This window comes from Psychrobacter sp. TWR1-1-1 (assembly GCF_049895865.1).
Taxonomy (GTDB): Bacteria; Pseudomonadota; Gammaproteobacteria; order Pseudomonadales; family Moraxellaceae; genus Psychrobacter; species Psychrobacter immobilis_A.
The window spans coordinates 288,356-346,026 of sequence record NZ_JAFCTE010000002.1 but is presented as its reverse complement, the minus strand read 5'-3'; the positions used below and the strand labels follow the sequence as shown (position 1 = coordinate 346,026).

Below are 57,671 nucleotides of genomic sequence, written 5' to 3'. Positions count from 1 at the left end.
ATTTTCGAGTGGGTAAGCTGTATGACTTAGTACAACAAAACTTTTTGACTGAAAAAGAGTTCGATGAGCTGAACTTTGCAGAAGGTTATTTATGGCAAATACGTCATTATCTGCATGTATTGACTGGTCGCAACGAAAACAAGCTGCTGTTTGATTATCAGCGTGAAATTGCCCAGTTGATGGGTTATGAGACGCAGCCAGACGATCAGCCAAATGCCGCCGTCGAGCGTTTTATGCGCGACTATTATCGCTGTGCCATGCAGATATCAACGCTGTCTGAGATGCTGACCAATCACTATTACGAGACGATTATAGAGCCGCAGTTGCCTGATGATGAGCGTCCAAAAAAGCAGCCAATCAATGCGCGCTTCAACCAAGTTGGTGACCAAATCGCCATGGCGCATCATCGGGTTTTTGCTCAGCACCCTGATGCTATCCTAGAGATGTTTTTACTGATGGGTCAGTACGGTATCAAAAACGTGCGTACTCATACGTTGCGTGCGCTAAAAATCGCCGCGCGTGGCATCGATCAAGTCTACCGTGATAACCCCGCTCACCAAGCGCTCTTTTTAGCCAATTTAAAAGAGCAGAATTATCTGTTTCATCGCCTGCGTGCCATGAATCGCTACGGCGTCTTAGGCAGCTACATTCCTGCGTTCGCCCAAGTGACGGGTCTGATGCAATATGATTTATTTCACCGTTATACGGTTGATGCGCATACCTTATTTTTGATTCGGATTTTGCATCGCTTCACCGACCCACGGTTTTATGAAGATTTCCCACTGGTCAGCTCTATCTTTCAACGTATCGAGCGCAAGGAAATCTTGGTACTGGCCGCCATGTTCCATGATATTGCCAAAGGTCGCGGTGGCAACCATAGTGAGCTTGGTCAAACCGAGTCGACTGAATTTTGTTTGGCGCATGGTATGAGTCTGGCAGATGCCAATTTGGTCGGTTGGCTAACTCGCTATCATTTATTGATGTCGATGACTGCTCAGAAAAAAGACATCTCAGATCCAGAAGTGGTCACTATTTTTGCCAACTTAGTCGGTAACGTCACCCACCTCAATCATTTATATGTGCTCACTGTTGCGGATATGAATGCGACCAATCCACAGTTGTGGAACAGCTGGCGTGCCACATTAATGAAACAGTTATACTCACAAACTCGGCGCATTTTGCGCGCTGATATCGATGCACCTACTAATCGCCAAGATATGATCAGGGCCACACGCACCCAAGCATTAGCGATGCTCGATAATGTCAACAATCAACACATGAATCGCGATGAAGTCTTGAGGCTATGGGATGATTTGGGTGATGAATATTTCTTGAGAGAAATTCCTGAAGACATCTTATGGCATACCGAAGCCATTTTGAACCATCCGCCGATTGGTCTTGCTTCTAATGCAGATAGCCCGCCATTGGTGGTATTACGTGAGCATCGTGAGTTGGCCCTTGATGCGGTACAGGTCTTTGTTTATACCCAAGATCAGACGAACCTGTTTGCAGTCACCATGGCTGTATTCGATCAAATGAACTTGGATGTTTTAGACGCCCGTATCATTACTGCTACCCGCGATTTTGCTTTGGACTCCTATGTACTGCTTGATCCCAGTGGCACACTATTGGTCGATGAGGACAGTCAACAAGAGCTCAAACAGCGCCTAATCAATGCCTTTAAAGACCCGACACTACTGAAACTTACCAATAAGCGCATACCGCGTCAGCTCAGACACTTTGAAGTGACCACGGTGATTAATTTTGATTTTAATGAGGCTTCTGATCAGCATATTATGAGCTTAGAAACCCTTGATCAGCCGGGACTATTGGCAAGAGTAGGACAGGTATTTTTGCAGGAGAAAATTGAGGTGCATGCGGCGCGTATCACCACTTTGGGCGAACGTGCAGAAGATATGTTTTATATCAGCGATCAAAATGATGAACCGCTATCTGCTGCTAGACTTGACGCACTACGATCCGCCTTGATGGCCAGTCTCAGTATGCAAAGAGAGCAGCCTGCTGCTTACAGCAAATGTGATTGAACAAATGGGCTTACAAGATAAGTCTAAGATAAATACTCAGCGTGTATCATCCATTCATTGATGGCATGCTTTGTATTTTTTAACCCGTTAATACCAAAAGCACCTTTTATAAGGTGCTTTTATATATCATTTCGCTAGCGTGCTCATTGAGCTCATCATCCGCAAGATCTGGTGGCAGAATCTCTGCTTCAATCTGCTTTTGCGTCAGTATTAAACGCCCAGCGTTGACCTCTTTTTGCAGCAAACAATGCAAACTTGCTAAATGAAAATCCCCCTCAAAACACTCATAGATTTGTCTTAGAGAAATAGGCGATTTGGCATGCACATCGGGATAAAGGCTGTCCTCTGCTAAGATAATCATCTCATTCAGTGCCTCTTCACGCATCAACTCATCTTTATCGATTTTACGCTGCAAGCTGTCTGCCATTCGACTTTTGGACGCGAGCATGGCCACAAAAACCACTGTCTGTAAGACAAATAAGGCAATATATTGCCATAAGGGCAGTAAAATACCGAGCTGATTGCTAAGCAACATCAGCACCATCGCAACGATCACGTAACTGACCAGTTGCCACAGTAACCACATCATCAAGCTGTTTTCACCATACCAAAACATTTTTCGTTCTTTATGGCTAATTAATTGCTGGCGAGCTTGCCACCAGCTTTGCTCCCGCTGTTTTAATAGTTCGTACAATTTGGTTCGCTGTTGCGCATCATCAAAATTTTCATCTTGAATGTCTGTCGCGTTAAGATCATTAGTTTTTGAGATACTAGGCATATCAAATTATCCTCACCATAATCTATCATTAGGGCTGACAGCAGTTTTTTGTATTGTTATAAGTTATCAATTGATAAGCTTTTTTTAGGATTTTTAAATCTGTGACGGCTTCATTAGTTATTATAATTTATGGTTAAATAGCTAAGCAGCTTAAGCAAGAGAAGTAAAAGACAAAAAATAAGAGAAGTGCTACACTGCTTAAATGTAATTTTTCTTTATAACTTTATTATTAATTGTCTATTATAGTTACCCTACTTATGAATCACAACTTAACGTACCTGCATCCTTACCCTTTTGCAAAGATGGCAACATTGCTTGCTAACAGTGTGCCAGCCCATGACTACAGTGAAATCAAGCTCGGTATTGGTGAACCAAAACATGAGCCGCCAGCGTTCGTGCTGGACGTACTACGTGAAAATTTGGACAAAATAAGTCGTTATCCAACGACTAATGGCATGTTTGAGCTGCGCCAAACCATCGCGCATTGGCTAGAAAAACGCTTCTTTTTGAACCATGTCGATGCCAATACGCAAGTATTGCCAGTAATGGGCACACGCGAAGCTATTTTTAGTCTGGTACAAGCAGTCGTGGATCATAAAGTAAGCGATACAGAGAGTAGTCCGCTGTCTGTCTCTGACCCATTATCTGCCGTTTCTTCTATGACTGCTCCTACGACTGCTCCTACAATAGTCATGCCCAACCCTTTTTACCAAATATATGAGGGTGCAGCGATACTGGCGCAAGCCGAGCCTTATTTTGTGCCTTGTACACTGGACGATGACTTTAAAGGCAACTATCGCGCCGTACCAAAAGACGTTTGGGCGCGCACGCAGTTGCTGTTTGTTTGTAGTCCGAACAATCCGACGGGCTCGGTCATGACAATGGAGGATTGGGAGTATCTCATTCGCCTGTCAGATCAGTACGATTTTATTATTGCTAGTGACGAGTGCTATAGCGAGCTGTATTTTGATACGGCGCCGATTGGACTATTGCAAGCCTGCGCTGCCCTCGGTCGTCATGATTTCAAAAACTGTATTGTCTTTCACTCTTTATCTAAGCGTTCAAATCTGCCTGGTTTACGCTCAGGGTTTGTGGCAGGTGATGCCACTATTTTGCAAGCTTATCTGCAATATCGTACTTATCAAGGCTGTGCGATGCCGATACCACATCAGCTCGCCTCGATCGCTGCATGGCAAGATGAAAAGCATGTGGCACACAATCGCGCTCTGTATCAAGAAAAGTTTGCCTTGTGGATGTCTGAGCTTGGTGAGCTACTAGAGTTACGAATGCCTGAGGCTGGATTCTACTTTTGGATAAAGGTCCCTGAGCCGTTCGATGGGGATGATGAGCGGTTCGTCAAAGCACTGTACGAGCAGGCCAATATTCACGCACTAGCAGGGCGCTATCTGTCACGTGATATTGATGGCAAAAACCCTGGGCAAGGCTATGTGCGCATTGCGCTCGTTGCGAGTGTTGATGAAAGCCGTGAAGCAATAAACCGTATTAGAAAATTACTAGGCGCATAAGCAGTCGCTTTATACGCAAAAGCTTTCAAAAAAACAGCAACCTCTAATAGCCACAATATTACTGTGGTTATTAGAGGTTTTTTGCTTTAATAATGCTATAGTAAAGTGTCTTTTATCATCGATTATCTTTTACCAAATATGCCATCAAGGATGATGCCATGCCCCATCTTGACTTTACCCAGCCGCCCTTTGACGTATTGAGTCTGGCTGAACGCCAAAGCATCAGGAAAAATACCCAAATCCGCTACCTCGCCAAAAATGAGAATCTAACTGCCGAAGAGTTGCAGTATCTGTATGTGGTCATTAAAGGGCAGATTGAGCAATTGCTTGATGGTGAGTTTGTTGCCTCTTACTTGGGTAGTAATCACTCCGACCATCTCAATAATAACGACTGGTTTGACAGCCGTCGTCTGCCTGAATCATTGACTGAGAATAGCCCTAATACTGAAGCGCTGCAGACCTATCAGTTTCGAGCCGCTGAGGATACCTTGTTGCTCCAAGTCGCTGGTAGCGCAGTCGATAAAATCAGCGCCCAAAATCATCTAGTGCGCCAAATGCTGTCAGACAAATTGCCCGAACGGCTAAAGGCATTACAGCAGCGCCGCAATAATAAATCCATAGTCTCTGCCAGCTACAATGACCAACAAGAAGTGCAGCAAATCATGTTGCAGCCCGTCATTGATGTCAATCTATTGCCAGTCCATATCGTCAACGCCAATAACAGCTTATACGAAGCCGCGTCTATCATGACGAAAGCGGGGCTAAAACACGTACTAGTGCAACCATTAGACAACCTAAAACACGAGGGAGAGGTGCGATTTGGTACTGGTCATCTATTGGGTATTTTGACCGATACCGACATTTGCCGCGCCGTGAGTGACCAGCAAGATCCAGCCACTACCCCCTGCCAGCACTATGCTAATTTTAACCTGCGTACCATCAAAGCCAGTGATGAGATTGGTGATGCATTATTGACCATGACCCGCTATCGCATCCATCGGCTACCAGTGATGGATCAAAATGGGGATGTCGTCGGTATATTGGGACAAAGCGATATGCTTGCGCATATTGGTCATCATTCACAGCTCATTAGTATCCAAATCGAGCAAGCAAAAGACTTATCGAGCTTAGATACCGCCGTCGAGCTTATCGGTCGTTACATTCGCGCACAACATCAAAACGGTGTCAAAATCGGTAATATCAGCCGTATGGTACAGACCTTGAATGCACAGGTATTTACCAAGCTCTGGCAGCTTATCGTGCCTGATGAGGTCATGACAAATACCTGCCTGATTGTGATGGGCTCCGAGGGGCGCGGTGAGCAAATCATGCGTACTGACCAAGACAATGCGCTCATCTTACGTGACGGCTATACTCACCCTGATCTGGCAGAATTTGCGGATACTTTTAATCAGCATTTAGCAGACCTCGGTTATCCACTGTGCGATGGTAATATCATGATGACCAACCCTATGTGGCGACAGCCGCTAAAACAGTTTAATGCCCAGATTGGTTTATGGTTTAGAAATACGGATCCCATGCATGGTATTTATTTGTCTGCCATACTCGATGGCGAATATGTCTGCGGAGATGAGTCATTATTGACTCAGGTGCGTCAACATTTAAAGGTTGCCCACAGGCAGTCAGACCCTATGTTTGTACGCCAGTTCGCGCGCGCCGCGCTACAGTTCGGTGATGTCAATCAGTGGTGGCAAAAATTCGTGCCTTTGCTCGGTGGTAAATCCGGGTCAGAAGACATTGATCTAAAGAAAGCCGGTATTTTTCCACTGGTTCATGGCATTCGTACCTTGGCGTTAGAAAACGATATCTTAGAGCTGCCCAGTAGTAAAAATCGTCTTAAAGCTTTGGTACAAGCGCGCGCCTTGACCCAAGAGCGCGCAGATACTCTACTAGAAGCCTTGGAGTTTTTTATGGCACAGCGCCTATCAGTCGCATTATCAACCGATGATAAACATGCACGGCAAGTCAACCCAATGACCTTGACCGCGCTTGAGCGCGACTTATTAAAAGAGTGTTTGGCCGTTGTTAAAAGCTTTAAAAATCAGCTACGTCAGCATTATCAACTAGAGCTCGCATAAGTAAAACAATCGCATAAATGGATGAGCGACAACTATGAGTTGGCTAACACAGTTATCCTGCGCTTGGCAAAAAACGCAGCTACAGCGCCCAGAATTGGCATCGATGTTTACCAAACCTGTGGCTAAGCAATGGGTAGCGATTGACTGCGAAATGACGGGACTCAATCCAAAAAATCACCATTTATTGTCTGTCGCCGCGATTCATATCAATGACAATACAATCGATACCGGTAATGGCATGCATATCGTATGCAGACCACCTGTGATGCCAGACCGTGACACCATTGTGATTCACGGTCTACGTACTGCCGATGTTGAGCATGGTATGAGCTACGATGAGATGCTGGCTCTGTTGTTGCCATTTATAGGCAATCGCCCAATTGTGGGGTTTTGTACGAGTTTAGACACAGCGTTTTTAAACCCTCTGGTCAAACGCTATATGGGCACAGCATTACCCAACGAAGTCATCGATTTGCGCCATTTATATAGTCGGCGCATGAGTGGTCAAACCCAAGGGCTATCTAGCCAAGCGCAGCATCTGACTAATATTTTAGCGCATTATAATATACCCGATCTAGGCGCTCATGATGCTTACAACGATGCCATCATGACCGCCATGGCATTTTTACATGTGCGCTAGCGTGCATTCGTATTTTAAAAATTCAGATAAAAACAGGTTTTCATCTACGCCTGCCATCTACGCGAAAACGGCAACTCATGTTACCATAGGCTGTTTTTGCCACCTGATGAAAGATGCTCATGCGACCCACCTCTAAACTCCGTCATTCCTCTGCTTTTACTGCCAAGTTATTCCCTTTCTGTCGTTATCAGCGACCGTCGCAGCCGCCTGCTAAATACGTACCTATCATGGCGTTATTAGCAACGGCGACACTATTGCCCATCCATGCACAAGCAGCACTACCAAAAGCCATCGAAGCAGCATTATCACGAGCCGATTTAACAGAAGCTGATATTAGTATTATCGTCACACCAGTCGGTGATAAAAATGCCAGTCACCTGCCCGCCCCCATTCAGGTTATTGATAGCAGCACACACCGCTCATCTAAACCCGCTCTTCAGACAAAACCGACTGCCAATATAAATGCTGATATAACAAGTAACTCTCAAAAAGCCACGCAAAATAATAATGACAAAACCAATAATAACCATGTGCGCCAACAGAGTACGCTGATTACTATTGAGCAGCGTACCATTGAAAAGCATGAGAAAAAACTGCATGCTTACACCGATGATCCTTATACTTATCAAAGCTTAGAAAGCATCCCAACGATATTGGGTGATAAAGCAAAAACAGCTATCATTAACACCAATGCTAATAATGATAAAACTGATGACATCAGTACTGATAACCCCTCCATAAAAATTTCATTTTCGCCGTTGCTGAACCATCAAGCCGATATCGCTCGCACGCCTGCCAGCACCATGAAACTCGTTCCCAGCTTTATTGCTTTAGACACCCTAGGCGCTGATTTTGTCTGGCATACCCGTGTCTATCATACAGGCCTTGTTATCGGTGACCGTCTGCATGGCGATTTGATTATTCAAGGCAGCGGCGATCCAAAAATGACCCACGAGCGTTTAAAACAGCTCCTTTACAAAATACAGTCGTCCGGTATCCATCATATTGACGGTGATATTATCATTGACAGTGGCGTCTTTAAAAATGTCAGTAAAGACCCTGCTGCCTTTGATAACTCGCCACTGCGTCCTTATAACGCCAGTCCCGATGGTTTTTTGGTGAATTTTAGTACCATCGGTATCAAAAGCTATCCGTTAAACGATGACCAAGCAAATCTGACTTATACACCAAAATTAGCAAATTATGATTTGCCCAGCATCATAAATACGCGTTCGGCGGCCTGTGGGCAAGCGCGTTATAGTCTCGCACCTGAGTGGCAAACAAAACAATTGGTGTTAAATACTCAGTTGCCAAATAGCTGCCAAGAGCATGCTTTTTATGTGGCTTATCCTGATGCCAAAGATTTTGCAGCACGCGTTATTGCCGCAAAATGGCAAGAGCTAGGCAATACGCTGAGTGGTAGTGTCATCACTCAAGAAGCACCTTATATTACAACGAAAAGCACCAAATCAACGCATGGTCTGGCAGCACTTCCTGTATCACCGCTGCCTATTGTCAGCTACCCATCATTGAATTTGACGCAGCAGATTTACGATATCAATCACTTTTCAAACAATGTGATGACTGAGCAAGTGGCGTTATCGATTGGTGTTTATGACAAAGTTGATAATAAAACACTCGATAAAGCTATTAATGGTTCACATAGCTTGTATCAATTTGGCACGCCGACTGCGACGAGCTATCCTGTCGCATTGCATACTATTAATCAATGGTGGCAGACCAATCTAAGCACACCGCCGCCCCATTTGACCAATGGTTCAGGACTCTGCCGCGACTGTACCATCACAGCTGCCAACCTAAGCGAGCTATTAACTTATGCTTATAGCCATCCAAGTTTTAACGCTTACGTCAACTCGTTAGGTATCGCTGGCGTCAGTGGCACCATTACCGCTCATAGTGAACGCCTACCAGAATCAGCAGCCATTGGTCGTGCGTGGATAAAAACAGGTACCTTAAACAACGTCACCTCGATGGCAGGCTATGTCAAAGGATTGTCGGGACAGGATTATGTCGTGGTTGGACTCATCAATAGTGAGCAAGCACATAACGCTTATACAGCCAGACCTGTGCTAGATGCAATGCTTGATTGGACGGCGCAGCATTAAGTGTTTTTCACATCCTATTTTCCACCTTTATAAAGGTTCACTTATGTCACGCAAGACAACCAACCTCAATAAATCCAAGACTCATTCAGGTGGCGAGCCGCTGCCGAAAAACCATGAGTCAGCGCAGCCTAAACTGGCACAATATGTAGGATATTTCGCGATTGGCTATACGCTTGCCAGCGCAATATTTATGATGATTCAAACCAAGCTTGCTGTGAATTCGCAACTGGTAACGGTATTGTCTATCATTATCGGGGCTTATATCGCGGTTCGTAAATTTGTCAAACATCAGCAGCGCGCATTGAATAGCGGTGAAATCAATCGCTTAATGTTTGGCGGCGTCGCGGTGGTCTGGCTACTGACTGTCATCTACTTCTTAGCCATATGGTTTTGGTTGTTTGATGCGGTAAATCGCGAAGTCCTACTAGAGATGGCCGTCCAGCAACCACTGCCATTGGTCTCATCGCTGGTGATGATATTGGTGCTGACACTGGTCAGTGCTCGCATCAGTCTTTGGGCGATCAATCGCCTGCTTGACCCTAAACGCAAAACTATGTGAGCGAGGAAGTCTCAGCCAAACCTCTACAAGGTGCTACAAATTTTTCTCCCTATTAATACATAAAATCCGTTAGGCTAACTTTAATGAGTAACCTTTTGGATGATTGTGGGTGATTAACGGTTTTATATTTTAATAGGAGCATTTATCATGGACATGGTTTTTTTTGACAATATAGACAAGCTTGGACGCATCGTTTTGACGACAGTCATGGTTTATGTGTTGATCGTACTGGTGACCAAAATTTCAGGTAAACGCTCCACCTCGCAGCTCAATAATTTTGATTGGATCGTCACCGTGATGATCGGTTCACTTGGTGCCAGTACTATTCTGCTCAAAGATATTCCTTTTGTCGAAGGGGTCTCATCGATTTTAGTACTTTATTTATTGCAGTTTTTAGTCACCAAATACGCCTCTATATCACCGCAATTTAGCAGTTTTATTTTGTCAGAGCCGCGTATTGTTTTTTATCAGGGGCAGTTTTTGCCAGATGCCATGCGCGCTGAGCGGCTGACTCGTCAAGAGATTGAATGTGCGATGCGCTCTGAAGGAGTGCATCGTTTCGATGATATTGAAGCCATCGTTTTTGAGTCTGATGCCAAGCTTACTATCATTCCAAAACCTAGCCCAACTGATGTGAGTGATAATGACCAAAATACAGAAGATAGTGTCTCGCAAACCATACAGCCTTTGATGTAATACCTATTGCTTATCGAAGATTAGTAAAGCATAAAAAAAGCTTCGTAAAATCTTGTTTGTTACGTTCACTTCAGCGTAAAATTCTTTTGTTACATTTGACTAATGACTAAAATTAAAGTGGTACTGGCTATGAAAGTAAGGATTTTAACCGTCGGTAATAAAATGCCTAAATGGGTACAGACGGGGTTCGATGAGTATTTTAAGCGTATCCAACCTATGCTCAGCACAGAAATCGTGGAAATTGCTGCCGCAAAGCGCGCAAAAAACCCTTCTGATGCCAATTTGGCACAATACCGTGAGCAAGAAGGACAGGCAATATTAGCCGCTCATAATGCTTCAGGGCGTGAGCAACTATGGGTACTGGATGTCAAAGGTAAGATGATTTCGACAGAAGGGCTGGCTGACAAATTAGCTGATGGCATGCAGCAAGGTGATGATATTGCACTGGTGATCGGTGGTGCGGACGGCGTATCACCAGAAGTATTAGCCAAAGCCGATGTAAAATTGTCACTATCAGAGCTGACATTACCGCATCCGTTGGTGCGTGTTGTACTAATGGAACAATTGTATCGTGCGATGAGTATCAACAACAATCATCCTTATCATCGTGGCAATTAAGCAATCATTAAACACTACCATATTCTGTGCTAATATTTTTTGCCGATATTCTGTGCTGATAGTTTATGGGCAACAATATCAATGATAGAAGCGATTGAAAAATCGCGGCGCGCCCTAATAAACGCTACATGAAATATCCAAAACATGCGACACCTACCGCCCCTCATTCAATTCATCAGCCTGATGACTCGTACTCTCATTCGCCAACGCCTATTACAGCGACTGGCGTTTGGACAGATGCACCTGCTTCAGGGTCAAATGTGGCTAAGCTACCAGCATTGTTTATCTCGCATGGCGCACCCACGCTTGCCATTGAACAATCTGCCACGACCAGTGCACTGGCACGTATTGGGCAAAACTTACCAAAGCCACGTGCCATCCTGATTATGTCAGCGCATTGGCAATCCGCCAAACTCGAAATAAGCAGTAATCCGCAACCCAAGACTTGGCACGACTTTTCAGGTTTTCCGCCTGAGCTATATGAGCTTCAATACCCTGCATCTGGTCAGCCAGCACTTGCTGAATCCCTTGCCCAGCAGCTCACTGCACGCGGTATTACTTGTAGTGTTAATCCAGTGCGGGCTTGCGATCATGGGGTGTGGGCGCCGCTCAGGCACTTATATCCAGAGGCTGAGATACCTATCGTACAGGTTTCTCTACCGCAGCATTATGACAGTATCGCCTGTTATCAATTGGGTGCGCAGCTGGCGCGCCTACGTGAAGAGCAAATACTGATCATCGGTTCAGGTAACATTACCCATAATCTGCAAGCATTACGCTGGCAAGCAGATAGTGTTGACCAAACGGCTAAAGCATTTAAGCAATGGCTGCTACAACAGCTCAAAACAGACATTCCTAGCGCTTTAGATTGGCAGCAATATCCTGACTATAAAGATATTCATCCGAGTGAGGAGCATCTGTTGCCATTGTTTTTTGCCTTAGGTACAGGTCAGCGTGTCTCAGTTGTCCATCAAAGCATGGCGCATCATAGCTTAGGCATGGATATTTATCGATTTGATTAAGTAATATCGATTTCAAAAAATCTGAGTAGCTTGACATATGAGAGTCCTACTAAAGTAACCTTTGCACGCGCTTTCTTTGCCATTCAAAATGTTGGCAATGGCGTAAGTAATCATTACTTAATCAATAGAATGCAAACTTACTTCTCAAAGGCTGCCTTGGTAAACAACCCTGCTCGCTCCATCTCCCCTGCCACACTGAATAATGTCGCTTCATCATTCATACGCCCAATCAGTTGCATCCCAATTGGCAAACCTTTTTTACTCATTCCTACCGGTAATGACATCGCTGGCAATCCTGTGATATTACCCAGTAATGTAAAGGCCATTTTGCCCAGCACAGGCTGACTAAGCTTTTCGATCATACCTGAGCTAAAGGCATACTTACCCATATCGATGCCCTTATTGAGCAATCCTGCGCTACGCATGAGCATTTCATCCATACGACTTGGTGGCAGTACACCATGCTTAACTGCAGGTGTCGGCACGGTCGGACATAAAATCATGTCATAGGTTTCAAGTAGCAAGCCAGTTTGATACTGACTGTGATGCCAACCATGCTTAGCATGCGCCAAATCAACGGCTGATAATGAGCGACCCAGCAATGCCATATTATAGGTTTGCGGCTCTAGATTTTTGATATGTTCTACTCCAAAGTCACGCTCGATATTATCAATGGTAAAAGCGGTATGGGTGCAGACCACCACCATAAAGTCACGCCAAAACTGCTCGATATTGATATTCGGCTCGGCGTGTATGACCCGATGACCCATGGCTTCTAGCTGCTTAGCCGTTTGCTCTAATACGGCTAACACTTCTTTATCCACCACAGTATTGGCAATCAATGGCTGTTGATGTAAGGCAATGGTTAATTGCCTTGGTGCTCGCATCGCTGCTTGCAAAAATGTGCCATCAGGTGGCGCGATGACATAAGGCGCACCAATCTCTGCGCCATTTGTAGCGTCGAGCATCGCGGCACTGTCACGTACGCTGCGGGTAATCACGTGATCTGCGACTGCACCTTCCCAGCCTTCCCCGAATTTAGGGCCTATCGGGTTACGACCACGGCTGGGTTTGAGTCCAAACGCGCCGCACCAAGCAGCAGGGAAGCGTATCGAGCCACCACCATCACCCGCGCCCGCCATCGGTACGATACCGCTCGCTACTGATGCTGCACTACCGCCCGATGAACCGCCAGAGCTGTAACCTTTTTTGAAAGGGTTATGAGTCGCACCATGGGCTTTTGGTTCAGTGGTAATGATTAAACCAAATTCTGGCGTATTGGTCTTGCCAAAGGTATTCACACCTGTGGCTTTCATGCGCTTGACGATTTCACTGTCGCTCTCAGAGATGATATTAACACTACGACTGCCCATCGTGATTGGCTCATCGGCAAAGCTAAATGACAAATCTTTGAGCAAATAAGGCACACCATTAAATATACCTGAGGGTAATCCCGCCTGTGCAGCATGATAGGCACGTTCATCGAAACGATGGATGATGGCGTTCAATTTTGGATTGAGTGTATTGGCTTGATAGACGGCAGCATCTAACAACTCTTTAGCGCTGACTTCACCTGAATTGACCAATGCCGCCAATGCTATGGCATCATATTGGGTATATTCTTTAAACATAACCTGCCTCCTTGCTGAGTAATGAACCTGACATTTCTAAAAATTAAGTGATATTTATGCTATCAACAAAGGTCAGTTTAGTATAAAAAACGAGTGCTGATAATTGATAAAAAAACTGATTGGTCACTCAGACATGAGCGCTATCATATTTTTTCAATAAAAAAGACGAACCACTTTCGTGACTCATCTTTTTTATTGTCTAATATAATCTAAACGCTACATTAATAGCTCACGCTTACCGCTTTTGCCCATTGAGCTGACCAATCCCGCGTCCTCCATAGAATCTACGATACGTGCGGCACGGTTATAGCCGATGCTAAATTTACGCTGGATACTAGAAGCAGAAACTTTTCGCGTCTCCATAATAAAGGCCACAGCATCGTTATAAAGGTCATCGTCCTCACCAGAGGCATTCGCCGTACTACCACCGCCACTAGGACTAGACAGTTCAAAGTTGCCTGCCATATTATCAATATAATCAGGCGCACCGCGTTCACGCCACGCATCACAAACACGGTTGACCTCTTCATCGCTGACATACGCACCATGCACACGGTCTGGCTCAATTTGACCAGGTCCTAAAAATAGCATGTCACCATTACCCAGCATGTCTTCGGCACCGCCACTGTCCAGAATCGTCCGCGAATCTACTTTTGAGTTCACTCTCAACGCTGCACGTACAGGAATATTGGCTTTAATCAAACCCGTGATGACATCGACCGATGGACGCTGGGTAGCAAGCATTAAATGAATACCTGCTGCGCGTGATTTTTGTGCAAGACGGGTGATAAGCTCTTCGGCTTGTTTACCAACCTGCATAATCATATCGGCAAACTCATCCGCGACAATGACAATCATCGGTAAAGTTTTTAGTTTCGGTGCTTGGCTGATACTCACGCTGTCATTAGGTCGCCACAAAGGATCAAGCATCGGATTGCCCGATTTTTCAGCAGCAATGACCTTTTTATTAAACTCATTAAGCTTACGCACTTTCAGCAAACTCATCAGCTGATAACGGCGCTCCATCTCTGCCACGCACCATGACAAAGCACTGGCCGCTTCGGTCATATCGGTAACGACTGGTGTTAATAGATGCGGAATATCATTATAGTTAGCAAGCTCAAGCTGCTTTGGATCAATCAAAATGAGACGCAGCTCATTTGGTGTATATTTGAGTAGCATCGATAATAGCATTGAGTTGACCAATACCGATTTACCCGACCCTGTAGTACCAGCAACCAACATATGCGGCGCGCGGGCAAGGTCAGTAATGATGGCATTACCACCGATATCTTTACCCATCGCCATGCTGATTTGGGCTTTAGGATCTTGGAATTTTTCGGTATTCAATAGCTCAATCAAACGTACCATTTCGCGCTGCTTATTGGGTACTTCGATACCGATATATGGCTTACCCGGAATGACTTCAACCACACGTAAAGACGCCATCGATAACGAGCGCGCCAAATCACGTGAAATACCGGTAACCTTACTGGCTTTTACGCCAGCAGCAAGCTCCACTTCAAAGCGGGTAACAACAGGACCAGGAATGGCGTTGACCACATTAGCCTTTACATTAAACTCTTGTAATTTAATCTCTAATAGCTCTGACAATTGCTCAAGCTCGGCGACGGTATAACTGGGCTTACGATCAGGGTCTGGCTTATCCAAAATAGAAATCTCTGGAATAGGCGTTAGGCTACTGCGATAGGCAGCCGTTTGCATCGAGCGTGATTTTTGACTGAAGGCGGCATCATCACTAATATCTGGCATAACGGGCGCATTGACATCCTCAGCGCTGTCATCCTCTGGCATCATGTCAGTGATATGATTGCTACTATCGCCCTCGGGTACCGCAAAACTTACCGTTGGTTTAGGCGCGACTATTGGTTCAATAGCTGACGCTGTGACGCGGGTTTCTACCGTAGGCGGCAGTTTAGGATTAGACGGTGGCGTATTGGTCGGCGTCATATCAGCAACTGGTTCAACCACGTCTACTGCTTTGGCGATACTCGCTTCATTAGATATAGAAGAAGTCTCGAAATCCTCTGACAGTTCAGGCTCTTCATCAAACCATTTATCAGTAAAGTCATTCATTTCGCTATTAGATGAGTCTGTCGCAGGCGCGGTGACTGCTGCTTGTCTGGGCAGCTCAGTCCTATTGGCTGCTTGTACTGTTTCTGAAGGTTGCCCTGTTTCTATAGACTGCATAGCTGTAGATGTTAAGACATCCGCATGCTCTGCCAACCATGCATCGGCCAGTATATCAACGGCCTCCACTTTATCCTCTAACTCAAACGATTCAAGCTCATTATCCGTTTTGTCAGCCGTCTCACCGTATACCAGCTCATTTATTGATGGCTGAGCTGTTGACGGCAAGTTCTCTGTTGATTGAGCTTCGGACATCTCTGCGGCTGATGTCGCTGTAGAGTCTAGCACCGCTGTCTCTAACGATTCAGTATTGCTATCAGCAGATACAGAAGTAGTAGCGGCTGAATCAGAAATGTTCATATTATTAGCGTGATAAGCCATTTGCTCGCTGGCTAACAAGTCATCGACAGTATTGGCGTCATTCCAAGCAAAGCTTGGCTCGACTTTACGGATAGCAGTCATGGCAGGACTTGACGGCGTCGATGTAATCGTATGACTTGCTAGATTTTGAACAGTACTGCTAGGTGTTTCTACTGAGACAGGAATAGGCTCACTATTCTCACGACTAGATTTAGCAGCTGAATTAGGCATCGCCGCTTGTGTTGCGGCAACTACAGAAGCTTTAACGCTCTCAGCCAACCCTGACGTTGCCAAGAACTCTGACAACACATTGCTGAACCGACCGCTGTTGTCTACGGCTTGAGCATTGCCAGCAACTTGCAATTCAAGTGGCAGCTGCTCGTGATCGGCTGCGTCTTTTTTCGCATTACTGTTGGCTATATTTTCATCATTTTGCTTGGCATTGATGTTTTCTGGCGTGGTTGACACGCTATCATGCATTCTACCCTGACGCTTCACCCCTGAGCCAAGCCACGATAGCGCCTTAACCTTCTCATAAATCGCTAGCCAATGAATATTAAAGGCAAAAGTCGCGGTAATAATGACGAATGCCGTCAAGAAAATCACACTCCCCCACTGCGATAAAAGCTGTGCCAAACGCGCCTGTAATTCAAATCCAATAATGCCACCAGCCACGCTTTCTAGTCCTAGCGTTCCTGGATTGGTCAATTGCTGTACTAACGCCACCAATTGTGCAAACAAAGCGCTGGCACTTAATAATAAAAATACATAAGCAACCACTCGCATCAGCCAAAACGTTGGCTTGTTGTCCCACCAAATAAGGATAGACTCATAAACCACAAACGCCAGCAGCCACCATGCACCAAAACCAAAGAAGCTATAAAGCAAGTCAGATAACCAAGCACCCGATTCGCCGCCTACATTATTAATCGTGGTCATATCGCTACTGATATGCGACCAACTGGGATCGTTACTGGTATATGTCATCAAAATGACAAATAGATAAACGGCCAGTATTAACCCAAGGAGGGTAAATATTCCCTTTTTTAAATACTCAATAAGCGGTGCTGATATCACGTAAGATCTGCCTTGTTATTAATACTAAATGGTTGCCAATGCATGACTAAGCCTAATCATGCTGACATAAAGCGCTGATAAAGGGTTGGATATAAAGTGCTGATACAAACGCACTTAGCGAAGTGTACAGAAAACATTGTCTATTATAAAAGCGATATACAACAGCCTTCTTTTTGCCTTTGGCACACTTGGCATAACTTCTTATAATAACAAATACATAGGGATAGTGGCGACCGTCTTACAAAGAAAGCGTGCAATAAAATCAGTCTGTATACGGTTTAGGCAAAAATCATACGGTTTAAGCAAAAACCTATGTCACTCGCAAAATATAACGAATAGAACAAGGACAGTCATATTAGATAAGACCTATAAAATACCAGCGGTTTCTAACCATAATATTTCAAGAGAAATATACTTTGATTGTAATCATACCTGTGTTTGTTTTAGCAAACTTGTACTTTTCGTCCAATGCCCTTATGTTATTATCACGCAGCGATTAGAAAATCCCATTAGCATCAATTTTGAAGGCTGTTTTTTATTATATTGCTCACTCGTATTTTTAACATTTATATTTAGCAAGGAACAACTCATGGCAACTGACAATACCGCTCCACGTCACGAAAAACTCATTATCCTAGGCTCAGGCCCTGCTGGTTATGCAGCGGCTGTGTATGCAGCACGTGCCAACCTGAAACCTGTCATGGTCACGGGCATGGAAGTAGGTGGACAGCTAACTACCACCACTGAAGTCGATAACTGGCCGGGCGATGCGCATGACTTAACAGGTCCTGCATTGATGGATCGCATGAAAGCCCATGCCGAGCGCTTTGGTACTGAACTGGTTTATGACCATATCAATGAAGTCAATTTAAACGTGCGCCCTTTTGAGCTGACGGGTAATAACGGTAGCTACACTTGTGATGCGCTTATTATCTCGACTGGCGCATCAGCACAGTATTTGGGGTTGGAGTCAGAAACCAAATTCCGCGGTCTTGGCGTATCAGCGTGTGCAACTTGTGATGGTTTCTTTTATAAAGATCAAAAAGTTGCTGTCATCGGTGGTGGTAATACTGCTGTTGAAGAAGCCCTATATTTATCTAACATTGCCGCTGAAGTGACCTTGGTGCATCGCCGTGATAGCTTACGCTCCGAAAAAATCCTCCAAGATAAACTGTTTGAAAAGGTCAAAAACGGTAATATTAAAATCGAGTGGAATCATAAAGTCAAAGAAGTCGTCGGCGATGACATGGGCGTCAATGGCGTAATCATCGAATCTATGATTGATGGCAGCACTAAACAATTAGACGTGTTCGGCATGTTTGTCGCGATTGGTCATAAGCCGAATACAGACTTATTTAAAGGTCAGCTGGATATGAAAGACGGCTATCTTATTGTCAAAAGCGGCTTAGACGGCAATGCCACACAAACCAGCATCGAAGGTGTATTTGCCGCAGGTGATGTCGCAGATCATGTCTATCGTCAAGCGATCACTTCTGCTGGTACGGGCTGTATGGCCGCATTAGATGCTGAAAAATACTTGGATGCGATTGGCGAAGCCACAGCCGCTGACCATACTTATGCGTCAACATTGACTGCTGATAAAGAAGCCTAAATGGGTAATTTCTCTCAATACAACAATGAGCACATCACGCCTGAGACCTTAAAAAGTCTTGGGCGTTATGACTTTCCTGATCCTTTAATGGTTGATCCTGACGGCATTGGCATCGTCGCTGTCGGAGGAGATTTGGCAGCCGAAACATTGATTTCTGCTTACGCGCAGGGTCTGTTTCCTTGGTTTAATGAAGATGAACCAATTGCATGGTGGTGCCCTGAACCGCGCTGTGTGATGGTGCCAACCAATTATAAGCCAAGCAAGTCGATGCGTAAGCAAGCCATCCGCGAGCGTTGGCAATTAACCCTGAATCAAGCTTTTGATGACGTTATTCATGCCTGTAGTTTACCGCGCAGTGATCGCCTCAATAATGAACAGCCCGAGGGCGAACATACTTGGATTCATGATGAAATGATTGAGGCTTATACCGAACTGCATGCACAAGGATTTGCACATAGCATTGAAGTTTGGAATGATAAAGGGCAACTCATTGGCGGGCTTTATGGTCTAAAAATAGGTAGCATTTACTTTGGCGAATCGATGTTTCATATCGCCTCTAACGCCTCAAAGTTCGCATTTTGGGGTTTAATGCGCTTATGTGAACAAAGCCATGTGGCGCTGGTCGACTGTCAGCTACCAAATGAGCATTTGATGAGCTTGGGTGCAACCACGCTACCGCGTGCTGAATTTCTCACTCAATTGGATCTCTTGACGGCTAATAATATTGTCAAATGGCAAAATAACTCTCATAAACCACTCGCCGTATCATTACTTGATACCATAGAACCTTGGCAGCTTAGATTAAAATAAATACGATGGCGAAGTGATTGATGGCTTATGCCTGTTTGTTAATCGCTACTTTATTAACTCGTACCTTATCAACTGCTACCTACCGACGAGGTTATCATGGCACCCGACACATCGTTCTTACTGATTGGAACACTGGCAACAAAAGCTCAAACAACCAAAGACACCGTTCGTCATTATGACCAACTGGGCTTGCTAAAATCTCGTAAGCGTCAGGCAGGCTCCCGTTTATATACCGAGTTTCATCCAGAATGTATCGAACGTATTGAGCTAATCAAAAGTGCGCAAGCGATTGGCTTTACACTCACTGAAATCAGAGACAGCTTGAATGATTATTACGATGGTCAATTGGATGTTGATTTACAACTGATGCTTACTCAGCAAAAATTGGCGCAAATACAAAAACAGCAAGCAAATATCAGCCTCATGGTAGAGCTATTAAGCGAACGTATCGATGTTCTTGAGCGTATGAAAGTAGATAATGACTATAAACTCAATATTGAAATCTGCAAAAAGAAAATACCCACTCAATAATAATAAAAGTGCCGACCCATCTACTATTCTGCGGGTTTATTTGGTTCCATTCGATACCCTTCATTATTCTCGGACGTACAGGCGCTGCATAATCAGGGCATCAATAGCTGGTTGATGTGGAGTTTGGTAATACCCTTTACGCTTATGAATTAGAGCAAATTCTTGCTGCTCATATAAGGCTATCGCAGGCGTATTATCTGCGCGCACCTCTAATAAAAGGCTCTCCACCTGATGCGTTCTCAATTCTGTATTCAATCTGGCAAAAATTTGTGAGGCAATACCTTGGCGTTGATAATCAGGATGGGTGCCAATACGTAAAATCTCCGCTTGTTCAAAAATCACTTGATATAGACAATAGCCTGTCACAGTATTGTTAATACTATTGTTTTTTTGCTCATAAACGATCAGCAGATGCATGCTATCTTGTTTGAGTAATTCCACCAATGTCTGAAAACCCCAAGCATCTTGCGGTTGAACGATGGCTTCAATATCCGCTACTGCTTGCAGCACTTGCTCAAAATCTGCACTTTGGGTTGATAAAATCTTTATCATCAACATTATGTATCCTCTTATTATTTATACAAACCCAAATACAATAGCACTTACTTTATCTCAAATATTTATCATTACTATATTGAATATGCAACTATCTATTTTGCGTCCAAAAAAAAGCCACCCTATTTAGGATGGCTTTTTATGACTAACTCATAAGCTCATTGCTGAGACTTAGAGATTAGTTCAATACGTTAGCAACAACACCAGCGCCTACAGTACGGCCGCCTTCACGAATTGCAAAGCGAAGACCTTTGTCCATAGCGATTGGGTGGATAAGCTCTACGCCCATCTCAACGTTATCACCAGGCATTACCATTTCAGTACCGTCTTGTAATTGGATTGCACCAGTTACGTCAGTAGTACGGAAGTAGAACTGTGGACGATAGCCGTTTAGGAATGGTGTGTGACGACCACCCTCTTCTTTTGACAATACATATACTTCTGCGTCAAATTTGGTGTGAGGAGTGATTGAACCTGGCTTAGCTAGTACTTGGCCACGTTGTACGTCTTCACGCTTAGTACCACGTAGTAGTACGCCACAGTTTTCGCCTGCACGACCTTCGTCAAGCAGTTTACGGAACATCTCTACACCAGTACAGGTGGTTTTTTGAGTGTCACGGATACCAACGATTTCGATTTCGTCACCAACTTTAACGATACCAGATTCAACACGGCCAGTTACAACAGTACCACGACCTGAGATTGAGAATACGTCTTCGATTGGCATTAGGAATGCTTTGTCGATGTCACGCTCTGGCTCTGGGATGTAGGTGTCAAGAACGTTTAGTAGTTCTACTACGGCTGGTTGGCCGTATTTTTCTTGTGAGCCTTTTAGGGCTTCAGTCGCTGAACCTTTGATGATTGGGGTGTCGTCGCCTGGGAAGTCATAGTCGTTCAATAATTCACGAACTTCCATTTCTACTAGCTCAAGCAATTCTTCGTCATCAACAGCATCACATTTGTTCATGAATACGACGATGTACGGTACGCCAACCTGACGTGAAAGCAGGATGTGCTCACGAGTTTGTGGCATTGGGCCGTCAGTTGCAGATACAACTAGGATGGCGCCGTCCATTTGGGCTGCACCGGTGATCATGTTTTTAACATAATCGGCGTGACCTGGGCAATCAACGTGGGCGTAGTGACGTGTTGGGGTGTCATATTCTACGTGTGAGGTGTTGATGGTGATGCCACGTGCTTTTTCTTCTGGGGCTGAGTCAATAGACGCGTAGTCTTTGGCTTCGCCACCTGAGGTGATTGCAGCTACGGTTGCGATTGCAGCGGTTAGGGTTGTTTTACCGTGGTCAACGTGTCCGATTGTACCGACGTTGACGTGTGGCTTTACGCGTTCAAACTTGGCCTTTGCCATGGGTATTTCCTCTTTTTTTGGTGAATCTTTATCAATCAAAGATCGGTGAATAGCTGTTTGACGGCTCATGATGCTTACAGAACCATCAAACCGTTGACGCTATGGCTTATTTACTAAAACTGTTTAATCATTTTACAACTGTAAATATGCTCAAATCATGCGTTTCAATGTCGCGCATATAGATTTAAGCATTATACGTGTTTTTTAATCTATTGAACATCGCAAGCTAGTATAACTTACCGCCGTTACCCTACTTTATCTTAGTGTAAATCCTTAATAATAAAGCCTGCCCAAGCCAGATAGTGCGCTGAGACATTTATCAATAGATTAACAGCTCGATAAATTGGCAGCACTAAAAGGCAACACCTCAGTGTCACCTTTAAATTTTACTTGCCACACTATATTTATAATTTTCAATATTTATAATTTCGATATCGATGCAACGCTGTTTAAAAATAGCAAAGCAAACACCAGAGATTTAAACAATAAATGGAGCTCATATTGAGAATTGAACTCAAGACCTCTCCCTTACCAAGGGAGTGCTCTACCGCTGAGCTATATGAGCATGTTTTTAATAACCACAAAAAATAACTTATGGATTTACTAAAAAAAATATCACGATACAGCAATACTAAAACTGACTGTCGTGATGATTTATTGATAATCTTTGCGATGTTGTATATATGGAGCGGGTGGCGGGAATCGAACCCGCGTCATTAGCTTGGAAGGCTAAGGTGTTACCATTATACCACACCCGCAATTACTCTTATTCAAGAAGACTCTAATCGAGAGTCATTAAGTATAAAGAGTATGCTTGGCGCTATGACAAACTTAAAAAATATGGTGGTGGGAGAAGGATTCGAACCTTCGAAGCTTTCGCGACAGATTTACAGTCTGTTGGGTTTGACCGCTCCCCAATCCCACCTTAGTTTGCTTTAAACAAAAATGACTTTAGCTTAAGACAGATTCATAAAAAGCTACTTTAAGAGAGATGGTGCCGACTGCCGGGATCGAACTGGCGACCTACTGATTACAAGTCAGTTGCTCTACCAACTGAGCTAAGTCGGCTTGTTCTCTTAAAGTGGTGGCTATTCTATCAAATTTTTTGAAAGACGCAAGCTCTTTTTTGCCTTTTTTATGATTATTTCAATAAAAAAATATAACTGATTGATTGTAATGATGTTTTTTAATTAAAAAATAGGCGGTTTTTCCACAATAACCGCATACTGTGTTTTTATGACTGGAGCCCCTAGCGAATCCGTAAACCATTACACGCCATTTTTACCGCTTTGACCAACGCCAATGCTTTTTTGTTGGTCTCTTCCCACTCTGCTTCTGGAATAGAATCAGCAACAACCCCAGCGCCCGCTTGGATATGAATTTTACCACGGCGCATCACAGCAGTACGAATAGCAATGGCGGTATCCATGTTGCCATGCCAGCCTAGATAACCCACTGCGCCACCAAAGACGGTTCGACGGACTGGCTCTATCTCGTCAATGATTTGCATGGCGCGTATTTTGGGCGCACCTGATAGCGTACCAGCGGGGAACGTCGCACAAAAAACATCCAACGCATCCTTATTGGGCAATATCGTCCCTTCAACATTAGAAGCAATGTGCATCACTTGCGAATAACGCTCGACAAACATCTTTTCGGTGACTTTGACACTGCCATATTCACAAACGCGGCCAATATCATTACGACCCAAATCGATAAGCATCAAGTGCTCGGCGATCTCTTTTTTATCACTCAGCAGCTCTTCTTCAAGCGCTAAATCTTCCGCTTCATTTTGTCCGCGTCTACGAGTACCCGCCAATGGTCGTACCGTCACTTTGCCATTTTCGATACGTGATAATATCTCAGGGGATGCTCCAATAATGTCGAAACGCTTGTGATCATCGAGGGTATAACCATGCACCAGAAACAGATAAGGCGATGGATTTAAGAATCGTAGGGCACGATAAACTGCTAATGAGTCGCCAGTATAATCGGCTGTCAAACGCTGCGCAGGAACGACTTGCATGACATCGCCTGCTAAAATGTAATCCTTTATTTTATTGACATCATGACAATATTTCTGCGCGCCTGTTTGTGAGGTAAATGTCGGCGTCGGCATTACGGGTGCGCTCAGATTTGGCATTTCTGCCAGTTTTTCTTCAATTTTTTCTAGCTCGCGGATGGCATTGCTATAGCCATCTTCAGTGTGACAATCAGCATAGACGATGATAGATAACGTATTTTCTAAACTGTCAAAAACAATCACGCTCATTGACAGCATCAGCCACATATCCGGCATTGTCATCGGATTGGGGGCGTCTGACAAACCCACGCTTGGCTCGATAACCCTCACCATGTCATAGCCAAAGTAACCTACTAAGCCGCCGCTAAAGCTCGGTAGCGTTGCAATATCCTCGACTGTTGGCATCTTATATTGCGCCATTAGCTGACGGATATAGTCAAACGGCTCAGCGACTGCATCGACATCGGTGTGGTCATTTTTTTTGACGGTCATATTACCATCGGCATACTGCAAAATGAGATCACTACCTAAACCAATCATCGAATATCGAGCCCAACGCTCCCCGCCTACGACAGACTCAAATAAATATGCAGAGCCGTTTAAATCACGTACTTTAGAAAATACAGATACTGGTGTCTGTGCATCCATTAGACGTTTTTTTATCAGTGGAGCATGACTAAAGCCACGGTCTTTAAAAGCTTGATATTCTTCAAAGTTCATCATAATAATGCTCTCTTAACAAAATATTGGCAAAAGATAAAACAGCAGACTGTTAAATAAAATATAGCGTCAACACTCTATTGAATGTTGACGCTATCAAAGTGGCATATTCGTAAGGGTTGCTAGACTATTAGCCGATAGTAGCTAACAATGGGCTAATAATTATACCAAAGCCGCTTGGATTAGAGCATCTCAAACGCACTGGTCAGTACTTAGTTACGCACCGCCCATGTTAAATAACCACAATGCTAACGCAATAATGATGATGGCAATAAACACCCAAATAAACCAACCACCGCTTGGTTTTTTCTCTGCCTGTCCTGCATTGGCTGGATTGCTGATAGTCTGATCCATCGCATTATTACCTTCTGTCCCAACATCACGAGATTGACCTAGATTGGCAGTGCCAGAAAATTGTGCGGTTGCCGCCTGCTTAGCTCGTAGAATGTCGGGATCTGCTTCTTCTTGTAGAGCAGTTTTAGTCGTTTTGTCATGCTCTGATTCAACTGCTGGCTTTTCATGTACAGCTGACTGCTCTACTAATGACGTATCATGAGCAGGTGCTGTCGGTGCTGTCGGTGCCGCCTCTGTCGCTGTGACGGCTTCTGGCTGACTTACAGCAGGTTGTGCATCTATTACAGTTGCAGCGGGGACTGGTGCCGCTTCAGTTGTGTTAGACACGGTATTATCTATAGCCGTTAGGACTTCATCGATGCCCGTTTGTTTCACAATCGGCTCCTGAATCGGCTCCTGTAAGACTGGTTCAACTGTTTCATTAACACTGGTCTCAGCTACCGCTACTGAGTCTGCTACTCTATCCGAGGCTGTATCAACAGGTACTGTCTTCAAATCAGCTGTCACAGGCAGAATATCTTCGACGCCCGTTTGCTTAACAATCGGCTCTTTTACTACTGATTCATGAATAACAGGTTCACTCACCGTCGAGTCTTCGACAGCCTGTGTTTCGGCAGTCGTTTCAGCAACCACTGTCTCAGTCTTAGCCACTGAATCCTGTACTGCTACGGGCGCTAATACATCAGTATCTGTGGCAGCAAGTGGCGCGTTTACCTGAAAGCTGAAACTGGCAAATCCAATGGTATCATTTACCTGTAAAAGGCTCGATGTATTACCTTCGATACGCTGCTCGTTGATAAAGGTACCGTTCGATGAGTCTAAATCTTTGACATACAATCGACCATCTAAGATGCTTAACACCGCATGATTACGCGATACTTGCTTGCTACCAAGTACCACGTCATTGTCGCTGCCACGACCAACAGACAGGCTGTCATTGACCGTCAACGTTAGGTCACCAAGCGCTTCTGTTAAGGCATTAAGTTGCCAAGTCTCTGTGTCGACTGTCGCCTTCATACTATCTGTATTGTTCGTCATGCGGTAACTCCTTATTCTTTTATTAAATTTCAAATGGTTTTAGATAAATCATTGCCAATTTTTTAAGAGATTTTACGATTTTTTTAATATAAACCGTAATAAGTTATGCAATGACTATCTGAACTATTTAGGTATAAAGTGCGGCTTTATGACACCGTCGAGCTTACTGTACGGAATACTAAGTACCGGCATACCATAAGCATATGCGCCGATAGCATAATGCTGATAACGGATATCGATGCCTTTGTCTGTCAGTGTCACATTGTCACTTAAGGTAAATGGCCAGTTTTTCTCATAACTGCTGACATCGTCGTCAACCGTTTTGACCCACGTTTTATAAGCATCATAAGCAAGCGCTTTAAAACGTGATTCCTTGCCTGATTGAAGCATATCCTCAAGCGTGATTTGTTTTTTGGTGCCAAGGTCAAATATTAAGTATTCGCTATAAGGCATGCCATGAGCGCCACCAGTAAAGACATAAGTATTGATTTCAAACAGCTCAAAATCACTGACATGACCTAAATACTCAGGCGTTACCATTAAGCTATAAGCCCATGAACTGCCCTCTGGCATATCTATGAACTGTGAGCTGGCAAAGTCATCAATGGCGGCTTTCACCATTGTCTGATTGGCGTTCGTTTTGATAGGCACAGATTCAGTCGGTTTACTATTGACGACTAAATGATTAATACGCGCATTGGCGATATCATTGATCCAACCGTGATTGGTCTTCAGATATTTGATGTCAATCTCTGGACAGTTATCGCGCTCAACACACTGTGCTTGCACTTTTTTAGGCAGCTCATATTCTAGATAATCCGTGCTACTGATGAGATTACCTGCATTGGCAGGCATCGCGATGCTACCTAGCAGTAAACTGCCGGCAAGCAGTCTCAGCAGACGACTACGACTTGCTGTCATCGATAAATGCGGATTCATTGTTGGCTTATTGATATCAATTTGATTCGCAGCGTTCATATATCCTCTTTTATAAACATAAGATGTTACTTGATATTCTACCGTAACAATTACGATGTATTGTAGGAACACTGTTTGTGTTTTTAGGGTTTTGCTGTCTCCTGCTAACGAATAGCTACCTACCCTCTCTCGTTTAATGCCTAAATCTAAGCTAATAAAAAAGACACGGCTGGCGTGTCTTAAAAGATAAACTAACTCGTGAAACGATGGATTTTAATGCTCACGAGTATTACTAAAAGTGACTTCTGGATAGCGATCTTGCATCAGCTGCAAGTTGACCCGTGATGGGGCAAGATACGTTAAATAACCACCGCCATCTAGCGACAACTGGTCATGGGCTTTGCGTTTGAATTTCGCCAATGCCACTTCATCATCACAATGAATCCAGCGTACGGTGGCAATCGATACCGGCTCAAAGATACACTGTACTTTGTACTCCTCTTTGAGACGATGCGCGACCACTTCAAACTGTAGTACACCAACCGCACCCAAGATTAAATCGTTGTTAATCTGCGGCATAAAGACCTGTGTCGCGCCCTCTTCGCTTAGCTGCTGTAGTCCTTTTTGCAAGGCTTTCGATTTGAGCGGATCTTTTAGAATGACACGGCGGAACAATTCAGGCGCGAAATGCGGAATACCCGTAAAGTTCAGCTCTTCGCCTTCGGTAAAACTGTCACCGATAGAGATGGTGCCGTGATTATGTAAACCGATGATATCACCCGGATAAGCTTCTTCTAACGCTTCTCGGTCCCCTGCCAAAAAGGTCAGTGCATCGGCAATACGCACGTCTTTACCCAAACGTACATGCTTTAGCTTCATTCCTTTTTCATACTTGCCTGAACACACGCGTAAGAAGGCAATGCGATCACGATGGCGTGGGTCCATATTGGCCTGAATTTTAAAGACAAAACCACTAAAATCTGTTTCTGTTGCTGCTACTTCACGCTCATTGGTCGGATGCGACTTGGGTGGCGGCGCATATTTGATCAAGGTATCAAGTACCATATTTACGCCAAAGTTGCCCAATGCTGTACCGAACAATACTGGCGTCATCTCGCCCGCTAAGAACGCCTCAACGCTAAATTCTTCTAACGCCATTTGTACCAGCTCAAGTGACTCTTCGAAAGCATCAAACATCAATTGACCCAAACGCTCACGAATATCTGGATAATCATAGCCCGCGCGGGTCTCAGAGACTGTCATCTTGCCGCCATTACCTTTTTCATAAAGGTAGGTCTTATTTTCGGTCAGATGGTAGACACCAACGAAATCTTGTCCCATACCAATCGGCCAAGTCACTGGAATACATTTAATTTTTAACACTGCCTCAATCTCACTAAGCAGCTCAAGCGGCTCACGAATTTGACGATCTAGCTTGTTGACAAATGAGATGATTGGCGTGTCGCGCATGCGGCAGACTTCCATCAGCTTGATGGTTCGCTCTTCGACCCCTTTAGCCCCATCGACCATCATCAACGCGCTATCCACAGCGGTTAAGGTACGATAGGTATCTTCACTAAAATCGGCGTGACCCGGTGTATCCAATAGATTGACCACATGGTCTTGATAAGGAAACTGCATGACAGAAGTGGTGATCGAGATACCACGCTCTTGCTCCATACTCATCCAATCTGATGTCGCATGTCGATCGGTCTTACGGCCTTTGACCTCGCCTACTACCTGAATTGCCTGACCCCATAACAGTAACTTTTCAGTCATGGTGGTCTTACCTGCATCGGGATGCGAGATAATGGCGAAAGTACGGCGTTTAGCCACTTCTTTGTTTAATTTCTTTGGATCTACGCTCATAATTTTTGGCTTCAACCTTAACTTCAAAAAGGCTGTCTTTTAGACAGTAATCTAACTAAATAGAATAAATAATGAGCGTATTGTAGCGGATTTAGCGTCAAGGTGCAGAATTAGCGCATAAAAAAACACTCCCTAGATAGTCAAATAGAGAGTGTTGGTCAGTTTTTTAACATGATAAGTTTTTATGATTAATAGTAACGTTTGATTTGTGCGGCCAAGAAATCTCCTGCGACTTCATTGACTATCGTACAATCCACCACACCGCGAAGACTGTTAGTATTCGGATTCATCACACCTTTGGCAACATAATTTGCTTCATAAATAGCATTTTTATCATTCGTGCCATCGTTATATTCGACACCATTGTACTGATAAGCAGGCTGATTTCGGTATTCAGAGAACGTCACTTGTGCCGCTTTTTGCTTATTGCCTATGCCTACACCAAACTCAGAAGTTCTATAGCCTCTATCATCGCTAAAGCGGTTTTCAGCTGCATCAATCCACTTATCGAGCGATGTATATCCCGTCTTGTTTTTGTCGTTAAAGGCTAAAAACGAGCGTTCGCTCTCGACTACTGGAATATAGCAAACAGAGCCTATCGGAAACTCTGCATTGGCTGGAATCTTAGGATAATTATTTAAGTCGGTGAGAATACCGCGACTGTTATTTATGTTTGTACCAGCGCTATAACTGTTTGCCTGCAAGCCTGATAAGTTGAGCGTCTTATAATTGGTTTCGTAGTCTAGCTTGTTATTACTGTTTTTTTCATAAATAGGACGTTTGACAATGCGGTTATCAACTTCAATGTTTTTGTTTTCCAGTCGTCCTTCAAAATTGTCTGCCAATACCGTTCTGTCCAAAGTATTCAAACCTTGATTACTATAATTATTAACGATATTTTTTATCTTGATTTCACGCTCACCAGTACGGTAGGTCTCATCGATGCGTGCAATAGCGCTATCTTTCGCTTGCTTATCATAGCTATTGTCAAAGCTGGTCAGCGTAATCTTATTACTACCCGAACCATAAATACCATCATCCTCCCCGCCGCAGCCAGCAAGAGTAAATGTTAGCAAAGAAAGTGCAATAGGTAACACCATTGATTTATTCATCGAATAAGACCTTTATTGGTTAGATTTTTTATCATCTATTTTAATAACTTTATTTTTTACAGCTATATTCCTATATTACATTAATACTTCTGTTACTTATAGCGATTAAGCTTTTCCTGCGATAGTTAAATGCAGCTAAAGATTCTACTAACAGTTCACTTACAAATCCACAGTATATACTTACGACTGACCTATATTGCTCATGCACTGGTTTGTTATGCTGAATCCCCTATCAAAATTTAATGCTTAAACATAAAAACTCACAACAAAGGATATGTTATGAAAACACTATATTCCACCAAAGCAACAGTTACTGGCGGTCGTACAGGTAATGCCAGTCTGCAAGACAGTGATTTGACGATTAATATGGTCGCACCCGGCTCTGATAAAGACGGTAATAATCCAGAACAGTTATTTGCGATGGGCTATGCCGCTTGCTTTGATGGCGCACTTGCTGCGGTCAAAGGGGAAGAAAAAGCAAAATTTGACTCTACCACTGAAGTATCCGTAGATTTAATGAAAGGTGAAGGCTTAGATTTTCAATTAGCCGTGAAAATTCATGTCACTGCTGAAAACACAGAGCTATCAGCGGATGAATTCCAAAAGCTGGTCGAAAAAGCCAATAAAGTTTGCCCATATTCTAAAGCGACTCACGGTAATATCGATAGTGAAGTGACTTCAGAAGTGAGATAGATTTTTAACAATAACAATGTCGGCTTTATCTATAAGAGAACTCAGTGAATACTGGGTTCTTTTTTTATGAGCGTCTGTCAGCAGTAGAAATATCATAACTATCGAGAAGTTCGGCAAGGTCTGATTTTATCGTTATAATGGAAGCATCGTTTTATCTGATATTGACTCTATCTGATACCTAATAATAAGTGACCTTTATGACCGACCATATGACCGACTCCTCCGTAGACAATAACCACAACTCGCATCAAGCGCTTGACCCTAAAGCCTTACCAAATTTTGATACCATGCCCAACGTAGCGACTATGGACACAAGTCACGTGGACAAAAATCAGCCACCTTTTATTTTGGTTGATGGCTCTTATTATCTGTTTCGCACGTATCACGCCTTGCCAAAAACCATGCAAAACTCGCAAGGGCTGATAACGAATGCCATCCGTGGCACGCTCAATGCGCTACTAAAACTGATGCGTCGATATCATCCGACGCACATGGCGGTCTGTTTTGATACCAAGTCCCCGACTTTTCGCCATCATATGTCTGCTGATTATAAGGCGGCGCGTCCACCCATCGACATAGAGCTGGTGGAGCAAATTCCTTATATCCATCGCTTGGTAACCGCATTAGGCATTCCACTGTTACGCATCGAAGGTGCAGAAGCAGATGACATTATCGGCACACTGGCGCACCGTGCGGTTGAGCAAGGTCATCATGTGGTCATCTCAACCGGCGATAAAGACATGATGCAACTGGTCAATGACTGCGTCATATTGGAAGACAGCTTTACGGGTAAAGTAACGGACACCCAAGCGGTCATCGAAAAATTCGGTATTAATCCAAACCAAATGATTGATTTTTTGACCTTAATGGGTGATGCCTCTGACGGTATTAAAGGCGTGCCCGGTATCGGCAAAAAAACCGCCAAAGACTTACTCGTTGAGTACGGCGATATCGACAATATGTTAAAGCACATCGGTTTTATTAAAGGACGCGGCGCTAAAGGCTTGATTGAGCATGCAGAGGAAATTCCATTCAATGCCAAACTGGCCACTATCGTCACAGACTTAGATATCGGTCAAGACTGGAATGATTTGAAAATCGATACCAATCCTTGTGCCCATATAGATGAATTGCGCGAGCTGTATAGCGAGCTTGAGTTTAGAAATGAGCTTGCTTCTCTTGACCACCCAAACCATCCAGCCAATGCTAATGGGAACGGCGCACAAAGTGTTGCAAGTAGCCAAGCAGATGCTGAATCACAAGCGCAAATCGCTAAATCGCTACAATCAAGCAGTATTGAGAATGTCCAAAACGGTAAACAGCATGATAGAGCGTGGCACACTGTGCTCGACGAACCAGCTTTTGAGAGTCTAGTCGAATTATTAGAGTCTGCGCCGCACTTTGTCATTGATACCGAAACCACTAGCGTCCATTGGCGTCAAGCACAAATCGTCGGTTTGTCTTTTGCGGTACAAGCGCATGAAGCCTATTACATACCACTGACACATGCGCTAGAGGGTGACGAGCTGACGGCTAAACAGCTCGACCGTGATACCGTTTTAACACGTCTAAAACCTATTTTAGAAAACCCAAATATCGGTAAAATCGGTCAGCATTTAAAGTACGACGCCCATATTCTCAGCCATTATGATATCGATTTATTGGGTAGCATTCATGCTCGTCCCAATAATTGGGCGATGGATACCATGCTTGCCAGCTACGTGATTAATGCCGCTATCACTCGTCATGGTATGGATGATTTAGCACGCCATTACCTACAAACCCAAACCATCAGCTATGAAGACGTCGCTGGCAAAGGCGCTAAGCAAGTCACCTTTGACCAAGTCGCCATCGATATTGCTAGCGACTATGCTTGTGAAGATGCTGACATTACTTATCAGCTATTTGAGGTGTTCAGCGTTGAGCTAGCGAACGATGCCAATAATGCCAAATTGCTACACGAGCTAGAGATTCCAACGGCGGAGATACTCTGCCAGATGGAAGCAAACGGAATTTTAATCAAACGCCCATTTTTAAATGAGCTATCAAAGCGCTTCGATGAAGAAATCGTCGCGCTAGAAAAACGCGCTTATGAAGTGGCAGGAGAAGAGTTTAACCTCGGCTCACCGAAGCAGCTTGGTGAGATGCTATTTGAAAAACTCGGCGTTCCGGGTGGCAAAAAGACCAAATCAGGTCAATACTCTACTGGTGAAGCCGTACTGTCAAAAATCGATCATCCATTGGTCGATATTACCTTAGAATATCGTGGTCTATCTAAGCTCAAAAGCACTTATACCGATGCGCTTGATAGTGTCGCAGATTCTGAGACTGATCGCGTACATACCAGCTATCATCAAGCATTGACCAGTACTGGGCGTTTGTCTTCGACTGATCCCAATTTACAAAATATTCCGATTCGTACCGCGACTGGTCGCTTGATTCGTCAGGCCTTTATCGCACCAGAAGGCCGTGTGATTCTCGCAGCCGATTACTCACAAATTGAATTGCGTTTAATGGCGCACTTTTCAGGAGACAAAACCCTCACGAATGCCTTTAACGAAGGGTTAGACATTCACGCTGCCACTGCCGCCGAAGTGCTTGGGAAAGATGTCGCAGACATCACGCCAACTGAACGCCGTAATGCCAAAGCCATTAACTTTGGACTGCTGTACGGTATGAGTGCCTTTGGACTTGCCAAGCAATTACAAATGAGCCGTAATGAAGCGCAAGACTATATCGACATGTATTTTGATCGCTATCCGGGTGTCAAAAACTATATGATCAATACTCGTTCTAGCGCTCACGAGCAAGGCTATGTCGAGACGATATTGGGTCGTAAGCTCTACACACCTGATATCACTCATAGCAACCGTATGGTCAAGCAAGGCGCTGAACGTGCTGCGATTAATGCGCCACTCCAAGGCTCAGCGGCAGATTTAATTAAGCTGGCTATGATTGCCGTCGATAAAGTACTGCCAAAAGCACAAGTCAAAATGCTACTACAAGTCCATGATGAATTGGTGTTTGAAGTGGATAGTGACAAGGTAGATGAAATCAGCCAGTTGATTACTGATGCCATGCAAGATGTCTTAATGACCACTGCCGTTGAAAAAGGCTGGAACGTGGACTTTGCTGTGCCGTTATTGGTTGAGACGGGTGCTGGTGAGAATTGGGATGAGGCACATTAAGCATTTTTGTAGAATAAAACAGCTCAAGACCTAACGTTTTTATTTTATAGGATATGGGCTGTTCTTTAGATTGCCCATATCATACCCAATCGATAGTATCTAATTCGTAGGAGCTGACGTTGATGACTAAGGATTCCGTTATCAAACAATTATTGACCACACTCATCCTAGCTTTTAGCTTGTCTTTAAGTAATTACGCAATAGCATGCGGATTATTGCCAGGATATAAGTTGTCGAAGGGAGTAAGTTGGGGTGAGCTATGTGACTTTAATGAAGGTTTAGCAAGTGCTCAGAAAGATGGGAAATATGGTTTTATTGATAAACAAGCCAATATCATCGTTCCATTCAGTTATAACTTTACTGCTGAGTTTTCTGATGGACTCGCCATCGTTAAAAAAAATGAACATCATGGATACATCAACAAAAAAAACCAAGTTATTATTCCGATAATATATGATGATGTCAGACCTTTTTCTGAAGGTAAGGCGGCTGTTGAGTACGAGGGTAAATGGGGTGTTATTAATGATACTGGCGAACTTACTATTCCATATCAGTTTGACGAAATCAGGTATTTCTCAGAAGGACTAGCACCTGTAAGAAAGGATGAACTGTGGGGTTATATTGATAGCAGTGGAAAGACTGTTGTACCCTTAAACTATCTGAATGCTGATTCATTTCATAATGGCTTGGCAGTCGTGGCAAAAGAGAATGGTTATGGCATGATAAATAAAGATAATAAAATAATCGTCCCTACGGAGTATGACATGCCTATTTTCATTGATAATTATTACATAGATACTTTTAAGTTTTTGAAAGGCAATAATTTTTATTATTTTGATTCAAATGGTGATCGCTTAGCTGTTAGCAGCTATCTTGACACGATGCCTGAAGTGATACTCGATAGACAAAGATAAATACAGTAACCGCTAAAGATAATAAGAATTTTTCATCTTAACTTTTATCATCTGGCAAGTTAAACATCTGTGTCTGCTCGTTGAACTCTACAATAAAGCTATCTGTACCTTTATCCAGACTAGAGGGTATTGGCTCGTAGTTGTTATCATAAAGACCGTGTTCGTAATTGACAGTGACTTTTAAGGGATAAAAGCCTTGAGTCATAACCCCACCTGTATTGATACTAACATCACTTTCAGCTTCACCATATGACGGTTTACTCATAAGCTCATACGAATAATCTAAATCCAATCTTGCCACTTCTTCGACTTTACCACTTGTCATAGCAGCGTACATACTCCAAGAACAATTGGTTTGACCACCTGCACCGGAGCCACAAAACTTACCTACCCAACCGTACCTATCAGCACCCACTTCTCTTAAATCAAAATCTATCAGCTGACTTCTACCCGCTCCGCCATTTTTTATATAAGGACTGCTTGCAGAGACGACCCAAGAATTGCCTAATTTATAAAGTATAAATAAACCGCCAAGTCCTGGTGTCACTCGTGCACCATCTTCCACCGTATCACCAGAAACCAATACATATAAAGTATCTACTCCCTCGATGTTTTTAAATTCATAATGCTTAGGAGCGAGGCAATAGGTTTCTGAGCCGTCATCATATAAGGTACAACCACGCAACTTATCATAGCTTGAACTGTAATAAACACTCATAATTTTTTCAACAGCTTGCCTAGCATCAAGAGATATTTCAGCATGTGCTGAAGGCAAGACCATCAGAAACAAGCTTACAATGATTAAAACTTTCATATAATAGCGCCTCTATATGTATGTGCCTAACGACCTATGGCATAATACTTTTGTTTGTCCTTTTTAGCTACCCAAAGTAATTGAAGCTCTCCATGATTAAACCAGCAAATCTCAACACCATTACCCTTTACACACTTGCCAGCTTAAGTTTATGCACGCAGGTATGGGCGGATACTACGCCCACCACAGAACCGAAAGTCGAACCGCTAAAATCTGACACGGCTTCGTTATCTCATGATGCTAACTCTAATCGAGATGAAAACCTCAATCAATTTGGCTATCTACCTCAACCTACCGAAACATCTACCGAGCAGTCTGCTCCATCAGTACAAGGAGCACAAAATTGGACGGACGAACGCCGTGAAGATGTCCAAGAGCAGCTGCATGAATGGGCACACAAAATGGACGGTTGGTTCGGCGAACCGGATCCCAAAAAACCCGCCAAAGCCAGTTTACGAGTTGTACTAGATACCCGCTGGGTCAACGATCCACAATCAGGCAGTGACGTGAGCGTTGAACCTAGGATTCGCGGCCGCTTACGATTGCCAGTGTTAGAAAAAAGATTGAGCCTGATTATCGGTGATGAGGATTTGGATGAAGATACTTTCTTAAAACAGAATGTGACGGGCGATACTTACCAAGCAAATACTAGTAACCAAGACGGACTCCTCAACAGGAGAAAAACGCGAGAAGACAATGGTTCTATCGCCCTTCGTTGGTCACGTTTTAGTCATGAAGTTGAGCAGCAGTTAGGGGTCAAAACAGATATCGATGTCGGGGTTCGCTCGCTCGATGACTTATACGTAAAAATGAGCGTCGATAAAGACTGGTATGACAACAAAAAATGGACTGTCACTAGTGATAGTTACTATCGTTATGGACTCGATAGTGAGCACTATGCAAAAGGCGGGCTAAATCTACAATATGGCACAAATGCTGACCGGTTCATCAATAATCGCACCGCCATCCGTTATCGCAATCGAGACAATGAAGAAAGCACAGACTGGAGCAACGACCTCAGACAAGTACACTACTTGGGCAATGAAAAACAGTTGGCTTATGGTGTCTCTACTGGCGGTTACTTTGATCGTGATAAATCAACATTAAACAGCTATGGCCCTGCTATAAGCTACCGCCAACCTGTCTGGCGAGAGTGGCTTTATGTACAAACAGAGCTAAATTATTATAATGATAAAACAGCAAATAAGGACCACTATCCGTCGGCATTATTGCGGATGGAAGCGTTATTTTAACCCTGCCATCTATTGAATTGGTTATATCCTCATGGGTATACATAGCCAATAGCAATGCGCACAACAAAGAGCATTTGTTTGCTTTTGTTAACAATGACATATGACTCATTAGTTATATTAAATAACGTTATAGCGCTGACATTGGCGTTATAATAGCGGCTTATTGCGTTACCTGTAATTAAATTAATTTCGTTCTAAAGTGAGCCTTTGTGCTCACTTTTTTTATTTTAAAAAATCAGGAGGTTTTTATTTTGAGTTCAGATGGTATCATCGAAATCCCTGGCATTATTATTTTATTCGCCTGTCTGCTACGTTGCGTGCAGTATTTACTACAGAGCTCTGCCACAAATACATTGAAACAGATTCGAGCTTTTTGGTTGGCAGCGGTGCTAGTATTCTTTGCTGTGATACGTCGTGAGTTAAATTATCTACCAGACTTATTGGTTCCCACTGACTTTGTGTTGTTCAGCCATTCTTATGACTGGTGGGAAGACCTCGTCCTGACCATCGTTTATGTGCTGATCGTTGGTTTATTGGCTTATTCATGGCGTTATCTTTGGGCAATATTAAAAAAAGTACCCGTTTCTTTGTATTTTAGCGTCGCTTCCTTGGCATTATTAGAATATATGGGCGAAAACGCCATTATGATTCCCGAAGCTTTTGGTGTCATTACAGAAGAGCTATCAGAGACTGCTATTTATGGCATTGCCTTGATTTATTTGTGGTGCTTAAACTTAGACGAGTACGACTGTCAAGCAGAAGAGACGAGCGAGCTGCATTGTCAAACGGCTTCACACTAACGCAGAGTGTCTCTGCTAACAGTGATAACTACTCGTTATATTAATTACCATGCGCTCTACATCAATAGTTATACTCTCTAGCAAAATACATTTAGACGAATTTGTTATACTATAGTCGGTTCAATTTAAAAATAGTACAAGGCAACCGAGTGTAGATGTATATTTAATACTTCAAGCGAGGCTAACGCAGTAATATTATTATAGTGGAATGACTATAATAATAAGTCCGAGGGATAAGCATCCTAATATACGACCTCGATTTACTCATGATTAATAACGATTAAGTCTCTTATTATGAATATATTGATTACAGGCGCATCACGTGGTATCGGCTTGGCCACCGCCAAAAAACTGGCGGAAAAAGGTCATCATATTGGGTTATTTGCGACCAATACTGCGACACTTGAAAGCGCCATTAAAGACAAATCTTTTAAGAAAGCCGTCAAACAACAACGTATTATTATAGGTCAACTGGATGTCACCCAGCCTGCCTCGTGGGACCATGCTATCAAGAAAATGATTGAACATTTCGGTGGTATTGATGCACTCATTAATAATGCTGGGGTGCTGGTCAGTGGCGCATTGCCAACGACCAACTTGGATGAGCAATTGGCTTTAATTGACGTCAACTGTAAAGGTGTTTTGATTGGCTGTCATAAACTGGCGCCTTATCTGGCTGATAGCAAAGACGGCAAAATTATCAATGTGTCCTCTGCTTCTGCTATCTATGGTCAACCCGAAGTTGCGACTTATGCGGCCAGTAAGTTTTTTGTGCGAGGTCTCACAGAAGGCCTTAATATTGAGTACGAAAAATTGGGTATCAAGGTTATCGATGTGATGCCGCTGTGGGTCAAATCTGACATGACTGCCGATATCGAAGTGACCAGTATGGATCGCTTGGGCATCCATCTAACGGTCAACGATGTCGCCAAAACATTGTGTAAATTGACGACCAGCCCCAATCGTAAACTCAAAAGTACGCATTACTCTGTGGGCATGCCAGCAAAACTCTTTCAAGCAGTCTCGCAAGTCACGCCAGATTCTGTAATCCGCTGGGTCAATACCAAGGTTGGTGCTTAATAGCAACATCACCTATTCGTTATACTGTTATTAACCGGTAACGCTTATTTAATATAAAACCACATTTACGGCTGCTCAATATGAGTGGCCGTTTTGCTTGCCTCACGAATTTTTATGGCTTGCTCAGCAGTCTTATCAATGAAAATATTGTTTTTAATAACGGTATTTTTTATTGCCCCTGCCGCACTTTCTTCTCGAATCTCAGAACCAACGCTAATCGGTAAATTCACATCAGCAGCGAATTGATTACCAGCTATTAGCGTGCCATCATCCTCTACGATAATGCCCTGCTCGACTTGCTCAAATCGATTATCGATAATTTGATTGGCTTTCGCACTGTCTAAATGATAGCTAGCAAATGACGTTTGTTTCAGTAAATAAGCACCGCATTCAAAACCTTTTAGATTACGCGACTGTCTTGACGCCAACCAAACCCCGACTGGCTCGTCGTTAAAAGTATTGCCACGAATCATATTGTCACGGCTCGACTCGGTACGCTTAAAATGATTGCCCCGCGTACTGTCATCGGCATGCTCAAAGCAATTGCGATACAGCAATATACTGCCTGCCCCATTATGGATAAATTGATTGTTTTCGATACGGTTATTGCTCGACGAATCCACGGCAATGGCCTCACGATTGGGCTTAAAGGTACGGAAACCATTACCGACAAACACTGAATTTTTAATCACATTATCACGACTGCCAAATTCCAGATATAACCCAACGGTGCCTGCATTTTGAATACGTACTTTATCAAAGCTCACGCCATGCACATGATCACCGACGAACATGCCACTATTGATACTGTTTTGACTACTCACATTAATCACACGAATATCGCTTGGTGCAAGCGCACGATTGGCAGCAGGGTCTATCAAGCCGCGCGCATAACGCTGGTTGGGCTGGCTATATTGGCGAATATGTAGCGCATGACCATAGCCATCCACATGACAATTGGCAACGGTAATATCTTCGATAGCGCTATCTGTTTTGGGCTTAATCATAATTGCGCTGGCCGTTGACGCATCATCAGCGCGAGTACTGAGTAGTGCGCCCTGACAGTCGAGAGAGCTGTGCGAATCATTCAACTCAAAGCGTATCGACTTGGCTGTTAAATCACAGCTTGCACTGAGTATGCTGTGACCTTTTACCTTAACTATTTGCTTCGGCGTTAATTGTGCGCAGTCTATGGCTGTCGTGGCTTTTGGCAGTTTGGCATCGATAATTAACGGCTGTTTTAAATCAGCATTATCCAAGCTGCTATGGGCGCTGCTACCAGAAAAAGGTACACCTTCACAAGCCGTCAAACCTATTGTGGCACTGATTAAGGATATTGTGACGAACAACCTACTACTTGATACCATCGTATATTTCCTATTTTTATGTCTATCCTGTGCTTGTCTTACATTTAACTGTCTTACATTTAACTGTCTTACATTTTTTTAACATCCTGTGACACCTTACTACTATCGGCAAACATCATAACGCGTCACAATGTTTTTAATAAATAAATCTTAATAAATAAAATCAGTCATATCTATTAATAATAACTATCGATAATAAGGAAACCATGATGGACCATTCAAAAAGCCCATTACCAGAAGCCATGGATCACATTGAAGGTGATACGGACGTCAATAATAACAGCCAAGAAATTGATTTGGCTGACCCTATGTTGCATACCATTGATAATGATGATGTGATTGACAATAGCGCAGGATTCGACAACTCGCAAGCCGGCAGTGATGCGATTCAAGGGCTGACACCCATGCATCATCAAAATATAGACGAATCGCGAATCGATGAAGTATTAGTGGACGATAATTTGGATGACAGCGATTATCCAGATATTATCGATATCGCTGATAGAGACGCGGCGGAACGTAGCAATGATGACGATTTTTAACCACGCTCTTTCATGATAAAAAAGCTTTGGCACAATAAAAAAGCACGCTCGATATAACGGGCGTGCTTTGTTATTGTGCTTACATTATTTCTGATATCAGGGTCTGTTAAGCAACCAACTATATCGCTGACAATGGCTGATCTGTCCAAACGTCTCGGTAACTGGTGTAATAAGTGATCACCCCTATAGGGAGTAGCACCAACAAACCCAGTCCCAACGTAAATATGACCGCAAGTAACATTATTATCGGGCCAATCAGACCAAATATAGTAAATGGGGCGATATTTTTCATGCAGCCTCTTAGGCTCATTTTCATCGCTGTGGTCGGTTTTATATTATGTAACACCACCAACACTGGTGAAAACCAAATGGCCATAATAATAGGAATCATCGCTAGCATCGCCACCAGAAAAATCAGCAATAGTATAATAACCAGACCACTAACAGACCCATCAGCATTTGCTATATTAGCAAAACCACCCATTAGCCCAACAAATAGTGCAGAAACAATACCTAAAGGGACAATGACTGCAAATATAGCCAGCAGATACAGCATAAACAAAATGACTAACGGTACAAAATGGGTACTAAAGGCGGCAAACAGATAATCAAACCTAAGCTCCCGACCTGTCGCTTGCGCGTGAGCCCCCATAATAATGCCACCGATAAAGACGAAAGTAATAAAAGAGAAAAAGAAGCTAACAAACGGGATGATACTACCCAGCATTAATATAACGAAATAGACCACGCCTATTCCTATCCATAATAATGGCTGGTCTTTGAATAATAGGTAAGCCTTCGTCAGCCAACTAACGCCCCATCCTGCTTGACAAGTACGAGGCTCTGCCAATAACTGCGGTAAAGGCTGACCATAGTGGTCAGTGGGAGGCAAATCTGGTGGCAGGCTATTGGGCTTCTGTAGAGATATGGGTTGGGGCGAACTGCTAGAGATGGACATCTTAATCCTCAAGGATAAAGTAAAAATTTTGCCTTAGTTTTACATATTGATGAAAAAAATCCCAACTTTATTTCATTAAATTTAATATAGTCAAAATATTCTAAAAACGCGACGGTATTGCTGATGTATCGATATTACTTTTCGCTGACTATAAATTAAAATCATTTAGTCAAAAAAATACCGAACATGATGTCCGGTATTTTTTTATAACTTACAAATTCAATTAATCAAGCCCAACCATCTAGCGTTCCCGCCCAGCCTTTGACCAATGGCGCACTAAGCGCTTCGAGCAAATCAATGTGCGCCTCATCCAAGTTCAATGCGGGAATATAGTGATATTCTTGTCCACCCGCGTGGAGAAAGTTTTCACGATTTTCGATGGCCAGCTCTTCTAGCGTTTCCAGACAATCAGCAGAAAAAGCCGGACTAATGACTTGTACCGAGCGCACACCTGACTTGCCCCACTCTTCTAATACCACGTCGGTATAGGGCTTGACCCATTCTTGCTTGCCAAAGCGTGACTGAAAACTGATAATCCATTCGTCATCCTTTAGACCAAGCGCCTGAGCCACTTGTGCAGCGGTACATTTACAACGCTTAGGATAGGGATCACCTTTATCAGCATAAGGCTGTGGGATACCATGGAAGCTAAACATCAGCTTGTCAGGCTTGCCATGCTCTGCTTGAAATCGGCGAATCGAATCAGCCAATGCTTGAATGTACAGCGGATGCGCAAAGTAATCTTTGACAATAGTATAGTTCGGCAAATTGCGCTGCTTGAGCGTCCATTTAGTCAGTGCATCATAAACAGCACCACCAGAGGAAGCAGAATACTGTGGAAATAATGGCAAGATAACAAAGTGATCAACGCCTTCACCGCGCAAGGTATCCATCACATCAGGCAAACCAGGATTGCCATAGCTCATCGCCGGATGGACAGAAACCCGAAATGGCGCGGCACTATTTGCAAGCCGTGGTTCCAATAGCTCCACTTGGCTCTTTAGTATCTTACGAATCGGTGAGTCGCCTTCCCAAATACTGGCATAGGCTTTTGCCACACGTTTAGGGCGGCTTGGCAATACAAATAAATTGAGAATAATCGCCCACAAGAATTTCGGAATCTCGATGACACGGGGGTCAGACAAAAACTGTTTTAAGTAACGACGTACGGCAGGCGCTGTTGGCTCATCTGGCGTACCTAAGTTCACTAATAGGACGGCAATACGGGGAGGCAGTTCAGGTTTCATAGCAGCACTATTTTATTATTAGGTTAATTAAAGAAGAATATGCGATAAAAGATTATTAAGTCATGATTGATTAAATGCTTTATTAGTGTAGCATTTTATCCATTAATAACGCATGGTAAAAGCACCCTTATACAATTTGATACTTAGTTGCTATTTATTGATAGTCATCAATCATTGATTCACCCCAACCCTTCTCTGCCTACCACCCATCGTCCCTAAAAACTGTGCTTAAAAGACTATGCTCAAAAGACTCGCTCGACGGTTGTACTCCTACGCGCATCACCATACAATAGGCAAGCACATTGTAAGAAAAACATTTAGAAAACAGTGTCGGCAAAGCAGTATTGGCAACACTGCCTATCGACAGTTTGCCCTTTTTATTTTATTGATGATTGTTGTCTTGCGAGGTAGCTTTGAACGCACGCCCTAATAATACCAGTGACCAGTCCCCAACAGATACGCTTCATTCGGCGAGCTTAGTTAATCCCATGGACTCAGTAGGTTCAGTCGGCATTATCACGCCTCAGATTTTTCATTTCGCTGAGCCGTTGACGTTAGAATGTAATCGTACTTTGCCATCGTTTGATTTAATCATCGAAACTTATGGCACGCTAAATAGTGATAAATCAAACGCGGTACTCATTTGCCACGCCCTATCCGGCAGTCATCACGCGGCAGGTTTTCATAGTGCTGATGATAAAAAGGCTGGCTGGTGGGACAATATGATTGGCCCTAATAAAGCCATCGATACCAATCGTTTTTATGTCGTATGTGTCAACAACATCGGCAGCTGTTTCGGCTCTACCGGTCCAACGACCATTAATCCTGACAGTATCGATTCAGACCAGAATAATGTAAACAAAGACAGTTTAGACAAAGACAGTTTAAACAAAAACAATCCAGCCAGTGAACCGCAAGTTTATGGTCCTGACTTTCCGCTCGTCACTATTAAGGACTGGGTAAAAACCCAAGCGATGCTCTCAGATCGCCTCGGTATTGACGTTTGGCATGCCATTGTTGGTGGCTCAATGGGTGGTATGCAGGCGCTGCAATGGTCAGTTGATTATCCAAATCGATTAAAACGCTGCGTGGTCATTGCCAGCACGCCAAAGCTCTCAGCACAAAACATTGCCTTTAATGAGGTTGCTCGTCAGTCTATATTGTCTGACCCTGACTTTAAAGATGGTCGCTATTTGCAAGCAGGCACCTACCCTCGTCGCGGACTAATATTGGCTCGGATGGTTGGGCATATCACTTACTTAACCGATGACGCGATGAAGGCGAAATTTGGTCGTGATTTAAAGTCTGGCAAATTTATGTATGGCTACGATGTTGAGTTCCAAGTGGAGAGCTATTTACGCTATCAAGGCGAGCGCTTTAGCGAAAACTTCGATGCCAATACTTATTTGCTCATGACAAAAGCCTTAGATTATTTTGATCCAACACGTGAATATCCATCAGCCATGGCAACAGATTCGACAGAATCAGCAGCACAGCTTAAGGACTCGATCACCACATCAGTCGAATCTAGTAAACAAAGCACGCAACCTGCGTTAGAAGATACGGTGGCAACGATAGATGAGAGTGAACAGCATCGTCAGCAAGAGCTGTCTGCGCTCAAAGCCGCCTTTGCCCATACGCAATGCCAATACCTAGTGGTCTCATTTACCACGGATTGGCGCTTTGCACCGGAGCGCTCACAAGAGATTGTCGATGCACTAATGGCGACTGGCAAACCCGTCAACTATATCAATGTCGATGCGCCGCATGGTCATGATTCTTTCTTATTTGATATTCCCCGTTATATGGGTGCCGTCCGAGGATTTTTGACTGCGCCATTTATCACCGACAGCAAATCAAAACAACCAGCACAAAGCACAAATCAAAGCAGCCAGCAAAAATCAGGAGTACGCTCATGAGAATGGATCATCAATTGGCTGAGCGCTGGATTGCGCCGCACTCGCATGTACTGGACTTGGGCTGCGGCAATGGTGAGCTACTCGCGCATTTACAACAAAATCGCGGCGTCACTGGCTACGGACTTGAGATTGACGAAGAAAAAATCAATGATGGTATCGCCAAAGGCTTATCTATCATCGAGCAAGATCTGAATGATGGTCTGGCACGTTTCGCTGATAACAGTTTCGACACCGTCGTCATGGCACGGGCGCTGCAAGCGGTGAAATCGCCTGATGTGCTCTTACTTGACATGCTACGTGTTGCTCGCGAAGCCGTTATCACCTTCCCCAATTTTGCCCATTGGCAAAACCGCATTCATTTAGGGCTTAAAGGTATGATGCCCGTTTCAGAGGCATTGCCTTATGAGTGGTATAACACCCCAAACATTCATCTGTGTACGTTTAAAGATTTTGAGCAGCTTTGTGCACAGCATGATATTCATATCGTCAACCGCTTTGCCGTCAGCGATTCTGAAAAAGGTCATACGCCACTTATGAAAGCATTGATACGCCAAGCACCCAACTTATTGGCAGACGTCGCTATCTATCGTGTCACCAAACAAAAACCCGAATAATAGGTTTGTCTACTTAGGGCGTATCTTTATTTTAAATAATGGTGATAAAAATGAGATAAATTGCTGTCAAATAAGGATAGTAGCGCAAATAATATCGAGATATTGCTAAGCTATTTGACGATGTTTGGCAAAATTTAACCATTTTTGCCCATTTAGAAGATAATCGATTGAATTGAAGACACGCCCTAGCATTGGTTGAAAGCGGTAACACGGCTCATAAATACAAATTTTAACCTTAATGACTTATTAATTTATTCTTACGCTTAAGTAACTCTATGATTTTATTGAGGACAACGAGGTATGAATACCCATTAAATCATGTAATTAGTATTTGAGTTTCGTAAGTTTGGGTGTTAAGCTAGCAAAATAGTGTCAATCGCATCCTGATTCTGACCGTTTATCGGTTCGATTAAAGGAATTTGCCACACCACATCGATTAATTATATTGCTAATGATTGGGTAAGTTGGTATCGCAAGATTTCACCTAATTGTTATCGCCGTCTAAACCCTTTTAGCGGTGCAACTTTTTTTGCTTATTAACTGCCTAATTTTGGAGCTGCTATGAAATTATTAAAAGCTGCGTTGTTTACTGCCTTATTTTCTTGTGCAGGTCTAGCAAACGCTGAGTTAATATCAAACGTGCCACTTGATACGTCACGTTTTGAGCTAATGCCAGTTAGTGAACTGTCTAACCGCGCTGCCCAAGGTAACGATCACGCTCAGTTTTATTTAGCCAAGCGCTTACAGAAAGGCGAAGGCATTGCAAAGAATACCCAACAGGCTATTCAGTGGTATACCAAAGCGGCTCAGCAAGGCGTTGCCCCTGCTCAGTTGAATCTTGCCATCATGTACTTGCGCGGTGAAGGTGTGCAGCCTAACTTGCAACAAGCGAAAGTTTGGTTAGAAAAAGCCGCTATGCGTGGCGATAACCGTGCCAGCTATACCCTTGCATTGCTCGATGAAAAGCAAAAAAATCTAGTCGATGCTTATAAATGGTACGATTTGGCTGCCCGTGATGGTATGCTTGATGAAAAAGTCCGTAACAAAGCACGCGGTAAAATTGGCCAGTTGGCATTGAACTTATCAAGCTCAGACATCGCTAGCGCTCGTAGCAAAGCCGATACTTGGTTCCAGAGTAAGTAAATCTAGCAACATACAGTTTTATTTTAAAAATAAAAATCCAGCCTTTGAGCTGGATTTTTTGTTGTCTGTTTCGCTCACATTTTACTTTTTTTTATAGAGAATTACCCATACATTCTTTGACGTAGACTAATCATGAATTTAAAGGCTTATATTCTCAATGAGTAGATAATCGTATAGCCCCAAGCCCAAAAAGTAAAATTAGCTTAGTCAAAATTGCTAAACATAATATATGTAGTGTGTGCTCAAGTTTCTCACATTACTCTAATTTTTGGAAATAGCATGAAAGCACTAGAGAGTAAAAAGATAATTTAATGCATTAGATATTATGTAACCATTGTATAACCATGTATAATGTTTCAATGAGAAAATTTTATACTATTGCCGAAGCTTCCATTATTCTTGGAAAATGCAAACAAACTCTACGTAGATGGGATAATAAAGGTAAGTTAACTGCCTTTCGCGAACCCATAAGTAATTATCGAGTTTATAGAAAAAAGGATATCAACGCTATTTTACAGCCTACTTTGTTAACCGATCCAATAATTAACTTTGTCAAACCTCATAAAAAATATACTGTTCTTGAATTGTTTGCAGGTGGTGGTGGACTCGCCTTAGGACTTGAGCAGTCTGGCATTCAATGTGTAGCACTCAATGAAATAGATAAATGGGCTTGTCAAACGTTACGACACAACCGTCCTAACTGGAACGTACTAGAAGGTGATATTAAGTCGTTCGACTTTTCAGAATACAAAGGCCAAGTCGATATCGTGACAGGTGGTTTTCCTTGTCAGGCTTTTAGCTATGCAGGTAGAAAGCTTGGGCTTGAAGATACACGTGGTACATTATTTTATGATTTTGCACGAGCAGTTAATGAGGTTCGACCATTGATTTGTGTTGGGGAAAATGTCAGAGGTTTAATGTCGCATGAAAAGGGTAAAACTTTGGAAGGTATGATTTCCGTTCTTGATGAAATTGGATATCGAGTTGTTCCAGTGCAGGTATTAAAAGCTATTCACTATAATGTACCTCAAAAGCGAGAACGCTTATTTATTATTGGTATACGTAAAGACATTGATATAAATTATCAATACCCCAAACCATCAAATAGAGTTTATAATTTGAGAGATGCTCTAAAAAAAGGGATGCTATATCAAACAGACGTTCCGAAATCAGATGGTGCAAAATACCCCATACATAAAAAAGAAGTTATTGACTTAGTACCACCTAAAGGCTATTGGCGGGATTTACCTCTTGATATTCAAAAGGAATATATGGGTAAAAGCTTTTATTTAGGTGGCGGTAAAACTGGAATGGCTAGACGGATAGGATGGGATGAGCCTAGCCTTACTCTGACTTGTAGCCCTGCTCAGAAACAAACTGAACGTTGTCATCCTGATGAAACTCGTCCGTTTACAGTGAGAGAGTACGCACGCATCCAAACCTTCCCCGATGATTGGAAATTTATTGGTTCAACCTCTCAACAATATAAACAAATTGGTAATGCCGTCCCTTGCAATCTAGGTAAGGAAGTCGGATACTCTTTAGTGAAATTTTTAAATGCTTATTATGAGAAATCAAACAGTGAGGATTCTTCAATTTCTTTTGCCAATGCTATATAGCCTTGTTTAAAGAAATCATGTGAGTACATATTAAGAATCATATTATCCAATTTCCCAACCAGCTTTTCGTAAAATCCAGAGTACCCTGTCAGTCTATGCCAAAACTCATTGCCAATAACAACAGGAAACTGCTTATCAATTTCCTTATAGTGTTGGCTTAGTTGGCTTTCATCGCCGTATAAAACACCTAGTATCAAATCTGAGTTATTTAGATTTATGGCATTGGTTCTAGCTAGATTTGTTACTGTTGTAAATTTAGCTAGAAGTGGATTGACATCCTCTGAATTTATGGTATTTGGTCCTGATTTTAATTGACACCATTTCTTCCGACCATCAACTTTATCTTCAAACTCAATATCCATGCCTTTTATTAATGAACCTTGGGCTAAATCTAATTCCACAAACATATTCTGAATACGAGTCCCGAAAGATGTGTTTATTGAAGTTCCTAAAACCCGTGGATAATATAAGGCTTTAGCTATACCAAGAGGTGTGAAATCATCTTCTAAAATCTTAGATAAATACTTAACAAGAATTGGATTTATCTTATACGACTTTAGCTTTGAATGTGTTTTGATCACATTTATTCTATGATTGTCGAATATCTTTTCTTGAAAATATTTGGCTATTATATCCAATAGTTCTTGTTCACTTTTATTGTCCATAGTTTCCTACATGGTATTTCTAGTAAATTTGAAGCATCAATTATACACACACTTCAGTAGAGTACTAATTTATTAATACTTTACTGAAACCCAACAAACAACTCTCTTGATAATCTTTTTCTTTACTTAGGCGGATGTTGTCCTGCTTTGATAGGTCTAGAAAACAATGGCTATAAGTCTGCCAAGCCGTCTCTAGCTGAGTGCTATCAAGTTCGCGGACATACTTTTCGATGACGATAGATTGAAACAAAGACATACGAGCGCCTTAATAATAAAATAAATAGAACCAAACGATGAGCAAACGTCTACTATAGCAAGCTCTACTCATCGGATAAATGCCTAAAATTGATAATCACTCAGATAAGATTTCTTTAGTGAGTCGGCATTGCTTTAGCGATACCATTCGCTATTAAAGTATTCAAAACTTCCCTAAAATTTGCTACACTACGCGCGCATTAGCCAATTCCACAATCGCGCTATTGTTATAGCATTACCAATTAATTTCAACCGTTAATTTTAAAAAGCACCTTAAACCCAACGCACTAGGTTTGCGACCTAGCCAGCAGGAGAAAAATATGAGTACCATTCAAGATCACAATACAGATAGCAATATCCAGAACAGCACTGTCACCGACAACAAATTAGCCCCAGCCTACGATAGCGTCACCAATAACATCGTCGTTGCCGCTCTATATAAGTTCACGCGTTTTGCTGACTTTGAGCAATACCGCGAGCCAATTTTAAATAATATGCTCGATAATGATGTCAAAGGCACGTTATTGATTGCTAATGAAGGCATTAATGGTACGATTTCTGGCACACGCCAAGGTATTGATAACGTCCTTGAGTATCTGCGCAGTATCGAAGCGATTGGCAGCTTTACCTTTAAAGAATCTTATACCGATGCTCAGCCTTTTTATCGTACCAAAGTGAAGCTCAAAAAAGAAATCGTTACCATGGGCGTTGAAAATATCGACCCATTGCAATCAGTTGGACGCTATGTAAAACCAAGCGAATGGAATGCGTTAATCTCAGACCCTGACGTCATTCTTATCGACACCCGTAATGATTATGAAGTTAAAATCGGTACGTTCCAAAATGCCGTCAATCCAAATACCGAAACGTTCCGCGAGTTCCCAGAATACGTCGCAAAAGAGATGGATCCAGCCAAACATAAAAAAGTCGCGATGTTCTGTACTGGTGGTATACGCTGTGAGAAGTCTACTGCTTATATGCGTGAGCAAGGCTTTGAAGAGGTGTATCACTTAGAGGGCGGCATCTTAAAATATCTAGAAGAAATTCCAGCCAGCGACTCTATGTGGCAAGGCGATTGCTTCGTTTTTGATAACCGCGTGTCGGTCAATCATAACTTAGAAAAAGGAAACTATGAGCAATGCTTCGCCTGCCGTATGCCCATTACTGTCGATGACATGCAAAGCCTTGCTTATATCAAAGGCGAGTCTTGCCCGCATTGTATTGATAAAGCAACGGATGAGCAAAAAGCCAGATTTCGCGAACGTGAGCATCAAATGCAGTTAGCAAAGAAACGTGGCGAAGCGCATATTGGTAGCGATGTGATTGATGTGATTGAGAAACGCAAAGCCGCTAAAATTGAAGCACGTCGCCAAGCAGAGGAAGCCAATAAAGCTAACGCTGAACAAGTTTAAGATGGATAAAAGCAAAAAGGACGCCCCAATCAAATATTTGATTGGGGCGTCCTTTTCTGCTTTATTAGTACTAACTTATGACTTACTTAGTACGTAATATGGCTTAGCTACCGCGGTAAGTGCTATAGCCGTATGGAGATAAAGTGATTGGCACATGGTAATGATTATCGCCTTCGATATTGAAATTGACTTCAACATATGGATAGAAAGACTCTAGACCTTGATTTCGGAAATAAGGAGTCGTCTCAAAAATCAACTTATAAGTACCGTCATGCTCAACACCGTCTTGATTCGGTAAGAAGTTGCCGATACGACCATTATTATCAGTCTTTTGCGCATTAAGCAATTTCCAGCTACCAGTTTTCTCTTGCATCATCAGTTTTACATTGACGTTTGGTGCTGGTTTGCCCGTACTAATATCTAAAATATGACTAGATAATTGATATTTATCTTGATCACCAGCAGCATGGCTAGCCGTTGCAGTCATAGCTAATACGCTACCAAATGCAGCTGCCTTGAGTAAGTTGTTTTTCATGAATCATCCTATTCAGTCAATTGTATGTGTTAAATAAATTACCTTCTTCAGCAAGCTATTTACCATTTTTAAATATGCTTATCCGCAGAAAATAACCGTGATTTACCTCAAAAACATAATCAATCATGTTGTTCATTAAAAATATATTCATCATTATAGGCTTAATGTACTGGTGTAGTTTATATTGTTAATAAGACCCTATAATTAAGATAATGTTAACTTATATAAAAATGAGTATAGTGAATGTAAAACTTACATTCGCTATAATTTGGGTTACTTATAAATAAAAAGCATCAATGCCATGATTGAACATTGCAATTGCTTGATTTAAGACAAAAAAATAGCAGACTATCTGAATGATGGTCTGCTATTGCTATGCTAAAAATTATGTTTGCATGCAAATATTATTTAAAACAAAATACGCACGCGAATCGTCTCTTCTACGTCTTTTAACTGATCTAGCGCGGCAGTTGAATCATTGTAATCAACATCCATGACCAAATAACCGACATCGCCTTCTGTCATTAGGCTCTGTGCTAGGATGTTAATTCCTGCTTCTGCAAACAGACGGTTGATCTGAGATAGCACGCCTGGCACGTTTCTATGAATATGTAACAGACGATGCGAATTTTCTTTGAATGGAATAGAAACTTCTGGGAAGTTCACGGCTGTTGCTGTGTCACCTTGGTCAGAGTATCTAACAAACTTATCAGCGACTTCAAGTCCGATATTAGCCTGTGCTTCTTGGGTTGAGCCACCAATGTGCGGCGTCAAGATGACGTTATCAAATTTACGCAGTGGTGATTCAAACTCTTCATCAGCTGATTTTGGCTCTTTCGGGAATACGTCGATCGCTGCGCCCAAGATTTTACCAGATTCAAGCACAGCGGCTAAATCATCAATCTCTACGCAAGTACCACGAGCGGCATTGATAAAGTAGCTGCCGTCTTTCATATGCGCGAACTGCTCAGCTTTCATCATGTAGCGGGTGCTTGGTACATCAGGTACATGCAAAGTCACGATGTCAGCCGTTGATAGTAGCTCTTCTAAGCTACCTACTTGTACCGCATTACCTAGTGGCAATTTGGTCACAGCATCATGATAAATGACTTTCATACCAAAGCTTTCTGCTAAGACAGACAGTTGCGAGCCGATAGAACCATAACCGACGATACCGATAGTCTTACCACGTACTTCATGTGAATTGGTCGCAGACTTGCCCCAACCGCCACGATGTACGGTCGCGTTCTTTTCAGGAATGCCGCGATATAGCATGATGGCTTCGGCCAATACCAATTCAGCCACCGAGCGGGTGTTTGAGTATGGCGCGTTAAAGACGGGAATACCCAAATCACGAGCGGCGTCTAAGTCTACTTGGTTAGTACCGATACAAAAGCAGCCAATACCGATGAGCTTGTGCGCGTGCTCAAGTACTTCACGTGTCAATTGCGTACGCGAACGGATACCGATAAAGTGAGCGTCTTTAATTTTTTCGATCAGCTCATCTTGATCTAATGCGTGACTGATATTCTCGATGTTATGATAACCAGCTCCTTCCAATACTTTTAAAGCATTGTCATGTAGACCTTCAAGCAATAAAAACCGGATTTTGTCTTTTTGTAGTGATAACGCCATATGAGAACTGTCCTATAATTGTCTTGTAAAATTATCTGAGGGATAATCTGTAGTCGAAGCCGTTTAAAGTAGGTACAAAGTAACCAAGCGCAAACCATACACTGAGTACATTAAATGAGGTTAACGTCGTAACCACTTACCAATGCTTTAACTATAGGGTGGGTGAAACGAAAACAGTCTGGATATCTTACACAAAATTGGGCGGCGATGTTAGCAGATTAGATGAATTATTGGTTATCAAGCCTGAAAAATTTTTATGCTATAGTAAATCACGCTGTTCGACGTTTATTAAACTATTTTTTGCCATTTACCGCCATATAAGCACGCAGCATGACATCTTTCTATCATTGCTTTACTGGCTCACTTATAATCATATAAATACGTACTATATAAACATACCTATGTGGCTATGTTTATATCCATTTAGCGATATAATAATCCCCTTTAGGCATAGCGCTTACGTTTATACCGAGATTTGACCATGACTTCTTTATCTAGCCAAAGTACCTCTGCAACCCATACAGCTGCTGTTCAAACTATTTTGAGCACTTTGATGGATGTTCATCAGTTTGATGCCAGCCAAATCAAAACCGACCCTGAGAGCTTAGAGCATTGGGGCAAAGATTGGACCAAGCATTTTGCCCCTGCTGCTGCTGCCATCATCTTTCCGAAGACGACTGAGCAAGTACAAGCCATCGTATTGCTTGCTAATGAGCACAATGTGGTGCTAACGCCAAGTGGCGGTCGTACCGGTTTGTCAGCTGGCGCCGTCGCCGCCAATGGCGAGATTGTCGTCAGTATGGATAAGATGAACCGTATCGGACAGTTTTATCCAGCCGATCGAATAGTTGAAGTCGAAGCCGGTGTTATCACGCAGCAGTTGCAACAATTCGCAGAATCGAAAGACCTTTATTATCCTGTCGACTTTGCCTCAGCTGGCTCAAGTCAAATCGGTGGCAATATCGGCACCAATGCAGGTGGTATCAAAGTCATACGCTACGGCATGACTCGTCAATGGATCATGGGGCTGACAGTGGTCACTGGTAAAGGCGATATCTTGCAGCTCAATCGCGGTATCGTCAAGAACGCCACGGGTTATGATTTGCGCCAATTATTTATCGGTAGCGAAGGCACACTTGGGCTTGTCACCCACGCGCAAATCAAGCTTGAGCGTCAGCCGCAAGACTTAAATGTCATGGTACTTGGTATGGACAGCTTTAATGATGTCATGAATGTGCTATCAGCCTTTCAAGCAGAGATTGATTTGACCGCTTTTGAGTTCTTTGATGATGTGGCGATTGATAAATTGATGGCACACGGTCAAGTACAAGAGCCATTTGAGTCGCGCACCAAGTTCTATACGCTATTAGAGTTCGAAGCGCCGTACGAGCCGATCATGGATAAAGCCATGGCGATATTTGAGCATTGTATGGAACAAGGTTGGGTCGTCGATGGTGTCATGAGCCAAAGCTTGGCACAGGCTGAAGAGCTGTGGAAATTGCGCGAATACATTTCTGAGACCATCTCAGTATTTACCCCTTATAAGAACGATGTATCCGTACTGATAAGCTATGTCCCTGAGTTTATCACCGAGATTGATCACATCGTCAGCAGCAATTACCCTGACTTTGAGGTTTGCTGGTTCGGTCATATTGGCGATGGCAACTTGCATCTTAATATCTTAAAGCCTGAAAACATGAGTAAAGACAATTTCTTTGCAGAGTGTCAAATCGTCAACAAACACGTGTTTGAAACCGTGCAAAAGTATGGCGGTTCGGTTTCGGCTGAACATGGCGTCGGTATGACTAAAAAGCCTTATTTACAATATAGCCGCAGTGAGACTGAGATTGAGTACTTACGAGAGGTAAAAAAAGTCTTTGATCCAAATAACATTATGAACCGTGGCAAGATTTTTGATATGTAAGCGCTTATTTAATAATTAAAGTAATAAATAAGCGAGTATGGAAAAGACGCTAAACGTGATGGTTTAGCGTCTTTTTTTGTCTTATAAAAGTGATTATTTATAAAAATAACAACACTAGCGCTACCACTAATAACACACTTAAAACACCTTGGACGATTAAAAATGCTTGGTGCGGGGCGGCGATATGACGAAACATGTTGCCCAGTGCATTATAGGTAATACCAGCCGCTTTAATATGTGGCGGCGTATCAAAGGTTTTGATGATTTGTAAAAAATTCTCGGTACGATCAGGCGACCAATTATGCGGCGCAAATGGCAAATATAGCGATAACTGTGCGGCTTGCTTTTTGCTCGCTGGTGACCATAACCAACGCTCTAAAAATAATAAGCGCATACGCCAATCCGCAAAACGGCGATGTTCTATCGTCTGTAACAGCAATATTTCAGTATTCTTATGGCGCTTATCCGCAAATATGCGTTGCTTTAAGGCAAATACGTGCGCTTTCTCACCTTCGATGCATTGCAAAAAATGACCACTACCATAACATAGAGTACCTGTAATGCCATGCTGTTGATTATAGTTACGCGCATGACATTCTACTTCATCAAATATAGAGGCGCTTAAACGTGAGACAAGCGTCAAACTACTAACATACACCAATTGAACCAGCGCTGAGTCTTCTATCTCATCCCAGCTACTGACTCTATTGTTGTGACTTGAGGGCATAATAAAAAAATCCTAAAAAACCGATTAAATACGGCTAAACAAAACAAACACAACGACGCCCCAATGAAAAAAGACAGCGACTCACAAAAACGTAGCAAATAGTTACCACGTTAAACTGTCATTACTTGAGTAGCTTGTTATGATAACCAGCAAAACAAATAGACCAAAACCAAATAGATCAAAATTAAGCATTCTAAGATATGCTATTTAAAAATAATGTTAAGCTAACAAAATATCTGTACTGACATCCTCAGGTTAGAATCTGTACCAAACACTTGGCTTGTCTTAACCCCAACGACTGTTTGTGAACATTATGAAAAATTTTATAGTCACTTCAATTTATAGTTACTTCAACTTATAGTCACTTTAATTTAAATTTATAGCTACTTTAAAATGATATGAGGTTCAAAAAACACGGTCAGTAACGCCAAATCTGACAGAATTCATAAGATAAATCATTTTCATAACTTATTGTAAATACAGTGATAATTGATTGTAACGATAATATTTTATGATTGGAATATTTTTATCACTTTTTTTACACAAAAAATTGCCAACCGAATTGTGGCAACGCATGCTATTTGATATCACTAAAATTAATAAAGATCCAAAACAGGAACATTATGAGCAAAATAGAAAAACTAGACGACTTTCATCTAACCATCGCTGAAATCAAGAAAAAAGACTATCCACAATTAAAAGCATTAATGGATCGTGTCTATGTCAACTTGGGCGGTGCATGGTCAAAGAACACTATTAATACCTTAATCGATGCCTTCCCTGAAGGTCAGATCGCTTTATTTGATCATGATCAATTGATTGGCATCGTGTTATCTATGCGTGTTGATTATGCCACGTTTTCTAACCCGCACACCTACGACGACTTGATTGGTCATAAAGAGATTATCAGAGACAACCCTGAAGGCGATGCCATTTACGGTTTAGATGCGCTGATCGACCCTGAATACCGTGGTTATCGCCTAGGACGTCGATTGTATGATGCCCGTAAAGAGCTGTGTCGCCAGTTAAACTTCCGAGCTATTTTGGCTGGTGGTCGTATCCCGAACTATCATAACCATCAAGATCTCACACCTGGCGAATATATTGAAGCCGTCGCGGCTCGTGAAATTCATGATTCTGCATTGTCTTTCCAACTCTCAAATGGCTTTATCGTCAAGCGTATCTTAACGGCTTATTTGCCTGACGATAAACAATCTAAAGGTTTTGCTACTCTACTTGAGTGGGCAAATATTTATTATGAGCCGCAAGATTATAAGCCAAACACTCGTAAGTCTGAGGTGCGTATTGGTGGTATCCAATGGCAAATGCGTGAAGTCGAGTCACCTGAAGAGCTGCTGCAGCAAGTCGAGTTCTTTGTCGATATTATGGCTGATTACAATTCTGACTTTGCTTGTTTACCAGAGTTCTTTAACGCACCTTTGATGGGTCTGTGTGAATCGACGGATCAAAACGTCGCTATTCGATTTTTAGCCGGTTATACCGAATGGTTTAAAAATGAGATATCGCATTTAGCGGTCAGCTACAACGTCAACGTCATTACAGGCTCTATGCCGTACTTGGACGAGGACGATACGTTATATAATGTCAGTTACTTGTGCCGCCGCGATGGTACGGTCGAAGAGCAGCGCAAAATCCATATTACCCCGCATGAGCGTAGCGCTTGGGTCATCGAAGGCGGTGACGAGGTTAAGGTGTTTGATACCGATGCCGGTCGTATTGGTATTTTGGTCTGTTATGACGTTGAATTCCCTGAGCTTGCCCGCCTCATGGCACTTGATGACATGGACATCTTGTTCGTGCCATTTTGGACAGACACGCAAAACGGCTATCTACGCGTGCGCCACTGCGCCCAAGCACGTGCGATTGAAAACGAATGTTATGTGATGATTTGTGGTTCGGTTGGTAACTTACCACAGGTTGAAAGTCTCGATATTCAATATGCGCAGTCCTCTATCTTCTCGCCATCAGATTTTGCTTTCCCGCATGATGCGATTATGGCAGAAACCACCGCCAACACTGAGATGGTATTCTTTTCAGATGTGAACTTAGACAAGCTTATTCATGTCCGTAACGAAGGCTCGGTACATAATCTGCTTGATCGCCGTGA

At 42.8% G+C, this 57,671-nt stretch carries 45 protein-coding genes and 4 tRNA genes (2 of these 49 running past the window's edge); 26 read left to right on the top strand and 23 right to left on the bottom strand.

Features of this window, described 5'->3' with window-relative positions; genetic code table 11:
• On the top strand, window positions 1-2,045 hold the 3' portion of the coding sequence (glnD, locus tag ACP69U_RS03515) for a [protein-PII] uridylyltransferase (RefSeq protein WP_426137828.1). 718 nt of this gene lie to the left of the window's left edge; the window shows 2,045 of its 2,763 coding nt (coding positions 719-2,763); its start codon lies off the left edge, out of view; it ends in the stop codon at window positions 2,043-2,045.
• 106 nt (window positions 2,046-2,151) lie between these two features.
• On the opposite strand, the gene ACP69U_RS03510 is transcribed toward glnD, so the two are convergent.
• Window positions 2,152-2,823 (bottom strand): hypothetical protein, encoded by a 672-nt coding sequence (locus ACP69U_RS03510; protein WP_426137827.1) that lies wholly within the window; start codon window positions 2,821-2,823, stop codon window positions 2,152-2,154.
• Window positions 2,824-3,080: 257 nt separating this feature from the next.
• On the opposite strand from ACP69U_RS03510, the gene dapC reads away from it, so the two are divergent.
• From dapC to ACP69U_RS03470, 8 genes are all read left to right on the top strand, one after another.
• The gene (dapC, locus tag ACP69U_RS03505) at window positions 3,081-4,349 is read left to right on the top strand and encodes a succinyldiaminopimelate transaminase (protein WP_426137826.1); all 1,269 of its coding nucleotides are present in this window, start codon (window positions 3,081-3,083) and stop codon (window positions 4,347-4,349) included.
• Between the two features lie 158 nt (window positions 4,350-4,507).
• Complete coding sequence (locus ACP69U_RS03500; RefSeq protein WP_426137825.1) at window positions 4,508-6,448, top strand: DUF294 nucleotidyltransferase-like domain-containing protein; 1,941 nt, start codon at window positions 4,508-4,510, stop codon at window positions 6,446-6,448.
• 34 nt (window positions 6,449-6,482) lie between these two features.
• Window positions 6,483-7,088, top strand: coding sequence for a 3'-5' exonuclease (locus ACP69U_RS03495; protein ID WP_045447696.1), 606 nt, complete (start codon window positions 6,483-6,485; stop codon window positions 7,086-7,088).
• Window positions 7,089-7,207: 119 nt separating this feature from the next.
• Complete coding sequence (gene dacB / locus ACP69U_RS03490) at window positions 7,208-9,214, top strand: D-alanyl-D-alanine carboxypeptidase/D-alanyl-D-alanine endopeptidase (protein WP_426137824.1); 2,007 nt, start codon at window positions 7,208-7,210, stop codon at window positions 9,212-9,214.
• Window positions 9,215-9,257: 43 nt separating this feature from the next.
• Window positions 9,258-9,773, top strand: a complete 516-nt coding sequence (locus tag ACP69U_RS03485; protein ID WP_045447693.1) for an ABZJ_00895 family protein — start codon at window positions 9,258-9,260, stop codon at window positions 9,771-9,773.
• Between the two features lie 147 nt (window positions 9,774-9,920).
• On the top strand, window positions 9,921-10,469 hold the full coding sequence (locus ACP69U_RS03480) for a DUF421 domain-containing protein (protein ID WP_426137823.1): 549 nt from the start codon (window positions 9,921-9,923) through the stop codon (window positions 10,467-10,469).
• 129 nt (window positions 10,470-10,598) lie between these two features.
• Complete coding sequence (gene rlmH, locus ACP69U_RS03475) at window positions 10,599-11,087, top strand: 23S rRNA (pseudouridine(1915)-N(3))-methyltransferase RlmH (RefSeq protein WP_426137822.1); 489 nt, start codon at window positions 10,599-10,601, stop codon at window positions 11,085-11,087.
• Between the two features lie 128 nt (window positions 11,088-11,215).
• Entirely contained in the window at window positions 11,216-12,109 is an 894-nt protein-coding gene (locus ACP69U_RS03470; protein WP_426137821.1) for a DODA-type extradiol aromatic ring-opening family dioxygenase, read from the top strand.
• Between the two features lie 137 nt (window positions 12,110-12,246).
• Here the strand turns inward: ACP69U_RS03470 and ACP69U_RS03465 are convergent, their stop codons facing one another.
• Together ACP69U_RS03465 and ACP69U_RS03460 are read right to left on the bottom strand one after the other, a co-directional pair.
• Window positions 12,247-13,740 carry an amidase gene (locus ACP69U_RS03465; RefSeq protein WP_426137820.1) on the bottom strand — a complete coding sequence of 498 codons (1,494 nt, stop codon included), beginning with the start codon at window positions 13,738-13,740 and terminating at the stop codon, window positions 12,247-12,249.
• A gap of 216 nt (window positions 13,741-13,956) precedes the next feature.
• Window positions 13,957-17,328, bottom strand: coding sequence for a DNA translocase FtsK (locus tag ACP69U_RS03460; RefSeq protein ID WP_426137819.1), 3,372 nt, complete (start codon window positions 17,326-17,328; stop codon window positions 13,957-13,959).
• 589 nt (window positions 17,329-17,917) lie between these two features.
• Here ACP69U_RS03460 and trxB point away from each other — a divergent pair.
• The 3 genes from trxB (at window position 17,918) to ACP69U_RS03445 (ending at window position 20,281) form a co-directional block, all read left to right on the top strand.
• Complete coding sequence (trxB, locus tag ACP69U_RS03455; protein WP_045456114.1) at window positions 17,918-18,940, top strand: thioredoxin-disulfide reductase; 1,023 nt, start codon at window positions 17,918-17,920, stop codon at window positions 18,938-18,940.
• Window positions 18,941-19,750, top strand: a complete 810-nt coding sequence (gene aat, locus ACP69U_RS03450) for a leucyl/phenylalanyl-tRNA--protein transferase (protein WP_426137818.1) — start codon at window positions 18,941-18,943, stop codon at window positions 19,748-19,750.
• 96 nt (window positions 19,751-19,846) lie between these two features.
• A complete protein-coding gene (locus ACP69U_RS03445; RefSeq protein ID WP_045447676.1) occupies window positions 19,847-20,281 on the top strand; it encodes a MerR family transcriptional regulator in 435 nt (144 codons plus the stop codon).
• 63 nt (window positions 20,282-20,344) lie between these two features.
• Here the strand turns inward: ACP69U_RS03445 and rimI are convergent, their stop codons facing one another.
• The 11 genes from rimI to ACP69U_RS03390 form a co-directional block, all read right to left on the bottom strand.
• A complete protein-coding gene (rimI, locus tag ACP69U_RS03440) occupies window positions 20,345-20,839 on the bottom strand; it encodes a ribosomal protein S18-alanine N-acetyltransferase (protein WP_426137817.1) in 495 nt (164 codons plus the stop codon).
• 175 nt (window positions 20,840-21,014) lie between these two features.
• On the bottom strand, window positions 21,015-22,205 hold the full coding sequence (gene tuf / locus ACP69U_RS03435) for an elongation factor Tu (RefSeq protein ID WP_198333485.1): 1,191 nt from the start codon (window positions 22,203-22,205) through the stop codon (window positions 21,015-21,017).
• A 490-nt stretch (window positions 22,206-22,695) separates the two neighbouring features.
• Window positions 22,696-22,770, bottom strand: a tRNA-Thr gene (locus tag ACP69U_RS03430).
• 119 nt (window positions 22,771-22,889) lie between these two features.
• Window positions 22,890-22,963 (bottom strand) — tRNA-Gly (locus tag ACP69U_RS03425).
• Between the two features lie 83 nt (window positions 22,964-23,046).
• Window positions 23,047-23,130, bottom strand: a tRNA-Tyr gene (locus ACP69U_RS03420).
• A gap of 67 nt (window positions 23,131-23,197) precedes the next feature.
• Window positions 23,198-23,273: transfer RNA gene (locus tag ACP69U_RS03415), tRNA-Thr, on the bottom strand.
• A 181-nt stretch (window positions 23,274-23,454) separates the two neighbouring features.
• Window positions 23,455-24,951, bottom strand: a complete 1,497-nt coding sequence (gene trpE / locus ACP69U_RS03410) for an anthranilate synthase component I (protein WP_426137816.1) — start codon at window positions 24,949-24,951, stop codon at window positions 23,455-23,457.
• A gap of 213 nt (window positions 24,952-25,164) precedes the next feature.
• Window positions 25,165-26,340, bottom strand: coding sequence for an FHA domain-containing protein (locus ACP69U_RS03405; protein ID WP_426137815.1), 1,176 nt, complete (start codon window positions 26,338-26,340; stop codon window positions 25,165-25,167).
• A 123-nt stretch (window positions 26,341-26,463) separates the two neighbouring features.
• Window positions 26,464-27,318: an RsiV family protein gene (locus ACP69U_RS03400; protein WP_426137814.1), complete on the bottom strand. Its 855-nt coding sequence runs from the start codon at window positions 27,316-27,318 to the stop codon at window positions 26,464-26,466.
• Window positions 27,319-27,531: 213 nt separating this feature from the next.
• Window positions 27,532-29,127: a peptide chain release factor 3 gene (locus ACP69U_RS03395; protein ID WP_045453786.1), complete on the bottom strand. Its 1,596-nt coding sequence runs from the start codon at window positions 29,125-29,127 to the stop codon at window positions 27,532-27,534.
• A 188-nt stretch (window positions 29,128-29,315) separates the two neighbouring features.
• Window positions 29,316-30,239 carry a hypothetical protein gene (locus tag ACP69U_RS03390; RefSeq protein ID WP_426137813.1) on the bottom strand — a complete coding sequence of 308 codons (924 nt, stop codon included), beginning with the start codon at window positions 30,237-30,239 and terminating at the stop codon, window positions 29,316-29,318.
• Between the two features lie 279 nt (window positions 30,240-30,518).
• Between ACP69U_RS03390 and ACP69U_RS03385 the strand changes: the two genes are divergently transcribed.
• From ACP69U_RS03385 to ACP69U_RS03375, 3 genes are all read left to right on the top strand, one after another.
• Window positions 30,519-30,932: an organic hydroperoxide resistance protein gene (locus tag ACP69U_RS03385; protein WP_201540944.1), complete on the top strand. Its 414-nt coding sequence runs from the start codon at window positions 30,519-30,521 to the stop codon at window positions 30,930-30,932.
• Between the two features lie 197 nt (window positions 30,933-31,129).
• Window positions 31,130-34,120: a DNA polymerase I gene (gene polA, locus ACP69U_RS03380; RefSeq protein WP_426137812.1), complete on the top strand. Its 2,991-nt coding sequence runs from the start codon at window positions 31,130-31,132 to the stop codon at window positions 34,118-34,120.
• A 122-nt stretch (window positions 34,121-34,242) separates the two neighbouring features.
• Window positions 34,243-35,034: a WG repeat-containing protein gene (locus tag ACP69U_RS03375; protein WP_426137811.1), complete on the top strand. Its 792-nt coding sequence runs from the start codon at window positions 34,243-34,245 to the stop codon at window positions 35,032-35,034.
• Window positions 35,035-35,071: 37 nt separating this feature from the next.
• Here the strand turns inward: ACP69U_RS03375 and ACP69U_RS03370 are convergent, their stop codons facing one another.
• On the bottom strand, window positions 35,072-35,848 hold the full coding sequence (locus ACP69U_RS03370; protein WP_372861999.1) for a hypothetical protein: 777 nt from the start codon (window positions 35,846-35,848) through the stop codon (window positions 35,072-35,074).
• A 92-nt stretch (window positions 35,849-35,940) separates the two neighbouring features.
• Between ACP69U_RS03370 and ACP69U_RS03365 the strand changes: the two genes are divergently transcribed.
• The 3 genes from ACP69U_RS03365 to ACP69U_RS03355 all read left to right on the top strand — a co-directional run bounded on the left by ACP69U_RS03365 (window position 35,941) and on the right by ACP69U_RS03355 (window position 38,981).
• Entirely contained in the window at window positions 35,941-37,101 is a 1,161-nt protein-coding gene (locus ACP69U_RS03365; RefSeq protein WP_426137810.1) for a hypothetical protein, read from the top strand.
• Between the two features lie 251 nt (window positions 37,102-37,352).
• Window positions 37,353-37,901 (top strand): hypothetical protein, encoded by a 549-nt coding sequence (locus ACP69U_RS03360; RefSeq protein WP_426137809.1) that lies wholly within the window; start codon window positions 37,353-37,355, stop codon window positions 37,899-37,901.
• A 294-nt stretch (window positions 37,902-38,195) separates the two neighbouring features.
• Window positions 38,196-38,981, top strand: coding sequence for an SDR family NAD(P)-dependent oxidoreductase (locus ACP69U_RS03355; RefSeq protein ID WP_426137808.1), 786 nt, complete (start codon window positions 38,196-38,198; stop codon window positions 38,979-38,981).
• A 65-nt stretch (window positions 38,982-39,046) separates the two neighbouring features.
• On the opposite strand, the gene ACP69U_RS03350 is transcribed toward ACP69U_RS03355, so the two are convergent.
• On the bottom strand, window positions 39,047-40,348 hold the full coding sequence (locus ACP69U_RS03350) for a right-handed parallel beta-helix repeat-containing protein (protein WP_426137807.1): 1,302 nt from the start codon (window positions 40,346-40,348) through the stop codon (window positions 39,047-39,049).
• A gap of 209 nt (window positions 40,349-40,557) precedes the next feature.
• Between ACP69U_RS03350 and ACP69U_RS03345 the strand changes: the two genes are divergently transcribed.
• Entirely contained in the window at window positions 40,558-40,890 is a 333-nt protein-coding gene (locus ACP69U_RS03345) for a hypothetical protein (protein ID WP_426137806.1), read from the top strand.
• Window positions 40,891-41,008: 118 nt separating this feature from the next.
• On the opposite strand, the gene ACP69U_RS03340 is transcribed toward ACP69U_RS03345, so the two are convergent.
• The gene (locus ACP69U_RS03340; RefSeq protein ID WP_314885925.1) at window positions 41,009-41,848 is read right to left on the bottom strand and encodes a BPSS1780 family membrane protein; all 840 of its coding nucleotides are present in this window, start codon (window positions 41,846-41,848) and stop codon (window positions 41,009-41,011) included.
• Window positions 41,849-42,075: 227 nt separating this feature from the next.
• The gene (hemH, locus tag ACP69U_RS03335) at window positions 42,076-43,095 is read right to left on the bottom strand and encodes a ferrochelatase (RefSeq protein WP_314885924.1); all 1,020 of its coding nucleotides are present in this window, start codon (window positions 43,093-43,095) and stop codon (window positions 42,076-42,078) included.
• Between the two features lie 488 nt (window positions 43,096-43,583).
• Between hemH and metX the strand changes: the two genes are divergently transcribed.
• From metX to dcm, 4 genes are all read left to right on the top strand, one after another.
• Complete coding sequence (metX, locus tag ACP69U_RS03330; protein ID WP_426137855.1) at window positions 43,584-45,014, top strand: homoserine O-acetyltransferase MetX; 1,431 nt, start codon at window positions 43,584-43,586, stop codon at window positions 45,012-45,014.
• The gene (metW, locus tag ACP69U_RS03325; protein WP_045443684.1) at window positions 45,011-45,628 is read left to right on the top strand and encodes a methionine biosynthesis protein MetW; all 618 of its coding nucleotides are present in this window, start codon (window positions 45,011-45,013) and stop codon (window positions 45,626-45,628) included. The genes metX and metW overlap by 4 nt, the downstream gene beginning before the upstream one ends.
• Window positions 45,629-46,189: 561 nt before the next feature.
• The gene (locus ACP69U_RS03320) at window positions 46,190-46,771 is read left to right on the top strand and encodes a tetratricopeptide repeat protein (RefSeq protein ID WP_045443681.1); all 582 of its coding nucleotides are present in this window, start codon (window positions 46,190-46,192) and stop codon (window positions 46,769-46,771) included.
• Between the two features lie 344 nt (window positions 46,772-47,115).
• Window positions 47,116-48,390, top strand: coding sequence for a DNA (cytosine-5-)-methyltransferase (dcm, locus tag ACP69U_RS03315; RefSeq protein ID WP_426137805.1), 1,275 nt, complete (start codon window positions 47,116-47,118; stop codon window positions 48,388-48,390).
• On the opposite strand, the gene ACP69U_RS03310 is transcribed toward dcm, so the two are convergent.
• Together ACP69U_RS03310 and ACP69U_RS03305 are read right to left on the bottom strand one after the other, a co-directional pair.
• Window positions 48,336-49,055: a PmeII family type II restriction endonuclease gene (locus ACP69U_RS03310; protein WP_045453744.1), complete on the bottom strand. Its 720-nt coding sequence runs from the start codon at window positions 49,053-49,055 to the stop codon at window positions 48,336-48,338. The genes dcm and ACP69U_RS03310 overlap by 55 nt on opposite strands.
• A 64-nt stretch (window positions 49,056-49,119) precedes the next feature.
• Complete coding sequence (locus ACP69U_RS03305; protein ID WP_193007888.1) at window positions 49,120-49,311, bottom strand: hypothetical protein; 192 nt, start codon at window positions 49,309-49,311, stop codon at window positions 49,120-49,122.
• A gap of 319 nt (window positions 49,312-49,630) precedes the next feature.
• Between ACP69U_RS03305 and ACP69U_RS03300 the strand changes: the two genes are divergently transcribed.
• The gene (locus ACP69U_RS03300) at window positions 49,631-50,722 is read left to right on the top strand and encodes a rhodanese-related sulfurtransferase (protein ID WP_426137804.1); all 1,092 of its coding nucleotides are present in this window, start codon (window positions 49,631-49,633) and stop codon (window positions 50,720-50,722) included.
• A 103-nt stretch (window positions 50,723-50,825) separates the two neighbouring features.
• Here ACP69U_RS03300 and uraH read toward each other — a convergent pair whose 3' ends face one another.
• Window positions 50,826-51,257, bottom strand: a complete 432-nt coding sequence (uraH, locus tag ACP69U_RS03295; RefSeq protein WP_201539760.1) for a hydroxyisourate hydrolase — start codon at window positions 51,255-51,257, stop codon at window positions 50,826-50,828.
• Between the two features lie 408 nt (window positions 51,258-51,665).
• The gene (gene serA, locus ACP69U_RS03290) at window positions 51,666-52,892 is read right to left on the bottom strand and encodes a phosphoglycerate dehydrogenase (RefSeq protein WP_045453737.1); all 1,227 of its coding nucleotides are present in this window, start codon (window positions 52,890-52,892) and stop codon (window positions 51,666-51,668) included.
• A 553-nt stretch (window positions 52,893-53,445) separates the two neighbouring features.
• Between serA and ACP69U_RS03285 the strand changes: the two genes are divergently transcribed.
• Complete coding sequence (locus tag ACP69U_RS03285) at window positions 53,446-54,816, top strand: FAD-binding oxidoreductase (RefSeq protein WP_426137854.1); 1,371 nt, start codon at window positions 53,446-53,448, stop codon at window positions 54,814-54,816.
• A 97-nt stretch (window positions 54,817-54,913) separates the two neighbouring features.
• Here ACP69U_RS03285 and ACP69U_RS03280 read toward each other — a convergent pair whose 3' ends face one another.
• Entirely contained in the window at window positions 54,914-55,543 is a 630-nt protein-coding gene (locus ACP69U_RS03280) for a BLUF domain-containing protein (protein ID WP_198329675.1), read from the bottom strand.
• Between the two features lie 623 nt (window positions 55,544-56,166).
• Between ACP69U_RS03280 and ACP69U_RS03275 the strand changes: the two genes are divergently transcribed.
• Window positions 56,167-57,671 carry the 5' portion of a carbon-nitrogen hydrolase family protein gene (locus ACP69U_RS03275; RefSeq protein WP_045453728.1) on the top strand. It continues 133 nt past the right edge of the window, so the window shows 1,505 of its 1,638 coding nt (coding positions 1-1,505); the start codon lies at window positions 56,167-56,169; its stop codon lies beyond the right edge, outside the window.

Bases quoted from the DNA above. Each gene is read 5' to 3' on its own strand.
- ACP69U_RS03350 (WP_426137807.1), bottom strand. From the start codon at position 40,348: ATGGTATCAAGTAGTAGGTTGTTCGTCACAATATCCTTAATCAGTGCC.
- uraH (WP_201539760.1), bottom strand. From the start codon at position 51,257: ATGAAAAACAACTTACTCAAGGCAGCTGCATTTGGTAGCGTATTAGCT.
- ACP69U_RS03465 (WP_426137820.1), bottom strand. From the start codon at position 13,740: ATGTTTAAAGAATATACCCAATATGATGCCATAGCATTGGCGGCATTG.
- ACP69U_RS03375 (WP_426137811.1), top strand. From the start codon at position 34,243: ATGACTAAGGATTCCGTTATCAAACAATTATTGACCACACTCATCCTA.
- ACP69U_RS03445 (WP_045447676.1), top strand. From the start codon at position 19,847: ATGGCACCCGACACATCGTTCTTACTGATTGGAACACTGGCAACAAAA.
- ACP69U_RS03485 (WP_045447693.1), top strand. From the start codon at position 9,258: ATGTCACGCAAGACAACCAACCTCAATAAATCCAAGACTCATTCAGGT.
- ACP69U_RS03285 (WP_426137854.1), top strand. From the start codon at position 53,446: ATGGATGTTCATCAGTTTGATGCCAGCCAAATCAAAACCGACCCTGAG.
- dacB (WP_426137824.1), top strand. From the start codon at position 7,208: ATGCGACCCACCTCTAAACTCCGTCATTCCTCTGCTTTTACTGCCAAG.
- aat (WP_426137818.1), top strand. From the start codon at position 18,941: ATGGGTAATTTCTCTCAATACAACAATGAGCACATCACGCCTGAGACC.
- ACP69U_RS03280 (WP_198329675.1), bottom strand. From the start codon at position 55,543: ATGCCCTCAAGTCACAACAATAGAGTCAGTAGCTGGGATGAGATAGAA.
- ACP69U_RS03500 (WP_426137825.1), top strand. From the start codon at position 4,508: ATGCCCCATCTTGACTTTACCCAGCCGCCCTTTGACGTATTGAGTCTG.
- ACP69U_RS03305 (WP_193007888.1), bottom strand. From the start codon at position 49,311: ATGTCTTTGTTTCAATCTATCGTCATCGAAAAGTATGTCCGCGAACTT.
- ACP69U_RS03355 (WP_426137808.1), top strand. From the start codon at position 38,196: ATGAATATATTGATTACAGGCGCATCACGTGGTATCGGCTTGGCCACC.
- trxB (WP_045456114.1), top strand. From the start codon at position 17,918: ATGGCAACTGACAATACCGCTCCACGTCACGAAAAACTCATTATCCTA.
- ACP69U_RS03300 (WP_426137804.1), top strand. From the start codon at position 49,631: ATGAGTACCATTCAAGATCACAATACAGATAGCAATATCCAGAACAGC.
- dapC (WP_426137826.1), top strand. From the start codon at position 3,081: ATGAATCACAACTTAACGTACCTGCATCCTTACCCTTTTGCAAAGATG.
- ACP69U_RS03400 (WP_426137814.1), bottom strand. From the start codon at position 27,318: ATGAACGCTGCGAATCAAATTGATATCAATAAGCCAACAATGAATCCG.
- dcm (WP_426137805.1), top strand. From the start codon at position 47,116: ATGTATAATGTTTCAATGAGAAAATTTTATACTATTGCCGAAGCTTCC.
- tuf (WP_198333485.1), bottom strand. From the start codon at position 22,205: ATGGCAAAGGCCAAGTTTGAACGCGTAAAGCCACACGTCAACGTCGGT.
- metW (WP_045443684.1), top strand. From the start codon at position 45,011: ATGAGAATGGATCATCAATTGGCTGAGCGCTGGATTGCGCCGCACTCG.
- ACP69U_RS03345 (WP_426137806.1), top strand. From the start codon at position 40,558: ATGGACCATTCAAAAAGCCCATTACCAGAAGCCATGGATCACATTGAA.
- ACP69U_RS03510 (WP_426137827.1), bottom strand. From the start codon at position 2,823: ATGCCTAGTATCTCAAAAACTAATGATCTTAACGCGACAGACATTCAA.
- ACP69U_RS03370 (WP_372861999.1), bottom strand. From the start codon at position 35,848: ATGAAAGTTTTAATCATTGTAAGCTTGTTTCTGATGGTCTTGCCTTCA.
- hemH (WP_314885924.1), bottom strand. From the start codon at position 43,095: ATGAAACCTGAACTGCCTCCCCGTATTGCCGTCCTATTAGTGAACTTA.
- ACP69U_RS03395 (WP_045453786.1), bottom strand. From the start codon at position 29,127: ATGAGCGTAGATCCAAAGAAATTAAACAAAGAAGTGGCTAAACGCCGT.
- serA (WP_045453737.1), bottom strand. From the start codon at position 52,892: ATGGCGTTATCACTACAAAAAGACAAAATCCGGTTTTTATTGCTTGAA.
- ACP69U_RS03340 (WP_314885925.1), bottom strand. From the start codon at position 41,848: ATGTCCATCTCTAGCAGTTCGCCCCAACCCATATCTCTACAGAAGCCC.
- trpE (WP_426137816.1), bottom strand. From the start codon at position 24,951: ATGATGAACTTTGAAGAATATCAAGCTTTTAAAGACCGTGGCTTTAGT.
- ACP69U_RS03405 (WP_426137815.1), bottom strand. From the start codon at position 26,340: ATGACGAACAATACAGATAGTATGAAGGCGACAGTCGACACAGAGACT.
- ACP69U_RS03320 (WP_045443681.1), top strand. From the start codon at position 46,190: ATGAAATTATTAAAAGCTGCGTTGTTTACTGCCTTATTTTCTTGTGCA.
- metX (WP_426137855.1), top strand. From the start codon at position 43,584: ATGGACTCAGTAGGTTCAGTCGGCATTATCACGCCTCAGATTTTTCAT.
- rimI (WP_426137817.1), bottom strand. From the start codon at position 20,839: ATGTTGATGATAAAGATTTTATCAACCCAAAGTGCAGATTTTGAGCAA.
- ACP69U_RS03495 (WP_045447696.1), top strand. From the start codon at position 6,483: ATGAGTTGGCTAACACAGTTATCCTGCGCTTGGCAAAAAACGCAGCTA.
- polA (WP_426137812.1), top strand. From the start codon at position 31,130: ATGACCGACCATATGACCGACTCCTCCGTAGACAATAACCACAACTCG.
- ACP69U_RS03365 (WP_426137810.1), top strand. From the start codon at position 35,941: ATGATTAAACCAGCAAATCTCAACACCATTACCCTTTACACACTTGCC.
- rlmH (WP_426137822.1), top strand. From the start codon at position 10,599: ATGAAAGTAAGGATTTTAACCGTCGGTAATAAAATGCCTAAATGGGTA.
- ACP69U_RS03390 (WP_426137813.1), bottom strand. From the start codon at position 30,239: ATGAATAAATCAATGGTGTTACCTATTGCACTTTCTTTGCTAACATTT.
- ACP69U_RS03310 (WP_045453744.1), bottom strand. From the start codon at position 49,055: ATGGACAATAAAAGTGAACAAGAACTATTGGATATAATAGCCAAATAT.
- ACP69U_RS03470 (WP_426137821.1), top strand. From the start codon at position 11,216: ATGAAATATCCAAAACATGCGACACCTACCGCCCCTCATTCAATTCAT.
- ACP69U_RS03480 (WP_426137823.1), top strand. From the start codon at position 9,921: ATGGACATGGTTTTTTTTGACAATATAGACAAGCTTGGACGCATCGTT.
- ACP69U_RS03385 (WP_201540944.1), top strand. From the start codon at position 30,519: ATGAAAACACTATATTCCACCAAAGCAACAGTTACTGGCGGTCGTACA.